Origin of the sequence: Helicobacter magdeburgensis (assembly GCF_000765825.2) — a bacterium.
In the GTDB taxonomy this organism is placed as follows: Bacteria; Campylobacterota; Campylobacteria; order Campylobacterales; family Helicobacteraceae; genus Helicobacter_C; species Helicobacter_C magdeburgensis.
Genome location: NZ_JRPE02000006.1, coordinates 57,672 through 115,342 on the forward strand (window position 1 = coordinate 57,672; position 57,671 = coordinate 115,342).

Consider the following 57,671-nt stretch of genomic DNA (forward strand, 5'->3'; position numbering starts at 1 on the left):
GCATAAGAGATGAGCTAAGGATTGAGCTAAGGGCAGATTCAGCAAAGAGAGCAAGGGTTATAAAGGTTGCTGAAAAGCCGAATATGAATAAAAGTGAAGTTAGGATTATGCGGGATTTGTGTGTTGTTTTTTGATGTAGCTCTTCAATGCTTATGCCAGAGATATAAGAGATATAAGGGGGGATAAGCGGCAGCAAACAAGGGCTTAGAAAGGTAAGAATCCCAGCTAAAAAACTTGCCCCAAAAGGCATAGAATCATAGAGTGTGATAAGGGTGCTTTCTAGATTCACTTCTATCCTTTATTTGATTGTGCTAAAAAATATTTAGAGTTTTATAAAAGCGTTGGCATTATAGCTAAGGCTTATAATATTTTTGTAAATTTATCCCAAAAAGCACAATTTTTGCTATAATCGCGTTTTTTAAATTGCTTCAAATTTATGAAAATAACAATATCAAATTCATTACATAAAGGCAACTAATGACACAAGATTCACAAACTTCTTTAGATTCACAAACACCCACACAAGAATCTCCAGCCCAAAACGAGCAGAGCTTTGAAAACTTTGGCTTAAAAGATTTTGTATTAAAGGGCATTAAAGAAGCGGGATTTAGCTCTCCTAGCCCCGTTCAAGCTCAAAGTATCCCTATTGTTTTACAAGGCAAAGACTTAATCGCTCAAGCTCAAACAGGCACGGGCAAAACGGCTGCCTTTAGTATTCCTATTTTAAACGCCCTTAGCCGCAATAAGGAGATTGAAGCTCTTGTGATTACACCCACAAGGGAACTTGCTATGCAGATTAGCGAAGAGGTGCTAAAGCTTGGGCGATTTGGGCGTATTAAAACCATTTGTATGTATGGAGGGCAGAGTATCAAGCGGCAGTGCGATTTGCTAGAGAAAAAGCCAAAGGTGATGATAGCCACACCGGGCAGATTGCTTGATCACTTGCAAAATGGCAGGATAGAGAATTTTGCTCCAAAGGTAGTGGTGCTTGATGAATCTGATGAAATGCTTGATATGGGCTTTTTAGACGATATTGAAGAGATTTTTAAGTTTTTGCCAAATACGCACCAAACCTTGCTCTTTTCCGCCACAATGCCAGAGCCTATCAAGAATCTAGCCTTGAAGATTCTAGATAAGCCAAAGTTTGTAAAAATCACTCCCACAGATATTACAAATAAAGATATAGAGCAACAATACTATATCATTAATGAAGGGGAGCGAGATGAAGCGATTGTGCGGCTACTTGAGACGCAAAATCCCACAAAAAGCATTATTTTCACACGCACAAAAAAAGAAGCCGATGCGTTGGCTACAAGGCTTGTTGCAAAGGGATTCAAGGCTATGGCACTGCACGGCGATATGGAGCAGTGGGATAGACGCACAGCTATTAAGGCGTTTAAGGAAAATGAGATTGAACTGCTTGTGGCAACTGATGTCGCTTCGCGTGGGCTTGATATTAGCGATGTGAGTCACGTGTTTAACTACCACATACCGCTAAATCCTGAAAGCTATGTGCATCGCATAGGACGCACAGGCAGGGCAGGGAAAAAGGGTGTGGCTATCACCCTTGCTACACCGCTTGAATACAAGGATTTAAGCAAGATTAAGCAGATTACAAAAGCAAAGCTCACATTGTGTGAGATTACGCAGGAATACAGCGATGATGCGTTTTCACAAGAGATTTCCCAAGCTAAGGTTAATGACAAATCTGTGGCGATTTATGAAAAGCTTAAAGATAAGATTGATACAACGCAGCTTTGCCTTAAACTCATTGCCCTGCATTTGGAAAAAAGTAAGCAAAATAAGATTGGGCTAAGTAAAGAGCAAATCGCCCAGCTTGAATCTGAATCCGAATCTAAAGAGCAAAAACACAATAAAAAATCTAGCAAATTTTCACGCAATGCAAAGTCTAAGCCACAATCTCAAAGAAACAATAGTAGGGGTAATGGTAGAGATATGGGCGGAAACAAAAGAGGCAGAAAGCGTTATGATGATGTGGATAAAAGTCAGCCATACACAGGAAGCATTTGGGGGTAGTGGCTGTGGGAGGCATACTTAAAAGATTCTTGCTTTCACTTTTTGTGTTTGGTGTGGGGCAGAATCTTTTGGCTTTGGATTTTTCACCCGCACCCATTTATGAGAATAACTCTACTTTTGGCAGTGTAAGTATTGGCGGTGTGGCGTATAATGTCAAAAGTAAGCAGGATTATGATAATACACGCGGAGCGGTGCTTTTTGGGCTAAAGCGTGGATTTTTGCTTGGGGATTCTAAACAGGTGCTTTTAAACGCGTGGCTTGAGGGGAGTGCTGGGGCTGAAAACAAAAATGGCTTGTATAGTGGCTCTGTGGGCGGACAGATTGGCTATCGTTTGTTTAATGGGCGAGTGATTGTGTTGCTTGGTGGGGGATTTGAGATGAGTAATCTTGCTATGCCACATATTCCAAAAGAGCAATATAACATTTATGGTGGATTAGCAAGGGCAGAGCTTTTTATAGATATTGCACAAGGTTATGGGCTAAGTGTGGGCTATACGCGTGGCTTTAACGAAAAAAGCAAAAAGATTAAAGGTGAATCTTTTGATACGCAAGGCATTATGCTAAGTGTGAGTTTTTATGATTTTAGTATTTAGGGCTAGATTCAAGCTCTAAAAGTTTAGCTTTTATGCCCCTTGCATTTTTGAATATATCTAAGGCATATCCGCCAATGTCCCCATTTTCACGCACTACACGATGACAAGGGATAAGTATCATTAATGGATTTGCATTGTTTGCGTTGCCAACAGCCCGTGAAGCATTAGGATTATGAATAGCTCTAGCAATGTCTTTATAGCTTCGTTTCTCCCCATAGGGAATCTGCCTTAAAGCTTCCCATACACGCATTTGAAACGCACTTCCCTGTGGCAAAAGGGGCAAATCAAAATAGAGAAGTTTTTTATCAAAATAGGCTTGAATCTGCAAGGCACATTCATCGCTTAAGGGCGTTTTGTGGGATTTATTTAAAAGTTTTTTGTCCCAAGTGATGTGTGTGATATGTGTGGCGTTTGTGTAGATTCCTAGAGTTATGGGCGTATTATCCCATAACAATGTGTAAATGCCACCATAGATATGATGGAGATGTTGGATATGTTGGGGATTTGGCATTAGAAATATTTCACCACAACAAGCCTAGCTCCAGAGCCACTTTTGCCACTTGTGGGCGTGATAAAGCTTTGCATATCATTTTTATTTTTCACACCAAAGGCATTTGCAAAGCCCAAATCCTGCAAAATAAAACCCACAGGATCCATAAGAAGTAATGCAGTTTTGCCAAGGAATCTTGAACCAAGCAAAGTATTGTGATTTTTGTGAATCTTCATACTTGCTTGATAAAACAGCTCTCCTAGAATTGAGCCAACCGCAGGGGTGATGACAAGATCTTGCCAAGAGGGCGTTTCGGCAAAGGCTTCCACACCATATTCCCAAAAGAGTGCAGAAGCAAGAGTGCTATACAGGGCAGATTCAGCCCAGCTATATCCTGCTACACGCGGCTGCATATAATACACCGCACCCCAATATGGGTGAGTAATCCAATTTAAAAACCAATCATCACCATCTATCACAGGACCGCGTGAAGTTTTCCTAGCCCAATTATCGCCAAGATTATAAATCTCTTTTTTATCCCAGTTTGTTACACTCTCGGGCATAAGATACAGCACACCAGCTCCTACAAGTGTTCCGCCTAGCACAAGTCCAGAGCCAACGCTAAGATAGCCTAGCCTACTTGTAGGCTCATAGATGTAAGGATTCTCATAGTTCGTTAGATTCTTAGAATCTTGCTCTAAGGGTTGTAATGAGCTGTAATCAAAATGTTCTGCACAAAGGAATATGGGATAGGCAAAGAAAAAGCAAAATCGCATTATAAATTGTCTTAACATTGTTGCACCATAGGTTTTAGATTCACAATTTCTAGTATTTATAAATAAGCGGAATAAAAGAGAAACTGCCCCGGTATGATAGCACACAGGGGCAAATAGAAGTGTTATTTACCAGCAACTTGTGCTTTGTTTGGATTGTCTGCAGCCTGAGCTATCATACAGCTTTCAAGCGTTTTGGCATCAGTGGCATTATCCACTTTTTTTAGCCAACGATTGATTTGAGCCATTGTCTTAGATGATGGATCAGGAGCGTTGTATTGCTTCATAAGTGAAGCACAATCTGCTAACATAAAGCTAGGAAGCCCAGCGATAAGGGCGATTGCAATATATTTTTTCATTTCTTACTCCTTTCTTAGAATCTCAAAAGATACGCAAGAGCGATGTTTTGATTTGTAGTATTTGCTTTTGCCGTAGGTAAAGGCATAATGGCTGTGTCATAATCAAGATGTTGTCTTGTGTAGCTTAGGCGGAAAAACTGATTCAAATCAAGCTGCCAAATCGCATAGACATCGTGCATATCACCGCGTGTATTGCGGAAGTTGAATGGATCATTAATGCTTACACGAGAGAAGGCATACCAATATTGACTGCCTTTGAAGTATTCATAGCCGATTTTGAAAGTCGATCCAATATCATAACGCAATCCAGCGTGAACCGCCCACGCATTTTCGTTAGCAAATTTAGCATAAGGCAACGCAGCGGCAGCTTGTGGGGTGAGCTGTCCTCCACTTTGTTGTGCTAATGTTGCCGCAGCGGCATTTGATACTTTTCCATCGCTACCTATATAATAGCTTGCTGATACAAACCAGTTAAGCCCTGTGCCAAGCATTTTGTCATTTTCAATATGGAGATTCACATATTGCATATCACCGATATTTTGAGCGGGAAGTGCTGTTTGCCCTGTGCTCATATAAGGTGTAGCGTAGTTTTGGAGATTAATATAAGTGAGCATTAAGAGATTTTGCCCAAAGCTTTTTGGCGCAAAAGGTGTCTCAAACGCACCAAAGAAAAGATTTGCATCACTTGCACCTTTATTACCCCAGATATTTCCACCAGCAGAAGAAGTATTTGGATTTAATGACTGATAGATTTTAGAGTATCCAGCTCTTAGGGCTGCGTTTGTATAAGGTTTGAGTGTTAGCACAGCACCATCGCCAAGTGCATTTACCGCAAGGGCAGGGTATGTGCTCATACGAGCCGAGCTATTGCGGAGATTTGATCCGGGACCATCAGTGCCGGGCAAACGACCGATAGTAAGGGCGGCGTATTTCCCCATATAGATATCTACATACGCTCTTTCCACATAGATAGCACTTCCTCCGGCTATACCGCGTCCTGCATCTAGCGAACCGATCGTCCCAACTGCAGGATAACCCAAATCAATATCACCAAATGCTTTTGTCATAGAAAGACGCCCTGTGAATTTTGTATATTTATTCACATCGGCATTCATATTAAGGTAAAGTCCCATAGCCCAGCGGTTTTTGTAATTTTCCGTTGTGCCTGTTGTGTGATTTTTTGATTGAATGTTGTTTAACGCTGTGGTAAATTCAAGTCCGAATTTCACTTTATTAAGTGTGGCGGCAAGCTCATTTGCATCAACGCGATCATTGAGTTCATCAATGTCTTTTTGAAGAGAATCTAATGTCGCAGCCAAAGCAGAAGAAGATAGCAGAAGCAGCCCCCCCCCCCAAGTGTAGCGATAAGTTTATGTTTCAACATAAAAACTCCTTATTTGTGAAAATTAAAGGCGGGATTTTCTTATCTTTTTGCTGAAAAATTGCTAAAAAGTAAAAATAAAGTTAATAAAATGTAAATTTTATGTCTATATATTACAAACATAATCAAATATTTTTCATATTTGTTTTGTGTTTTATCTCCAATGAAAGCTTGGGCTAAAAATATATACTCTTAAGATTTCACAAGTTATAATTTTGGCTTTGTTGAAAATCATAAAACAATGTAAAGGAGAGTTTATGAAAAAGTTGTTTTTAATCATTGGAGCACCGGGCAGTGGGAAAACCACAGACGCACAACTTATCGCAAAGAATAATGCGGATTCTATCGTGCATTATTCCACGGGTGATTTGCTAAGAGAAGAGGTCGCAAGTGGCAGTGAGCAAGGGAAAATCATAGATGGCTTTATCAGTAAAGGGAATCTTGTGCCGCTTGATATTGTGGTAAGCACGATTGTAAAGGCTATGGCAAACGCCCCAAAAGATGTGATTATCATTGATGGGTATCCGCGAAGTGTGGAGCAAATGGAAGCCCTTGATGAAAAACTTAAGGCTCAAAGTGAAGTTAAGCTTATAAGCGTGATAGAAGTTGAAGTGAGTGAATCTGTGGCACGAGATAGAGTTTTAGGACGAGCTAGGGGGGCTGATGATAATGCAGAAGTATTTAATAATCGTATGCAGGTGTATCTCTCTCCGCTGAAAGAGATTGAAGCATTTTACACACAAAGCAATGTGCTATATAGGATTAATGGTGAGCGGAGCATTGAAGCGATTGTGAGTGAAATGGAAGCCTTTATTAAAAGTAAGATTTAAGTAAAATATCAATCCTTTAGAATCTTAAAGGTAGATTCTAAAGATTGCGGTGCTAGATTCTGTAAGAGAATAGAATCTAGCAGATTTAGATTTGTTTTTCACACTTCTGTTGATGTGAAGCCGTATTTTTCTTCAAGTGTTTTGCCAAAGTTTGTCCCAAAGCCCTCGCAAAACCGCATTCCATAGAGCAATACAAACCACGAGATATAAATCCACAGCATCATAAAAAGAAAAATAGAGATGGGTCCATACACGCTTTTGTAAGTCTCATTATAAAAGACATAATACACAAAACCCCATTTTGTGATAAGCCATACCGCCGTGGTAAGCACACTGGATATAAGAAGTGCTAGAATCTTCAAAGGCTTGTTGGCTGAAAGCTTAAAAAGCAAGAAAAACATAATCCAAGTCAGCAGATAAGGGATTAAATCAAACAAAATGCTTAAATCCGCAGTGCCTTTGAGCGTCTTTTGCACCTCGCCACTAAAGTAGATTGAAAAGGCTAAAACCACGGGAAAAAGTGTAATCATCGTCCAATACATAACAAGTGAGTCAAAAAACTTTCTAGGCGTGGAGTTAAACATCTTTGCAGCGATGTATTCATAGTTACGAAAAAACATAATTGACGCAATAAGTGTATAGCCAAGCCCCATCATACCTAGAGCAGAGCTGTTTTGCATAAAAGTATCAAGGTAGCTAGAAATCACTTCAGTGTGCGTTGGCAGGATATTTGAAAGGATAATGGTGCGGATTTGCTCAATTTGAGATTGGAAGTTTGGGAGATTCACAAAGATAGAAAAGAAAATCAATAATAATGGGATAATGGCAAAAATGGTATAAAAGCTTAAAGACGCTGCATAAAAGCTTAGCTCCTTATCGGCTACGAAGTTCCAAATGCTTTTGAGTTTATCCCAGACAAGGGTAAAAATCTCTTGAGTCTTACCTAGAAATGTGCGGATAAGCCTATCTTTTTGTATATCCATTTATTCTCCTTTAGTGGCAGTGTGTGGCTGGAATGTAGCCATAAGATTCTAAAAGGGCAATATCTTCTTGTGGGGCTTTGCCATCTGTGGTGAGATAGTCCCCTAGCACAATGGCGTTAATTCCCGCTTCATACAGGGGCTTTTGATTATCACCAAAGATGACTTCACGCCCACCAGCTATCATAAGACGCGTATTTGGGAGATACTCTCTAGCAAGAGTAACGCACTCTAGGGCTTCATCTTGGCTCAATGTCTGCGGGGGCAGGGGCAAAGCGTCATTGGGGATATAAAAATTAATCGGTGAGCTATGTGGAGATAGAATTTGCAAAGACTTTAAAAGCTCAATCCTATCGCTCCAGCTCTCCCCTAAGCCAAAGATTCCACCAGAGCATAAGCCTAACTCGGCTTTGAGTGTGTTTTCACAAGTTTCAAATCGCTCCAGCCAAGTGTGCGTGGTGCAGATATGCGGAAAAAAATCTTTGGAGGTTTCAAGGTTGTGATTGTAGCTATCTACACCTTGTGATTTAAGATATTTGAGCGATCCCAAATCCGCACTGCCACAACACGCGATGATATGTAGCCCCAAATCAGCTTGTTTGATGGCGTGTGCGACTTTAGCAATGTATTCACATTTTTGAGAATCTAGACTGCGACCAGCAGTAACCAAGCAAAAGCCCAAAGCCCCAAACTCCCGCAATGCCTTTGCTTCTTGTAAAATTTTATCAATACTTTTATTTTTATAACGCTGAATCTGTGTGCCATAATGCGCACTTTGTGTGCAGTATTTGCAGTCTTCTGGGCAGTCTCCGGAGGCGACATTGCAAATAGAGCAAAGGAAAATCTCATTATCTGTCATAATAAACCTTTGATTTTAAGATAGTTTTAGGAAATGAGATGTCATTGTAGCAAAAATGCCATAAATTTATGGCAAAAGTCTTTAAAAGTTAGCCTGTGGTAGAATCTGCGATAAGTCAATATAAAACAACAACTATTCATCAAGGAAGTTTAATGAAAGCATTAAAGGTTAGTGAGCTAAACACACAGATCAAGGCGATTTTGGAGCAGACTTTTTTAGATGTGTGCGTGCAAGGCGAGATTAGCAGTGTTAAGGTGCATACGAGCGGACATATTTATTTAAGCCTTAAAGATGAAAGCTCAAGTATCAAATGCGTGATGTTTAAAGGGAATGCTAGGGGGCTAAAGATAAGCCTTGAAGTGGGGCAGAGTGTCGTCATTATGGGGAGTGTAAGTGTCTATACACAAAAGGGGGAGTATCAGATTTTGTGTAAGAGTATTGCTCTTGCTGGGGTTGGTGAGCTTGCTTTGGCATTTGAAAATCTTAAAAATAAGCTTCAAGCTAAGGGCTATTTTGAATCTTTTCACAAAAAGCCTATGCCGAAGTTTCCTAAACGCATTGCCCTGCTGACTTCAGCTACCGGAGCAGCAAAAGAGGATATGCTAAAAGTGGCACGCAAGCGTTGGGAGAATGTGCATATCACGCTTTTTGATACGCTTGTGCAGGGGGAGAATGCTAAGGAATGTATTGTGGCAAATTTAGCTTTAGCTGATAGCTTTTTTGGCACAAAAGAAGGCTTTGATGTGATTGTTTTAGGGCGAGGTGGGGGCAGTGTGGAGGATATGTGGGCGTTTAATGAAGAGTGTGTGGCAGAGGCGATATATAGGGCTAAAACGCCTATTGTATCAGCAGTGGGACACGAAGTAGATGTGTTTATTAGCGATTTTGTAGCGGATTTACGAGCACCTACGCCTTCAGCGGCAATGGAAATGCTTTTGCCCGATAAGTTTGAGTTTTTGCGGATTATTGATGAGATGATGGGTGCGTATTCCAGCGTGTTTGAAAGGTATTTGGGGCAAAAGCAGGGATTGATAGGGCAACTCAAGGAGTATTTTAAACTCTATAATTTTCACGCACAATACACAAATAAGACAGAGCAGATTCAGGCTCTAGGGCAAGTATTTGTGGAAAATTTTAGGAATGTTTTAGAAAAAAAGCAAGGAGAGATTGAAAGGGTAAAAATGCTCATAGATATGGCGTGTGAGAGAAAGCTCACTCACGCACAAATGGAATGCGAGCGGCTTTTTGAAGCCCTAAAAGTGAGCAATCCACGCTCACTATGTAAGAATGGCTACGCACAAATAAGCAAGGAGCAAAAAGTCTGTGCTTTACAAGATATTGCTGTTGATGAAGTGTTTGAGCTTAGCGATTTAGATTCGCATATATTTGCCAAACGCGTGGAGTAGGGTAAAACAGAATAGATGATAAGGCAAATAGGACTAGATTCAACACTAGATTCTAAAGTAGAATCCTAGCGTGTGCTACCTACAGATGTAACGCGGGTTTTTGTCCTAAAGGCAGGGATTGAGTTCCAAATAAACACAAGAAGTAGGCGTTGAGCGTCTTCTATATTCATAAATTTATACTTAATTAGCACCTTGCAAGTAAGAAACTCAAAATATGACTTGCCCACACCCTTATCATCAAGGTAGGCTTTTTCAAAATCGCCACCAAAATATCGTGCAACATTGCTGATATTGATTTCCTTTTGGGCGAGAGTTTTAAGATAATCATCTGGCGAAGTGCTAGGGGGGAATTTACTCACGCGTGAGACAAGAAAAGTGATAAGCTTTTCTTCAATGCCCTTAATGAGATCTAGGAATACAACGCTATTTTTATCTACATTTTCTCTTATGCGGATAGCTTTTTCAAGGGTTTCTGGCTTTGAGCCTTTGAGTAGGACAGAGGCGATTTGTGTGATTTTTGGCTCTGATAAGATATTGATGACATATTGCTTATTTGCCCTGCCACTAGTGTAAGAACGCTTAATACTATCAATGGCTTTATCAAGATTGTCAGCTTCAAACATAGCGTTAAAAATAGCAAATTCCTCTTTGGCAAGGAGATTTTGCAGATCATCTTTATAGTTTTGATTTGCTACAAAACCCTCTTCTTTGAGAACATAAAACTTCCGCACCAAAGTGTTTATCATATTAAACTGCATACTATTCTCCAAGCTCAATAAGATTCTAGCTGAGAACATCGGCAGAATCTATGAAGAATTAAATGAAATCCTTGTTTTTGCTCTCTTTTGTGCTAATGTCAAGTGGGTTTTGTTTAGCCTAAAATAATAGCCTTTTCTCGTTTAGGTAGAATCTCACCAACAATATTTGCATAGGTGATTCCAGCCTTGCGTAAGTCATAGACAAACGCTTTAGCTTGAGCAAATGGCAAGGCAAAGAGCAGTCCGCCTGAAGTTTGTGCGTCATAGTAAAAAATATCATCATCTATTTGTGATTGAATCTGCACTTGATGGGACAAGGCATTTTTATTTTCATACGAGCCACCCGGCACAATTCCCATTTTTGATAGCCCTTTTGTGTTTTCAAAAAGTGGAATTTGTGTCGTGTAAAAGAGTATGCTTTTATCATAAGGAGAATTTTGCGTGGAATCTAGCAAAGGGGAATGCGATTTTTTCGTTATATTTGCACGACACATTTCAAGCGCGTGTCCTATAAGCCCAAAGCCTGTAATGTCCGTGCAGGCGTGAATCTCATAGTTTTGAGCGACTTGCATCGCATAGAGATTAAGCATTGCCATTGATTTTATAACTTCTTCTTGATTGTGAAGCATTCTTGCTTTAATTGCTGTGGTGAGAATCCCACTCCCAAGCGGCTTTGTCAGCACTAAGACATCATTTTCTTGTGCGGTATTATTCCGCCAAATTCTATTCTTATGCACCACTCCATTAACAGAAAGTCCATATTTCTGCTCAGTATCTTTGATCGTATGTCCGCCAAGGAGCAATGCTCCAGATTCAGTAATCTTATCTAGCCCACCTTTTAAAATAGCATTTGCTACTTTGACATCAAAATGTGTGCTATCCCACATCAGCAGATTTAAAGCACTTTTTGCAATGCCCCCCATAGCAAAAATATCGCTCAACGCATTTGCTGCAGCAATTTGTCCATAGATATATGGGTCATCAACCACAGGCGTGATAAAATCCACACTTGAAAGCATAGCGTATTCATCATTTTCATTATAGAGCATAACGCCACAATCTTCATTGTTTTCAAACCCTGCAAGTAACAATGGACTTGGCTTTTGGGTGAGTTGGCTAGAGATTTGTGATAGATCTTCCAGACCGACTTTAGCCGCTCACCCAGCACATTGAATATGTTGCGTTAAATCTGAATCTGCCATATATAATCCTATTATAAAATTAAAGAGAGATGAGACTATCGCTTGTTAGCATATTTTGCACGCCATCTATGGCATTGCCTATCATACCGACTTTAAGGCGTTCGGTTAAAGCAAAATAGCTTAAGCACGAGCCACAGGAATAAATCTCAACTCCCTGCTTTTCAAGCTCTTTTAAAACTTCCACAATTTCTGTATTATCTACTTCTTTGTTATCCGTTGTAAGTAAAACACCGCGATTTATAAAGAGAATCTTATGCGGCAAAACTTCAGTTTGCAAAAGTGATTTGATAAAGCCATTTATCAGCATACCGCCAAGCTCCCCTTCGCCTACGCGATCATTTTTAATAAGCATCATTTTGGGAATGATCTTATCCTTAGATTCTTTGCTAAGCTTACCCACCTTACCTTTAAGAAAGATGATAAACTGCTCATCTCGCCCAAGCCCAATCTCAAACTCAAAGCCTTCAGTCTTAAGAAAACGGCTAAGATTTTCTTTTGATGAAGGGGAATTGCCGATAATTTCATAGCTGTGGAGTTTTAAGGAATGCTCATTGACACCAACGAGTGCTTTTTTAGCTTTAACAACAGGTTCGGGGCAGGGTAAATCACGCACATCAATTTGGATAGTATTATTCATAAAAATCCTTAAAAGGGGAGATTCTTGTTTGTAAAGTGGCATTATACATTAATTTTTGAAAGAAATTAGAAGTTTTTATGAGAAAAAAGGCTTGTGTTGCGTGAAAGTATGACTTCAATGTGGAGCTAAATGAAAATATAGAATCTAGCCTTGTAGATTTAAGGCTAGATTCCAAAAGTTTAAAGGGCAAAATCTTGCATAAGATGGAAGTTGAGATAAGTGTAGATATTTTCTTTCTTATCATCAATTTTTTGTGGAGCGATTTGTAGATACTCTTCAGCTGTTGGAAGCTTACCAAGCATAGCACACACCCCGCCAAGCTCCGCACTACCAAGATAGACTTGCGCACCTTTGCCCATTCTGTTGTCAAAGTTTCGCGTTGAAGTAGAGAATACCACAGCATTATCTCGTACTCGTGCTTGATTCCCCATACATAGACTACAACCCGGAGCTTCAAGCCTAGCTCCTGCCGCACCAAAGAGTGAGAAATACCCTTCTTTTGCGAGTTGCTTTTCGTCCATTTTTGTCGGTGGGGCAATCCAAATTTGTGTTTTGCTTTGCCCTTCATTTTTGACAATCTCACCAAACGCCCTAAAATGCCCGATATTTGTCATACAGCTTCCAATAAAGACTTCATCAATATTTTTAGGTCGTTTTGGATTAGCGTGAATCTCGCTCAAAGTTGCTACATCATCTGGGTCATTTGGACACGCAAGAATAGGCTCTTTAATATCAGCTAAATCAATCTCAATGATGGCTGCATACTCCGCATCGTCATCTGGCTCTAAAAGCACAGGATTTTTAATCCACTCTTTCATTTTATCTGCCCTGCGTTGCAAAGTCTCAGCATTTTGGTAGCCATTTTTAATCATAGATTCTATAAGTTTAATATTTGAGCTAAGGTATTCAATAATCGGCTCTTTATTTAGCCTTACACTACACGCCGCTGCACTTCGCTCCGCACTTGCGTCACTTAGCTCAAAGGCTTGTTCAACTTTCAAATCACCTAAGCCCTCAATCTCTAGAATCCGTCCGCTAAAGATATTCTTTTTACCTTTCTTTTCAACGGTCAAAAGCCCTTGCTTAATCGCATAATAGGGAATAGCATTAACCAAATCACGCAGTGTAATACCCGGATTGAGTTTGCCTTTAAACCGCACAAGCACAGATTCTGGCATATCAAGTGGCATAGAGCCTGTAACCGCAGCAAACGCGATTAAGCCGCTTCCTGCCGGGAAGCTAATACCAATAGGGAAACGCGTGTGAGAATCCCCGCCTGTCCCAACCGTATCCGGCAGACACATACGATTAAGCCACGAGTGAATCACGCCATCTTTTGGGTGCAGGGCAACACCACCACGCTCGGAGATGAAGTTTGGTAAAGTGGCGTGTAAGCTCACATCAGCTGGTTTTGGATAGGCTGCGGTGTGGCAGAAGCTTTGCAATACAAAATCCGCCCCAAAATTTAATGCGGCAAGTTCCTTAATCTCATCGCGTGTCATCGCACCTGTGGTGTCTTGGCTACCAACGGTTGTTGTCTTTGGCTCACAATAACTGCCCGGACGCACACCTTCAACGCCACACGCACGACCCACCATTTTCTGTGCTAATGTATAGCCTTTTGTGCTTGGAGCTGGTTGTTTAGCTTCTTTAAACACATCGGATTTAGGAAGTTTGAGATATTCTCTTGCTTTTGCGGTTAAGCCTCTGCCGATGATGAGTGGGATTCTACCACCTGATTGGATTTCATCAGCAAGTGTTATGGGATTAAGCGTAAAAGTTGCTACAACCTTGCCATCTTTATGAATCTCGCCTTTAAGCGTGTCAATCTCAATAATATCACCATTTTTTAGCTCACTCACATCAGCAACGATTGGCAACGCACCGCTGTCTTCGCAAGTATTAAAGAAAATCGGTGCAATTACGCTACCAATGACAATGCCACCACTCTTTTTATTTGGGATAAACGGAATCTCCTTACCAAAATGCCACATAATAGAATTACACGCAGATTTTCTACTGCTTCCTGTCCCCACAACATCACCCACATAAGCTACAATCGCGTTATTTTCTTGCGCTTTTTTCTTAGCATTTTCAATGCGAGATTCAAAATTTTCTATACGACTTTTTAGCATTGCTTTGGCGTGAAGTGGAATATCACTTCTAGTGAAAGCATCACCTGCTGGGCTTAAGTCATCTGTGTTTGTTTCGCCATCAACCTTAAACACACATACTTTAATCTTTTCTTGTAAGCCCTCTTTGCGTTTAAACCACTCTGCATCTGCCCAAGACTGGATAATCTCCTGTGAAAGCGGAGTGTTTAAGGTAGCGATTTTTTCAAAATTATCATAAATTAAAAGTGTGTGTTTTAAGGCTTCCGCACAAGCTTTTGCTAGGCTATTATCATTAAGAGAAAGCCCTTGAATAAGAGGATCGACATTATAGCCTCCAAGCATTGTGCCTAGATAAGTAACTGCTTCAGCTTGGCTAAAGCCCCAATCTTGCTTATTTTCAAGCAAAATCGCCCCTAAAAACTCCGCTTTGAGTTGGGCTGAGGCATCAACGCCCGGATTCACTCTATGGATAATAAGCTCCTTAGCAAATGCCTTATGCACGGCACTCAGGCTAGAATCTTTACACATATCAATGGCATTTTGTGTCTGGGATAGGCTTAAGGGCAAAGGGGGGATGCCCTGTGTAGCACGCTCTTTGCTATGTGCGTCATAGTCTCTTATAAATTGCTCAAACTCTTCTCTCATTGCATTCTCCTTGCTTTTTGTGTTGTTATATGGAAACCAAAACTCTGTATAATGGTTTGGCTCAAATTGTATAACAAAAATACCAAACAAGCAGGAAAGTAAAGTGAAAGTTATCCAAAAGTGAGCTTCAAAACTTCCCAAAATTCTTTTAAGTTATTTATTTTTGTATTGTGTTTGTGCGGATTTTAAGTCATTTTTCAAAGTAGTTTTTGGCTGATATATTCGTGTATATAGGCTTTTTGTATGTGGTGCTTGGAAAATATGTTTAAAAGCGATACATAAAGTAACATTACAGATTTTTGGTAGACTTTTGGTAGATTCTAAAGATTACTAGATTTCATATCTAAATGAAAGCAAGGATTCTAAAACATCTGCGATTTTGTATGGATTTGTGTAATGCTATACGCAATAGAAATGATAGGAGTAGGAATAATGCAGATTTATAAAAAGCGACATTATGATAAGCTTTTAGATTGTTTGTTTGCCCCGTTGCTTGATGATGGTGATTTGCTCACACAGCTACGAGCAAATACCATTCTTGCTAAAGGGCAGCGTTATTTTGATTTTACCGCTTCGGGTTTGGCGTATAAAAAGATTGAAAAACGCATAGATTCTATTCTACCCTATTATGCTAATACTCATTCGCGTTTTACCACGCATTCGGCATTTATGAGTGTAATTTATGAAAGGGCAAAAGAGCGATTAAAAGAGATGTTGGGGCTAGATGATGAGTTTGTGTTGATTGCTGGAGGGAGTGGAGCGAGCTTTGGGATTAAAAAATTTCAAGAGCTTATGGGGATATATATGTCTCCAAAGAGTTTGGCACATTTTGGTTTATTTTTTCAAGGAATTGAAGGCTTAAATGATGAAAAAAATTGTGCTTCACAAAATCCATTACTTGAAAAACTGCGGATATATGACAGGCAAACAAAAACTTTGAATCTGCCCTGTGTGCTTCTTAGTGGGTTTGAACATCATTCAAATGAGATAAGCTTTAGGGAGGGGCTATGTCATATCCACAAAATAGGCTTTGACAAGGCAGGGCTACCTGATGTAGGGCATTTGAAAAAGATATTACAGAATCTTAAAGATGAAAAAATCATTGCGTCTTTAAGTGTGGCTTCAAATGTAACAGGATTGCTTGCTCCCATAGAATCTTATAGCAAACTTTTGCGTGAAAATAAAGCCACTATCGCCTTTGATATGGCAAGCTCTTCATCTTATATGCAGGTAGATTCTTATTTGTATGATGCTGGATTTTTCGCACCGCATAAGCTTTTGGGTGGGGTTGGCTCGTGTGGGCTTTTAGCAATAAGAAAAAACTTATGCGATACGCAAATTCCACCAAGCTTTGCTGGAGGTGGGACGATGGAGTATGCTAATGATATGACACATTCTTTTATTGATGATGAGGCTTTAAGAGAGGAGGCTGGGACACCTGATATTTTGGGGCTACTGCGTGCGGCTTTGGCTTATTCATTGCGAAATGAGATTGGCTTTGCGTGGATAAAAAGGCGGGAAAGGGTGCTTATGGAGATATTTTTACACGAGCTTAAAAAAATTCCAGCAGTCAGTATTTATGGGGATTTAAAGGTGGAGAGACTCGGCATTGTGAGTTTTAATATTGGCTCAATCTCACCTCTTAATCTTTCAATGCTTTTAAGCAAGAAATATGGCATACAAACGCGTGCTGGTTGTAGTTGTGCTGGTCCGTATGGGCATTATCTTTTAGGTAATGGGAGCAAGGATAAAAAGCCTATGTGGTTGCGAGTAAGTATCCACTACACACATACTTTGGAGGATATTGAATACCTTATAGAATCTATTAAATCTTGTGTAAAAATCCTTCGCGGTGAGAGAGGAGAAAAATGGCAATTTTGATAAATATTTAATGATTATTAAGGGTAATTTATAATAGAATGCCGCCTTTAATTTTTGAATGAAAGCAGAGAAACACAATGCAAAATATACGAAATATCGCTGTGATAGCACACGTAGATCACGGCAAAACTACACTAGTAGATGGGCTTTTAAGTCAGTCTGGGACATTTGGCGAGAGAGAGCAGGTTGATGAAAGGGTAATGGATTCTAACGATTTGGAGCGAGAAAGGGGCATTACAATCCTTTCAAAGAATACAGCCATAAACTACAAAGGCACAAAGATAAATATCATTGACACGCCCGGACACGCCGATTTTGGCGGGGAAGTGGAGCGAGTGCTAAAAATGGTAGATGGCGTTTTGTTGCTTGTAGATGCACAAGAAGGCGTTATGCCGCAGACAAAATTTGTTGTCAAAAAAGCTCTAAGCTTTGGAATCCGCCCCATTGTGGTGGTGAATAAAATCGATAAACCCGCTGCCGAGCCTGATAGGGTGGTAGATGAAGTGTTTGATTTATTTGTATCAATGGACGCCACAGATGAGCAGCTTGACTTTCCAGTAATTTATGCGGCTGCGCGTGATGGCTATGCGATTAAGGATTTAAATGATGCTAAAAAGAATCTTGAGCCATTATTTGAAGCGATTTTAGAGTATGTGCCGCTGCCTAGTGGAAGTGCGGATAATCCGCTGCAAATGCAGGTTTTCACACTTGATTATGACAACTATGTAGGTAAAATCGGCATTGCACGGGTGTTTAATGGACGCGTGAAAAAGGGTGAGAATGTAATGCTTGCAAAAAGCGATGGCGAGAAAGAGACAGGGCGTATAAGCAAACTCATCGGCTTTATGGGATTAGCAAGGACAGAGATAGAATCTGCTGAAGCGGGGGATATTGTAGCCATTGCTGGATTTAACGCCGTTGATGTGGGAGATTCTATCGTATGTCCTAATAATCCTATGCCGCTTGATCCTATGCACTTAGAAGAGCCTACAATGAGCGTGTATTTTGCGGTAAATGATAGTCCTTTGGCGGGATTAGAGGGCAAACACGTAACAGCAAATAAAATCAAAGATAGGCTGTTAAAAGAAATGCAAACAAACATTGCTATGCGATGTGAAGAGATGGGTGAAGGGAAATTTAAGGTAAGCGGAAGAGGGGAGTTGCAAATTACCATTTTAGCGGAGAATCTAAGGCGTGAAGGCTTTGAGTTTAGTATCTCACGCCCTGAAGTGATTGTCAAAGAAGAAAATGGCGTGAAAACTGAACCTTTTGAGCATTTAGTCATTGACACACCGCAGGATTTTAGCGGGGCGATTATTGAGAAGCTCGGCAAGAGAAAGGCGGAAATGAAAGCTATGAATCCTATGAGTGATGGCTACACAAGGCTAGAGTTTGAAATCCCCGCACGAGGGCTTATAGGCTATCGTAGTGAGTTTTTGACGGATACAAAGGGTGAGGGCGTGATGAATCATAGCTTTTTAGAGTTTAGGGCATTTAGCGGTGGGGTGGAATCGCGTAAAAATGGTGCGTTAATCTCTATGGAAAATGGCGAGGCGACAGGATTCTCACTCTTTAATATACAGGAGCGGGGTGTGCTATTTGTAGCCCCGCAAACTAAAGTGTATATCGGTATGGTAATAGGCGAACATAGCCGCGATAATGATTTGGATGTTAATCCCATTAAGGCAAAGCATTTGACAAATATGCGTGCAAGTGGGAGTGATGATGCCATTAAGCTTGTGCCACCGCGAGAACTGACACTAGAGAGAGCATTAGAGTGGATAGAAGATGATGAGATTTTAGAGGTAACACCGCAAAATATTAGAATCCGCAAGAAGATTCTAGAGCCAAATATGCGTAAGAGAGCAAAGGCGAAGTAGGGTTTTGCGTGTTGTTTAAATTTACATAAGGAGTGAGTGATGAATAAGTTTTTAGAATCTATATATTTCCGCCATTCGTGCAAACTTTTTGATGAGAATAAAAAGATTCCAAAAGAAGTGTTTGATGAGATTTTAGAAGTGGGCAGATTATCGCCAAGCTCCTTTGGGCTAGAGCCTACAAGGCTACTTGTGTTGCGTAGCGATGAGGCAAAAGCGGCTTTGCGTCCATTATGCTGGAATCAGCCTCAAATCACAACAGCAAGTGAAGTTGTCATCTTTAAAAGTTTGCAAAATGACTTAGTCCCGCCAAGTGAATATACAAAGCAAAATACCTTTAGACGCAAAATGGATTTGGGTGCGTATCAGGCATTTTGTGATCGCTTGGGTGGATACTTGAAAGAGCGGGGGTTAGATTCTGGTGAGTCGCTTTATCATTGGAGTAGCAAACAGGCTTATATTATGGCGACTTATATGGTAGCCTATGCGAGTTTCTTAGGGATTGATACTTGCTATATTGAGGGCTATGAGAAAAGGGAGGTGGAAAAACTCTACGGGCTTGATCCATTTAAAGAGCAGGTGAGCCTTATTGTGTGCTTTGGCTATCGCGGTAAGGAGCAACAACCGCGATATAGAATCTCACTTGATGACTTGGTGGAATATAAATAAGAAGGGGAAAGAATGCTAGATACAATCACAGTTGTTAAGAGAAATGGGCGTATAGAGCCGCTTGATGTTTCAAAAATACAAAAGCATACTTCTGCAGCAGTTGAGGGTTTAGAGAGTGTAACGCAAAGTGAGCTTGAGGTTGATGCGAAAATTTTATTTAAAGATAAGATTACGACAGAAGAGATTCAGCAAACTTTAATAAAGACAGCTGTGGATAAAATAGATGTTGATGCGCCAAATTGGAGTTTTGTTGCGGCTCGTTTGTTTTTGTATGACTTGTATCATAAGGTAACGGGCTGGACGGGTTATAAAAAGCTTGAAGATTACTTCATTCAAGGGGAAAATGAGGGGCGATTGCTTCGTGGGATTAAAGAAAAATATGATTTAGCATTTTTAGATTCTCATATTAAGCCTGAACGCGATTTGCAGTTTAATTATTTAGGTATTAAAACGCTGTATGATAGATATTTGCTTAAAGATTCTAATAATCAGCCCATTGAGTTGCCCCAGCATATGTTTATGGCGATTGCTATGTTTTTGGCTCAAAATGAAAGTGATTGCAATGCGTGGGCAGTGAAGTTTTATGATATGATTTCTCAATTTGAAGTGATTTGTGCGACACCAACTTTAGCAAATGCCCGCACAACTCGACATCAACTAAGTTCTTGCTTTATTGGTAGCACACCGGATAATATTGAAGGGATTTTTGATGCGTATAAAGAAATGGCACTTTTAAGCAAATATGGTGGTGGTATAGGCTGGGATTTTAGCCAGGTGCGTGGGCTTGGAAGTTATATCGATGGACATAAAAATGCTGCTGGTGGCGTTGTGCCATTTTTGAAAATAGCCAATGATGTAGCGATTGCTGTGGATCAGCTAGGCACACGCAAAGGGGCTATTGCGACATATTTAGAGATTTGGCATAATGATGTGTTTGAGTTTATTGACTTGCGTAAAAATAGTGGCGAAGAGCGTAGGAGGGCACACGATTTGTTCCCCGCATTGTGGATTTGTGATTTGTTTATGAAACGCGTTCAGGCAAATGAGTTTTGGACGCTTTTTGATCCTTATCAATGCCCAGAACTCACAGAGTTGTATGGAGAAGAGTTTGAAGCAAAATACCTTGAATATGAGCAAAATGAGCATATTTTAAAACATCGTGTTGTAGCAAAGGATTTGTGGAAAAAGATTTTGACAAATTATTTTGAATCTGGTTTGCCATTTTTGTGTTTTAAAGATAATGCCAATCGTGCTAATCCAAACGGACACGCTGGGATTATCCGCAGCTCAAACCTTTGCACAGAGATTTTTCAAAATACAAATCCAAATCATTATGTTGTGGAAGTTGAATTTGATGATGGCTCAAAGGTGATATATGATGAAAAGCAAGAAGTAGAGCTTGATAGCGGTGTGCGTAAGGCGGCAAATAAAATTACAAGCGTAGATTCTTTGCAGGGTAAAAAGGTTTTTATTACAACGCGTATTGCACAAGGTGGGGATACAGCAGTGTGTAATCTAGCGAGTGTGAATCTTAGTAAGATTCACACAAAAGAGGATATTGAGCGTGTTTTGCCTATTGCGATTAGAATGCTTGATAATGTAATTGATCTTAATTTTTATCCTAATCGCAAGGTAAAGGTTACAAATAAAAAAAATCGTGCCATTGGGCTTGGTGTGATGGGCGAAGCTGAAATGCTTGCACGCGCTAAGATAGAGTGGGGGAGTGATGAGCATTTAGCAAAGATTGATGAAGTAATGGAACTTATTAGTTTTTATGCGATCAGTTCTAGCTCGGATTTAGCACAAGAAAAGGGTAAATATCCGCAATTTGATGGCAGTAATTGGAGTAAGGGGATAATGCCTATTGATTTGGCAAATAAGGAGGCATTAAAGCTTGTTGATAGAGGTGGGCTTTTTTCGCAACAATGTGATTGGGAATCTTTGCGAAAAAAGGTAAAAACGCAAGGTATAAGAAATGGCTATCTTATGGCGATTGCACCTACAAGTTCTATTAGCATTCTTGTTGGGACGACACAAACTATTGAGCCTGTGTATCGTAAAAAATGGCTAGAAGAGAATCTGAGTGGAATGATTCCTGTTGTTGTGCCTCATTTAAGTGCAGATACTTGGAATTATTACACATCTGCGTATGATATTGATCAAACATTATTGATTAAGGCTGCGGCGGTTCGTCAAAAATGGATAGATCAAGGACAAAGCACAAATGTCTTTGTAAGGCTTGATAAGGCAAGTGGGAAAATGCTAAATGACATCTATATGCTTGCTTGGAAGTTGGGGCTAAAAAGCACCTATTATCTCCGCTCACAAAGTCCTGAGATTGAAAAAGATGATGTGATAGATAGAAGTGTAGAGTGTGTGAATTGTCAATAAGATAATTTAAAGGAAAGAATATGGCATTACAAGAAGAGCTAAAAATGCAAGGCGATTTTTTGTTTCGTTATAGGAGCTATCTGCCTTTTTGTATTTTACCACTTTTTATTTTGGTAATTTTGACTTCCGAGACTTATTTGTATTGTGATGGGGTGTATAACACATCTTTGGTTATCGCTGCAATTTTTGTGGGATTGCTTGGGCAGGGGGTTAGAATCTGGGTGGCTGGATTTGTGCCTCGCGATACCTCAGGGCGTAATACGAAAGAGCAAAAAGCAAGCGTGCTTAATCATACCGGTTTGTATTCTATATGTCGTAATCCACTTTATTTAGGGAATTTCCTAATGATGCTTGCACCGATTATTTTGCTTGGTAATTGGCTTTTTATTGTAGTGTTTGCTTTGAGTTTTTGGCTCTATTATGAGAGAATTATCTTTGCTGAAGAGAGTTTTTTGCGTGTAAAATTTGGTCAAGAATATATTGATTGGACTTTGAAAACCCCGCCATTTTTTCCAAAGTTAAGTGGTTATATTCCAAGTGATATGGACTTTTCCTTTCGCTCAATGATAAGGCGAGAATATAATTCATTTTTTGGCTTAACATCTTCGCTTTTTGTGTTTCACTATATAATTGCTGTGATTGTAAATTGGCAGAGGGGGGGGGGTGTAGAGTTTATTGCACCGGATTCTATTTTGACATATTTGTTTATTATCTCGGCTGTGTTTTACTTGCTTATTCGTATTATGGTAAAGGCAACGAAATTTTTTGAAGTGGAGGGGAGATAGGTTACAATCATTGTATTTGTGATATAACCAGAAAGCCTTATGAATGAGAAAGTTTCATAGCATCAAAAAGATTTAATATTTAATATATGTTCTAAGTTTTTGAATGGGAGTTTTAAAGATATTTGCAAAACGATTGGCGGTTTTTCTTACTCTTTGGAATTTTTTATATCTTTTTTCAAGATTATATCGCCATTGCCCAAAACCCCTACGATAAGCTTTTTCAATGGGTTGGTTAAAAATATGGAGAAGAAAATTTTCAAGTCTTTCATCAAAAATCTCTTCGTGATTGGAATCTAAAAAACTTGGCTCTTTTAACATAGAGAGATAGGCTTCATCATCATTATCAAGTTTTTGTATTTTTTCAAGTGCTGTGTCAAAATCATTGACACTTTTAATATGGATAAAAGCCTTTGGATTTACCCCCCCCCCGCTTGAATCTAAAGATTTGCTAACGCATTCATCTCCCCAATAAATAGGCACAGTTTGTGAGCTAAAGGCTTGAATAAGCTTTTCTGTCGTGTAGCCATTGGTGTTTGAATTTTCAAAAGCAATGTTAAATTTCCCACCCGCAAGGAAGCTTGATTTATCCTTTACTGGTTTGCCGATGTTGTTTTTATACCTTCCACCACTATCAATATGCTTATATTGACTTAAGAAGTCAAAAAATTGTGTGCGTAGTTCATCTGCCTTGCCATTACTGACAACAAAAGTGCAGAATCTTTCCTTATTTTGTAGTAGTTTTGAATCTAGTGTGAGATGTTTGCTATTTGCCTTTTGCATATCATCAGTATAGTGAAGATAGAGTGGATAACGCAAATACCTATCTTCAAAACTCATATAATCAAACCCAATGGCATAATCACAAAAATTAAAATCCGCCCGAACATTCTCTCCCGTGCTAAAGATTCTAATTCCATCATATTCAATATGTTTTTCACCCATAACAGAATAAAAAATATAATCCGGATTTTTATCCGTCAAAACAAGCTCATAATGTTTTTGCAATATCTTTATTATTTTTCCTTCAACTGCTCCATCGCAAAAATACACTTTTTTAACAGGTTTTTGCATTGCTATTCCACCCCACCAATAGCTTGACTTTGAGCGTGGGCAATGAGTGGATTGATACATTCATCAAGCAAACCACCAAGCATAATCTCTTCAAGGCTATAAAGTGTTAAGCCAATGCGGTGGTCCGTGAGACGATTTTGTGGGTAGTTATAGGTGCGGATTCGCTCACTCCTATCGCCACTTCCCACTTGTGTTTTACGGGCTTCCTTGTTTTGGGCATTTTGTGCTTCAAGCTCGGCTTCATACAATCTCGCTTTTAGAATCTTTAAGGCTTTATCTTTATTTTTATGCTGGGATTTTTCATCTTGCATAGATACGCTTATGCCTGTTGGGATATGCGTGATTCTCACCGCTGAATCTGTCGTATTTACGCTCTGTCCGCCGTGTCCGCCACTGCGAAAGACATCAATTTTTAAATCACTTGGATTGACATTCACCTCCACATCATCAACTTCAGGCATTATCGCCACGGTGATGGCTGAAGTGTGAATCCGCCCTTGAGATTCTGTCTCTGGGACGCGTTGGACGCGGTGGGTGCCACCCTCATACTTGAGCTTAGAATACGCTCCTTGCCCTTTTATAAGCGCGATAACTTCCTTGTAGCCACCCACATTATTTTCACTTGAGCTGATAATCTCAACTTTCCACTTTTGTAAATCCGCATAGCGACAATACGCCTTAAATAAATCGCCCACAAAGATTCCCGCTTCATCTCCGCCTGTCCCTGCACGGATTTCAAGATAAATATTTTTACTATCATTGGGATCTTTTGGGATTAAAAGAAGTTTAATCTCTTCCTCAAGCTCTGCTTTTTTAGATTCTAGCTCTTTTAGCTCTTCTTTAGCAAGCTCTCCTAGCTCTTTATCTTCAAGCAAAGCTCTATTATCCGCAATGCCTTCAAGCACGGAAAAATACATTTTCGCACTTTGGACAATAGGCTCTATGTCGCTTTGTTCCTTGCTCAATTGTGTGAGCTGCTTGACATTAGATAGAATCTCTTGAGAGAGCAGAAGGCTTGAGATCTCATCATATCTCGCTACGATGGGCTTGAGTTTATCAACAAGCATTCAGCCTCTTTGAAGTTGGTTGAGTAAAATTTAGGCAGATTGAGCAAGTTTTTTCACACTTGCGTTAAGGCGAGAGACTTTGCGTGAAGCCGTATTTTTCTTTAAAATCCCTTTGCTTACATATTTGTGTAATTCCCTATTAGCGATTTTTAGTGCTTCTTGGGCTTTGGCTACATCTTTACTTGCAACAGCCTCTCTTAGGTCTCGCACGATGTTTTTAATACGCGTTTTATAGTAGCGATTGCGTTCAGTTCTTGTCTTGGTTTGACGAATGCGTTTTTCTGCAGATTTGTGATTTGCCATTTTTTATTAGTCCTTTTTAAAAAAAATTAAGGCAAAATTCTGCCAAAAGTTTGATTAAACGCAGTTTAAAAGCATATTTTAAAGCACAAAGGAGTTTTGATGAAAAAGGAAGCAAAGGCAAAAGAGACAAAGCTTTTTGGCACTGATGGTGTGCGAGGCAGGGCAGGAGAGGTGATTACGCCTTCAAGTGTTATTGCATTGGGTTCTAGTGCTGGGATTCACTTCCGCAAACATTCTTTGACAAATAAGATTCTTGTGGGTAAAGACACTCGCCGCAGCGGCTATATGATAGAAAATGCCCTTGTGTCTAGCCTTACTTCCGTGGGCTATGATGTGATCCAAATCGGTCCTATGCCAACGCCCGCAGTAGCCTTTCTCACAGAAGATATGCGGTGCGATGCAGGGGTAATGATAAGTGCAAGTCATAATCCCTATGATGATAATGGAATCAAATTTTTCAATCATTTTGGTTATAAAATCGCCCCAGAAGAAGAAGAAAGCATAGAATCTCTCTATCATAATCCCGCCTCTTTGCAGGCGGCATTAAAAAGTGGCGAAGAGATAGGCAGCTCAAAGCGTATTGATGATGTGGTGGGGCGATATATCGTGCATATTAAAAATTCATTTCCAAAGCACCTTACCTTGCGTGGTTTGCGTATTGTGTGTGATTGTGCTAATGGAGCGGCATATCGTGTTGCACCCATTGTGTTGCGTGAGCTTGGAGCAGATGTCATTGCGATAAATGATGAGCCAAATGGTTTTAATATCAATAAACAATGTGGGGCTATGCACCCAGAGGGCTTGGCTGAAAAGGTTAAAACTTATCGTGCCGATGTGGGCTTTGCCCTTGATGGCGATGCTGATAGGCTTGTGGTGGTGGATAATGAGGGCAATATCGTTAATGGCGACAAGCTCATTGGGGCTTTAGCCTTGTATCAGCAAAGTATCAAGGCGTTAAAAAACAACGCCATTGTTGCCACGCTAATGAGTAATCTAGCCCTTGAAGAAACACTCAAAAGTCATCATATCACCTTGCACCGCTGTAATGTAGGAGATAAATATGTATGGGATAAAATGCAGGAGTTTAATCTTAATTTTGGAGGCGAGAGTAGCGGACATATCATCTTTAGCGATTATGCTAAAACAGGCGATGGTTTGGTGAGTGCATTGCAAGTTTTAGCCCTTTTATTACAAAGTGGCAAGAATGCTAAAGATACGCTTAACCCTTTTGAGCTTTATCCTAGTGAGCTTATCAATCTCCAAGTCTCCCAAAAAAAGCCGCTTGAAAGTATTGTTGGTTTGCAAGAGGAGCTAGATTCTATTACCAAAAGTGGCAATCGTCATCTCGTGCGATATTCCGGCACGGAAAATAAGCTTAGAATCTTAATAGAAGGCAGAGATTCTAAAATCGTAAGTGAGCAGATGAAAAGCCTTGTAGAGTTTTTTCAAAAGCAACTCTAAGGGGTAGATATGCTCTCAATGCGACATATTAAATCTATTTCAAAAGCACAGATTCTTATTTTTATCCTGCTTTTTTGTGCGAGTCTTGGGCTGGATCAATGGGTAAAACATATTATGCTAAATGGCTTTGCGTGGGATAGTGAGGCATTAAGCATTGGCGGCAAGGCATTGGTGTATAACACAGGCGTGGCGTTTTCTATGTTTAGCTTTTTGGCTGAATCTTTAAAGTATATTCAGATTCTATTTTTGTTTGCTTTATTGCTTTTTGCTCTAATGAGTGATTTTTTTGTGAAGCATTATGTTCCACTTGGAATCTTGCTCGGTTCCGGGCTATCAAATATCCTTGATCGCTTTATGTATGGGGGTGTAGTGGATTATGTGTATTGGCATTATTGGTTTGATTTTGCGATTTTTAATCTTGCTGATGTGCTGATTGATGTGGCTGTTGTGATTATCATCTGGCAAATGCTAAGGGAAAGAAAAAGTATTTAAAAGTGGTTTAAGATTCAAATGGTGATCACGACTGGACTTGAACCAGCGACCACTACCATGTCAAGGTAGTGCTCTACCAACTGAGCTACGCGATCTTTTGAGGCTATCTAAGTAGGCGAAGTGAAAGTGCGGATTGTATCTCAAAATTATTTAAAATTTATTAAAGATTCTGCAAAATGGCTTAAATTTGACTTATTTTAATGCTTTTTTCATCTCTTTTAGCGTAAAATCCGCGTTTTTATCACAAATGGTACTCAAAGGAATCTAATGTCTCTTCTCACAAATGCGGTGGTGTTGTCTGTGCTCGTTATGGCGGTGTTATGCGTTTTGCGATTAAATGTTTTGCTATCTATTATTATAGCCGCACTTGTAGCTGGGTGGCTATCTCCCTTGCCTTTAGAATCTCTATCTTCTGGGGCAGATTCACAAACTTCATTTTGGCAATATTTTTTGCTTAAAACCACAACCACGGGTGAAATTCTCATCAAAGGTATGGCAAGTAACCTAAGCATTGCTTTGAGCTATATTTTACTAGGCGGTATTGCAGTGGCGATTTCTCGCACACATTTAATGACTTTTTTGTTATCTGCCATTGCAAATGTGATAAGTAATAGGAAGTTTATTTTTATTCTTAGCATTGCTCTCATTGCGTGTTTTTCGCAGAATCTTGTGCCTATCCACATCGCTTTTATCCCCATTCTTATCCCCCCGCTTCTAAGCCTTATGAATCGCTTGAAAATTGATAGACGCGCTGTTGCTTGTGCGCTTACTTTTGGTCTGCAAGCCCCTTATGTAACGCTTGGCGTGGGCTTTGGGCTGATTTTTCACACGACTATTAGTGAGCAGATGAAGGCAAATGGTATGCCTGTAAGTCTTGGTGAGATTAGCTCTGTGATGTGGATTGGCGGGGCGGCTATGCTGCTTGGGCTACTTTTTGCGGTGTTTGTACTGTATGCAAAGCCGCGTGAATGCGCACAAAAAGAGGAATGCTCTATGGGTGATGCGAGTATGGGTTGGCGTGAATATGCGACACTCTTTGGCATTATCGTGCTTTTTGTCGTGCAGCTTGTTACGCATTCTCTGGCGTTGGGGGCGTTTGCTGGGCTTATGTGTATGATTGTGCTGCGAGGGGTTAGATGGAGCGAGATAGATTCTGTTATGGAGGGTGGGCTAAAAATGATGGCGTTTATTGCCTTTGTTATGCTTGTGGCGGCTGGATATGGGGAGGTGCTGCGTGCAAGTGGAGAAGTGCAGAATCTCGTGCAAGTGGTGGCAAACTTCACACATCAAGTCGGCGATGGTGCTATGAATACTATCGCTTCAAATGGGCTAGATTCTAATGCGACTATGGCTTCAAATCCTGCGACTTTAGATTCTAATGGAGCGTCTTTATGGGCGAAATTTATAGGGGCGAGTTTAATGCTGCTTGTGGGGCTTTTAATCACCATTGGCATTGGCACGAGCTTTGGGACGATACCCATTATTGCGGCAATTTATGTGCCTTTTGGAATCTCGCTTGGCTTTAGTGTCCCTGTGATAATTTTGCTTATTGGCATAGCTGGGGCGTTGGGCGATGCGGGAAGTCCTGCGAGTGATAGCACTTTGGGTCCTACTTCTGGGCTAAATATGGACGGACAGCATAATCACATTTATGATACTTGTATCCCTACATTTTTTGTGTATAATATCCCGCTTTTAGTCGCTGGTGTGATTGGTGCGATGATGCTTTAGGTGGAGAATCTAGTCTAGAGAATTAGCTATTAATTCAAAAAACCCTGCTAGAATCCGCACTCGTTCGTAAAAATCTAAATTAAAGGGGTAGTGTTTGAAAAAGTATGTCGTTGGCGTTGTGGGTGCGAGTGGAGCAGTTGGGGAAGAAATATTCCGTGTTTTGGAGGAGAGAAAATTCCCTGTGAGTAGAATTGTGCCTTTGGCAAGCGAAAGAAGCGTTGGTAAGGAAGTGGAATTTATGTCGCAGAATCATAAGATTCTGCAAACTACACACGATGTTTTTGCTAAAGAGGGTGTGGAGATAGCCTTTTTTTCCGCTGGTGGTTCTGTGAGTGCGGAGTATGCACCAAGTGCGGCACAAGCTGGTGCGGTGGTGATTGACAACACAAGTCATTTTCGTATGGATAAGGATATTCCCCTTGTTGTCCCTGAAGTTAATCCCCAAGACATAGCACAATGGAAGCAAAAAGGGATTATTGCTAATCCAAACTGCTCTACGATTCAAATGGTGCAGGTGCTATCCCCTTTGCATAAGGCTTTTAATATTAAACGCGTTGATGTAAGCACCTATCAAGCGGCAAGTGGGGCTGGTAAGCGTGGAATGGAAGAGCTTGTAATGCAAATGCAGGCATTTTTTGCCTTTAAGCTTGATGAAGTGGAATCTGCTGTATTCCCCCACCGCTTAGCACTTAATGTGATTCCACATATTGATAATTTTATGCCAAATGACTATACAAAAGAAGAAATGAAAATGATTAATGAGACAAATAAGATTATGCACTCAAATTTTGCTGTAAGTGCGACTTGTGTGCGTGTGCCTGTTTTGCGTAGTCATAGTGAATCTGTTAGTATTCATTTTGAAAACCCTGTGAGTGCTAAGGAGGCAAAGGAGATTTTATCTCACGCACCCGGTGTTGTGCTATGCGATAATCCAAAAGAGAAGCTCTATCCTATGCCAACTCTTGCCACAGAGACAGATCAAACTTATGTGGGGCGTGTGCGTGAAGATAATTTTGATAAGCATATTTTGCATTTATGGTGTGTGGCGGATCAAATTCGCGTAGGGGCGGCGACAAATGCGGTGAGAATCGCACAAAAGTGGATTGAAATGCAAAGGGCGTAGAGTTGATGCTTTGTTTAAAAAATAGAATCTAACAAAGAAATGGAGAACAAAAAATGATTTTTATTGATGCGTGTTTTAGGAGACAAACGCCCTATACGCCTATTTGGCTTATGAGACAGGCGGGGCGATATCTTAGCGAGTATAGAGCTACTAGGGCAAAGGCTGGTGGATTCTTGGATTTATGTAAAAATGTGAATCTCGCCACGGAAGTAACCTTGCAACCTGTGGAGATTCTAGATGTTGATGCGGCGATACTTTTTAGTGATATTTTGGTTGTGCCGCTAGAGATGGGATTGCCATTAGAGTTTTTAAGCGGTGAGGGTCCGCATTTTAACCGCACAATTACTACACTAGAAGATATAAAGGCTTTAGGCAGTGCTAAAGATAAGCTTGGCTATGTGTATGATGCGGTAAGCTCTATCCGCTCAAAACTCCCTAAGGATAAGGCACTCATTGGTTTTTGTGGTTCGCCTTGGACATTGGCGACTTATATGATAGAGGGGCAGGGGAGCAAAACTTATGCTAAGAGCAAAGCAATGCTATATAAGCAACCGCAAGTTTTGAAAGCCCTGCTGGAGCGTTTGAGTGATGAACTCAAGGCATATTTGGAGGGGCAGATTCAAGCTGGGGCTAATGCGGTGCAGATTTTTGATAGCTGGGCTGGTGCGTTGGAGCAGGAAGCGTATTTGGAATTTAGCTGGAAATATATGAAAGATATTGCAAAGTATATCAAGGGCAAGTATCCACATATCCCGGTTATGCTATTTCCTAAGGGGATTGGTGCGTATTTGGATAAGATTACAGGGGAGTTTGATGTCTTTGGTGTGGATTGGGGGACACCGATGAATCTGGCAAAAGAGAAGTTAGGCGGGAAGTATGTTTTACAGGGGAATCTTGAGCCATCGCGTTTGTATGATGTGGATTCTATGAGAAAAGGTGTAAAAGAGATTTTAGATATTATGGGTAAAGATGGCGGACATATTTTTAATCTAGGGCACGGAATGCTGCCGGATTTACCACGGGAAAACGCCATAGAGCTAGTAAAAATGGTGCGTGAGATTTCATCTCGTTAAATTTATCGGGCAAAACAGCCCCTTTTATTGACTTTTAAGTGGGGGGGGGGGGGTAATATTCTCTGCTTTTTAAGCAAATATTACCTTAAGAGGAGAAATAATGGTAAAGTCATTATTGTCAATCGCATTGATTTCTGGTGCAGTGTTTTTTGTAGGCTGCTCAAATAATCTAGCTCGTTTTTCGTTAGCTAGCACAGGTTCGCTTCCCGTCAAAATGGAAAAAGGTGGAGATATAGTTACAGGAAAAGATTGTCGCACTTATATTCTTTTTTGGGGAATTGGCAACGCAAACAATCGTGTAAGTGGTGCAGTGGCTGATGCACTTAATGTTGCTGCCAAAAAGGGAGAACCTTCTGATGCACTTCAAAATGTAGATATTTCATATTCAAGCTGGAGTGCATTCTTTTTTGGGAGAGATTGCTTTATCGCAAAGGGACAGCCTGTAACGGTTAAGCATTAATTTTGAGATTCCCCTCACTCTATAGAGTGTTTGGGGATTTGCCATTCAAAGCAAATTTATGAGAGATAAAAAATCACACTTCCTTTTCTATTTGTGGCAAGGCAGTGGCTTTAAGCTTTTTGATTCTTGCTCCATCCATTTCAAGCACTTCAAATTCAAAATGTTCATCGCAAATCTTATCTTTTATTACCGGTAGTCGTCCAAGTAGCCCAAAGACATAGCCACCGATTGTAATATGGTCATTTGTGTTGCTGAAAGTAATATGAAGCATTTCTTCAATACTTTCTAAGTCCAACTTGCCATCAAACTCATAAGTTTTTTCATCAATTTGCCGCATATCCTCTATTTTCAAATCGTGCTCATCAGAAATATCGCCGATAATCTCTTCAATTATATCTTCCATTGTCAAAAGCCCAGATGTCCCACCATACTCATCAACCACAAGGGCAGTGTGAATCTGCTGACGATTCATCGTAGTTAGGATCTCTGAAATATGAGCGGTTTCAGGCACGATGATCATATTTCTTACAAGCTTTGAGAGATTAGCCTCCCCATTTTTAATGGTATTTTCAAATAAGTCGCGGATATGAATCATACCCAAAATATTATCTTTAGAATCTTGATAATAAGGGTAGCGTGTGTGATTGGTCTTTAACACAATGGCAATATTATTTTCATAGCTTTCTTGTGCATCAAGGCAAATCATATCTTTGCGGGGCGTCATAATCTCTTTAGCCAAAGTGTCTGAAAAATCCACAGCATTTTTGATAATCTCACCTTCTATTGAATCTATATAGCCTTCTTTCAAGCTCTCTCCCACAATGATTTTGAGCTCTTCATCAGAATGTGCTAACTCCCCCTCTCTAGCAGGCTGAATCCCCATAGCTTTAAGGAAAAACGCAGCCAACATATCAAATAGTCTAATGAGTGGAGAAAAAACAATCCAAAAAGTGTAAAGGGGCTTGGCGATAAATAGCACCACAGATTCAGTCTTAGCAATAGCTATGGACTTAGGCACAAGCTCCCCTAGCACAACGTGTAAAAGCGTAACAAAGATAAAGGCAATGACTGAAGTGATAGAATGCACTAAAATAGGCGAAGATTCTACAAAAAAGTAAAATGGGATTGAAATAAGCTTAACAAATGCATTTTCACTAATCCAACCCAAAGCAAGGGAAGCAAAGGTTATCCCAAGCTGTGTAGCACTAAGATAACTATCAAGCGAATTGGTAATTTTAAGAGCAAGAGAAGCATTTTTTACTTCATTTTTGGCTAATTCTTCAAGCTTAGATTTTCGTATTTTAACAATCGCAAACTCCGAAACCACAAAAAAGGCATTGAGAAAAACTAAAAACAATGCCAACAAAAGCATCAAAACCGACGAATACGGGTCCAAATATTCTCCTTAAATAAGAAAAGATAGACTTGAATTGTAGTCAATCTAATCTTTTAAAACTTTTAAAGTGCTAAATATCAAAACCAGCACTGATAATGATAAAATAAGTAAGCCCACCAAGCAATGCCGATACAGGAACAGTAATAAGCCAAGAAGCAATGATTTTATTTATTGCACTGCGTTTAACAAGCTCTTGTTTATAGGCTTTTTTGAGTGATTTTCGCTCTTTTCTATCAAGCTTTGGCGTATCTTTAAGCTTATTATTGTTTTTAAGAGATTCGAGCATAAGCCCCTTTTTCTTTATACTTGCTTTATTGAATCTATCTAAAAATGCTTCAACTTCTTGTGCGTCTTTGCCTTTATGTGCTTCAATGATTGTTTGTTGCATTTCATAATAGCGTTTTTTCAAATATTCTCTTAAGAATCCAACGCCAAAAATAGCCCCGAGTGCAATATGTGTGGAGCTAACAGGCAAACCAAGCTGTGAGGCTAAAAGCACAGTGAGAGCTGCACTCATTGCAATGCAAAATGCCCTCATCTTATCAAGCTCTGTTATCTCACTGCCAACGGTGCGAATAAGTCTAGGACCATACAGGGCAAGTCCCAGTGAAATGCCCAACCCACCGATAACCATAATCCACAAAGGCACACCTGCCTTGCTAGCAGGCAAAGATTCTCCAAGGTTGTTTAATGTCTCATTGATCGCTGCGAGTGGTCCAATGGCGTTAGCCACATCGTTTGCCCCGTGAGCAAAGCTCAAAAGTGCTGCTGCAAAAACAAGGGGAATAGTAAAAAGGGAGTTTATATCCTCTTTTGTATTAAGCAGAGTCTCCGCTTTTTTGGCAATTATTGGACGCACAAGTAGATATACGACAATGGCAATAAGAAGGCTAATCCCAACAGATACGCTAAAATCAAGCTTGGGTAAAACTTTTTTAAGTCCTTTTAAAATTAAATACAGACTAAAAGCCCAAGCCATCACAAAAATAAGGATTGGCACTACCTTTTTCGCCGCTTGTCGTTTATCTTCCTTGTAGGTAATGCTTTTTTTGATAATAAGCAAAAAGATAACCGCAATAACTCCACCAAGCACAGGCGAGATGATCCAACTTGAAGCGATACGCAAAAGCTCCGCCCAATTCACCACGCTAAAGCCACCGGCAACAATCCCTGCTCCCAAGATTCCACCTACAAGTGAATGTGTTGTGGAAACAGGTGCGCCAATAGCCGTTGCCAAATGTAACCAAACCGCACCAGAAGCAAGGGCAGCAAGCATTAAAGCCACGAAAACACGAGGTTCTGCAAGATGGGTAGAATCTATAATACCAGACTTGATTGTCTCTACCACTTCACCACCAGCGATTATTGCACCCATTGCTTCACAAATAGCTGCGATGAGAATCGCTCCAACAAGCGTAATAGCGTGAGAACCAACAGCAGGTCCAACATTATTAGCTACATCATTTGCACCGATATTCATCGCCATATAGCCACCGATGATAGTCGCAAAGACAAGCAGTAGTGTATTATGCCCAGTGTGAGCCATAATCGCCACTAGAGAAATGACAAGAAAAAAGACAAGCACAATAAAGAGCTTGACACCATCTTTTTGATTAAAGCTTTGTGCTTTTTCAATTTGTTTAATGTCCTTAAACTCCATAAATCCCCCCTCCCTTTATTTGATTTGATTAGGCAGCCATAGTGAAATATCTGGAATATAGGTTATGAGTAATAGCCCAACAAGCATTACACCAAGCCAAGGCAACACAGAAGTCGTTACATCTTTAAGACTTAGCCCAGTAAGCGAACTTGCCACAAAGAGGTTAAGCCCCACAGGCGGAGTAAGCATACCTAGCTCCATATTTACCACCATCACAATGCCAAAATGTATAGGATCAATGCCAAGGGCTAGGGCGATGGGTAAAAGCAAAGGTGTCATAATCATAATAACAGAACTAGGCTCCATAAACTGCCCCATAATAAATAGCACGACATTCACAAGGATAAGGAACATCCACCAGCTCATCTCTTGTGCTACAAGAAATTCTGCGATTAAATGTGGGATTCTCTCATTTGTTAAAAAATGTGCAAAAACAACAGCAAAACCAATGATGAAAAATATCATCGCCGTTGTAATTGCCGCGTCTAAAAATACAACATATAAGTCTTTAAATTTAATATCTCTATACACAAAAACAGAAATGATAAAGGCATATACAGCACTAATACCCGCAGCTTCAGTGGCAGTAAAGATTCCACCATAGATTCCACCGATGATGACAAAAATAATCAGCAGCGCCCAAAATGCGTCTTTAAATTTTTTGAATCTTACTTTAAAAGATTCAGGCTTTGTAGCTTTGAATCCTAGCCGCCTTGCCCCCACATAGGCATAAATCATCATCATAAGTCCAATCATCAAGCCCGGCACAACTCCAGCCATAAAAAGCTTTTCAATGGATACTTCAGCTGTTACTCCATAGACAATCATCACAACAGAAGGTGGGATAAGAATCCCAAGACTTCCTGCAGAGGTGATCGCTCCAACGGCGTAGCTTTTTGGGTATCCAGCATTTTTAATAGCTAAAAACATCACAGAGCCAACAGCCACCACCGTTGCAGGAGAGCTACCACTCACCGCGGCAAAAATAATACAAGCCAAAATCGCACTGATAGGCAAACCACCGGGCAAATGTCCAACAAGCGATTTGGCAAACTCCACAATACGCGTTGCCGAGCTACCCTTACTCATAAGAGATCCCGCTAAGATAAACATAGGAATTGCCATAAGTGCAGGTTTTAAGCCATTAAACATAATCTCTGCTGAGCCTACGACATTATAAGAAGTGAATATAAAAAGCGCACTCACAGCGCTAACACCCAAGGCAATGCTCACAGGTACGCCTATGAGAAGCAAACCAAACAACACTAATAATAAATACGCAACACTCATTTATACCCCGCTAATCTTTGATAACAGAATCGTGTATCATTTCACTTTCTGCATTTTTTACGACCTTGTCCGCTTGTGTCCAAGACACTTCATAGATTTTTTCAACAGAGCGATAAGTCGCGCCAAAAAAAGCTAATGGCAAACAAAGCAGAAAAATCCATAATGGGACATTATGTAATGCCTCACTCATATAGCCAATACGATAATTACCATAGCATACCATAGCCCCAGCATAAGTCATAAAAGCAAGAAAAAGAGAATTTAGGGTATGTATGCCAATCATACAGGCTTTAGCGAGTTTAGGAGGGAATCGCTCTAAGAGCATAGTAACGCTGATATGCACACCTTTTCTGAATCCATAAGCCGCACCAAAAAGAGCTGACCACAAAAAGCAATATCGAGCGATTTCTTCCGCCCAAGTGAGTGAAAGATGAAAGTAATCTGGGAAAAGTCCAGTAAGGTAGCGACAAAATACATTTATAGCGGTGATAATAACCCCCGCAAGGAGTCCTACCACAGCTACATTTTTATTGATAGAAGCGATAAAGGTATCCAAAAGAGCAAAAACTCTATTGACTTTTGAGCTGTGATGAGCCCAAATAAAAGGTTTAGCAATCCAAGAAAGCATTTAATCCCCTCGATTCTAGATTATTGCACTTGAATGATTTTTTCAATCAAATCCTGACTAACAATATCGTAGAATTTTGGGTAAATTGCCTGCATAGTCTCCTTCCACACTGAAACTTGCTCTGGAGTAAGAGTGATGATCTCTGTTTTTGATGTATCATCTTTTTTAAGTTTTTCAAGCAGAACTTTTTCTTCTTTTTCACTTTCTTTACGCTCAAACTCTGTAGCTTCGTGGAGAGCTTGTTTGAAAATCTCTTTTAAATCATCTGGAAGCTGTTTCCAAAAGCTATCACTTACCACAACAAGATAGCCTAAATATCCGTGATTTGAAAGTGTGATTGAGCTTTGCACTTCATAGAATTTAGAGTTATAGAGATTAGAGAGTGGATTTTCAGCCGCATCAACAACACCTGTGGAAAGGGCTGAATACACTTCTCCAAATGGCAATACTTGAGGGATCGCTCCAATGGCTTTTGTTTGCTCTTCAAGCACTTTTGAGCTCATAATTCTCATTTTTTGTCCCTTTGCATCTTCTGGGAGAACAATGGGCTTTTTGTTTGTGCTGAATTGTTTGAATCCTGCGTCCCAATAATCAAGAGCAATAATCCCCTTTTGAGACACAACATCTTTTAGAATCTGTCCCACTTCACTATCCATTACCTTGTGTAAATGCTCCGTATCGCGGAATAAAAACGGCACATCCCATACATTAAACTCTTTCGCAATGGGTGTGAATTTTGAAAAGCTCGGTACCGCCATTTGCACATTATTGCGTGTTAGCTCTTGAAAAACTTTATCATCATCAACAAGCTGTGCACTTGGGAAAACTTCTACTTTGATTTTTCCATTACTTAACTCATCAACGCGTTTAGCAAAAAAATCAGCAGCCTGCCCTTTTGGCGTATTAGCACTAACAACGTGAGCAAATTTCACTTTATACACTTCTTGTGTCTTATCTTCACCACAACCTAAAAATCCTAAGCTTACAGCACAAGCCAAAGCCATAATTGAGATTTTCTTTAACTTCATTTTCACTCCTTTTGTAAAATTCGTGTTCTATTTTATATAAGGATTGAGTACAAAATGAAGTCCATTGCGGATATTTTATGATAAAAAAGCTTCTTTGTGTAGTTTATAAACATTTTCAGATTCTGTGTTGGGCTGTGGGTGGAAACAATATACATTTGAAAAAATACGCTAGAATACGGCGGTTTTTAAGTATATTCAAATTTTATGGATATAAAAAAGGAGCAGATATGTTTCCCTTTAGTGATGAAGAGCTGCAAACTCCCGTTGAGCTAGTGATTGATAAGGTGCGTCCTACGCTTACGCTTGATGGCGGGGATATTACCTTGCTTGGTATTAGAGATGCGAAAGTGTATGTGCGTTTAGAAGGGGCTTGTAAGGGCTGTCCTAGCTCGGCAAACACGCTGAAATATGCTATTGAAAATCGTTTAAAAGAAGAGATTCACCCAGATATTACCATCGTGCATATCCCACACGGAGAATCTTTTAAGACTTTTTGAGTATGGATAGACTATGGAAGTTATAAAACTCACAGACACACGCACAAGGCAAGTTATCAATAAAAATAATAAAAAGGCTTTTGAGCTTTTTACTGCTAAGCAATACAAAAAGGCTTTTGAGCTTTTTACGCATAATCTCACACTTGAGCCAAACAATACCGAATCTACAATCGGTATTTTGCTTGCCGATATGGCGGAGGACTTTGAGGAGCAGGCGGTTGGCTTATATGAATATTATCAGATTCTACTCTCCCAAGAAATCAGCAAGGCAAAGGCAAGAGAGCAGATTCTAAAAACGATTAAAAGTTTTGATAAAAGCACAAATAGTATTTTTTCTATGCTAAAGCACCTTGAAAGTCTCCGTGCAGATAGCTTGAATGGAATCTTATATGAAGATTTTAAGCAAATTACCAAAGAAAAGAAAAATTTTAAAGAAGCCTTTGAAGATTTGATGTTTAGCTCAAAGATTATTTTCACAAGCAAGAATGAATTTTATGAGTTTTTAAATGAACTCATAGACAATGACTATCAAGATATATCAATGGAGTATATTGACTCGCTTAAGAAAAATATCATTTATGATGGTGAGATTGAAAAAATTTTACAAAAGGTGGCAAATGATAATAGAAAAAAACATAAACTATAAGGGCAAGATTTTTAAGATTCTTACAGATGATACGCGTGTGGCTTTGGAAAATGGGGCGGTAAAAGAAGAAGTTTTGCTTGTGCGAAGTAAGCAAAATACGGCATTTATCCCAAGTGATTTTCCACAAGGAAATCTTATAGAATCTTGTGATTTAGGCAAAGTGCTTTTAGATTCTATTCCTGGGGAGAAGCCACGCATTGTAGGCATTACAGGCACAAATGGTAAAACCACCACCGCAGCGATTATCTACTCTCTTTTGCTTGATTTGGGCTATAAGGTTGCTTTGCTTGGCACAAGGGGATTTTTTATTAATGAAAGCACAATCAAGCCAAAAGGACTTACAACACCTAGTGTACTTGAGCTGTATGAGAATCTTAGTTTTGCTAAGGCTAAGGGCTGTGATTATTTCATAATGGAGGTAAGCTCACACGCCATTATCCAAGAGCGGATAGCGGGATTAAACTTTGAGCTAAAGATTCTAACCAACATTACAAGTGATCATTTAGATTATCATAAGAGTGTGGAAGAGTATAGGCGGGTGAAAAATAGTTTTTTTGAGAGTGAAGGGCTAAAGCTTATTAATGCTGATGAAAAATATGCACAATGCAGGGATATAAAGGCATTTTATTATGGTGTGGAGAAAAAGGGGCATTTGAGCGTTGGAGCTTACGCGTTAGAATCTGGGATTGATGCACATATTGCGTGGCGAGACAATAAAGAATGTAGCCAAGAATCTTGTGCGCTGCAAACCTATCTCTATGGCAAACATAATCTATACAATGCCCTTGCTGGTATCGCTGCGGTTAAGATTCTTACAAACAAGCCCCTTTGTGAGATAGCACAAGCAATGGAAAATTTTGGCGGAGTGAGTGGGCGTATGGAAGTGGTGCATCATAAACCGCTTGTGATTGTGGATTTTGCACATACACACGATGGTATGAAGCAGATTTTTGAAAGTTTTAGACACCAAAAAATTGCTGTTGTGTTTGGGGCTGGGGGCGATAGGGATAAGAGTAAGCGTCCTAAAATGGGTGCTTGTGCGTTTGAATACGCCGATAAACTCTACATCACAAGTGATAATCCAAGAAGTGAAGATCCTAGTGAAATTTTACAGGACATAGCAAGTGGGCTGCCAAAAGAGTGTGAGCGAAAACTTGTCGTTATGGAAGTGGATAGAAAAAAGGCTATTATTCAGGCTTTAAATGAGTTGCAAGAAAGTGAAGTGCTGTTGATTTTGGGCAAGGGCGATGAGGACTATCAAATCATAGGCAACAATAAGATTTATTTTGATGATAGGGAAGTGGTAAGGGAGTATTATAAGGGCTAGGGCTTAGATTCTAGCTTTTTAAGATAAGGCTAGAATCTTGCAATAATAGAATCTAGCAAAATCACACCGACTTTGTAGCTATTCCTTGTATGTAAGAACATTGCCATTAAAATCCTGCAATCTTGCACTGATATTTTCAAGGTAGAAAACCACAAAATTTGGGTGATTTGGGTTGTTTTCAAAAGTGGTTGCTATACGCTCATACTTTGCCATAAGAGCTTCTTTGACATCAAGGTGATTTGCCACCCTTGCTTCCCCACGCACACGCAAAGCCAAAATATCTGCTGTGCTGATACAGATTTCAACACCACTAAATTGTATAATGTGCTTAAGGAGATTCTTGTTGTGCGTTGTGCCAAAATACAACTTGCCATTATGCACGATATTTGAACGCATAGGACGCACTCGTGGATTCCCACAAGTGCCTTTTGTGCCAAGATAAAACACCCCTAAATCTAGAATCTTGCCAATCTCTGCTAATGTGAGATATTCCATCATACCCTACTTAACACTTTCAAGCGTTTTTTGATAGTCTGGCTCATTTGTGATTTCTTCGCATACTTCTACATAGGCGATTTTGCCTTGTGGATCTACCACAATCACCGCACGAGTGAGTAGCCCTGCAAGTGGAGAAGATTCTAAAATCAGCCCATACGCCTTGCCAAAGTCTTTTGCCTTAAAATCGCTAAGTGCTATTACATTTTCAATGCCTTCAGTGCTGCAAAATCGTCCTTGAGCGAAAGGCAAATCTAATGACACGACATATACTTTTGCGTTTGTCAGTCTTGCTGCTTCTTCGTTGAATTTACGCGTTTGTGTTGCACATACACCTGTATCAAGGCTTGGCACGACATTGATGATTTGGTAGCCTCCACTTGCACCACCTACTTCTACTTGTGATAAGTCTTTAGCTACAAGAGCTACTTTTGGGGCGTTATCGCCAACTTTAATTGTATTGCTACTTAGTTTTGCTGGAGTGCCTTTAAATTTTACTTCCATCATTCTATCCTTTTACATTAGATTATGTATCTTTTGATACAATAATGGGATTTTAGCCAAAGGGAGTTAATTGATTACAAAGTGTTATTTGCTTGATACTTCTATTATCCTAGATGATACGCAAAATATCATCTTTTTGTGGCAAAACGCCCAAAATCAGCTGTTTATTTGTGATGTTGTTATTGAAGAGCTTGATAAGAAAAAAGATTTACAAAATGAGACGGGGTATTTTGCACGCGAGTTTTTCCGCTGTATTAATAGCGATAATTTAAGTAAGGGTGGCAGTAAAGGGGATAAAATCGCTACTATCGCAAAAGAGAATAATGACTTTATCCAAGAGATTTGTTTTAAATTTGAAAATTACAGCATTCCTTTATTTCTTATCTACCGCCCACGCTACAAGCTTCCACCGCAAGAGCATAGTTATAATGATTCTAAACTGATTGAAATCGCAAAGGATTATCATCTTACTTTGCTTACTAATGACATTTCACTCAAAGTCCGCACCCAAGCCCAAGGGATTCTAGCACAATCGCTTTTTAGAGATAGGGTTGAAAATCCAAGCGATATTGATTTTTGGCATTCCTTTGAAGTGCATAAAGACAAGGCTTTAACAGATTTGACTCAAGATGAGAATTTTTCCAAGCTCAAGCAGTGGAGCTTAATCCAAATTGATGAAATGGATAATACCGATAGTGCGTTGTATAAAACAGGCAAAAAAATCTTTGGCTTAAAGGTTGGCAGGGAGTTTGTGGAGCTGAATCTTGATGAGATTCTAAAAACTCATCAGCCCTATATCACACCCATTAATTTAGAACAAAAAATGCTCTATGCTCTGCTTACCCACCCGCAAAATAATCTCACCATTGCCACAGGCTCAACAGGCAGTGGGAAAACACTTGTCGCCCTGCAGGCTGGAATCACACTTGTGAAAAATGGTGTGGTTGATGGCATTGTGTATATGCGTAATACGATTACGGCTAATGACAAAGAAGCCGAGCTAGGTTATCGCAAGGGCGATGAAAGCCAAAAGCTAGGCTATTTTATGTATCCGCTTTATAGTGCGATAAATTTTACTATTGATAAGCTCCAAGAGAGTTCTCTGGCTAAACGCATTGAATATCGCGGGGAAGTCAATGGCATACAAAAACAAGCTGCGACAGAATATTTTATCCAAAAACACAATATTGAGATTGTGGATATTGCCCACGCAAGAGGCATTAGTATAGGGAATAAATTTGTGATTTTTGATGAAGTGCAAAATGCGTCAAATGCGACTATAAAGCTCATAGGCACACGCATAGGGCAGGGGAGTAAGATAGTCTTTTTAGGTGATTGGGCGCAGATTGACCATCCGTATTTAAGCAAGTTTAGAAATGGGGCATTAAGCCTTTTAAGTAAGGCATTAAAAGATGACTTTATTGCTGGGATTCAGCTACGGCAGACGATTCGCAGTGATGTGGCAAGCTGGTTTGGAGAAAATTTTTAGATGAAGCATAATACAAGATTCAAACAAGCCTCGTTTATCGCATTTGCTCTATGTGTATTTTTGTATCCCTTATATGCCGCTAGACCGATGATAACCGATGATGCGCGCGTGGTGGATAGGCATTCTTGTCAGCTTGAGACTTGGGGTGTGTATGATGGCGAAATAGGTGAGTATTGGGCGATACCGGGTTGCAACTTGCTTTTTGATATTGAGATGAGTATGGGTGGTATGTTTAGCAACGCTCCATATAGGCAAGATGATACAAGTGCTCTTTTTGGTGCAAGGCAGTTTATCGTGGGGGCAAAAAAGATTTTCAATGATTTGGAAAAAGATGGGTATAGCTATGGACTCGTTGTGGGTAATGCCTATAACTTTAAGCGTTCTAAATATCGCAACGATCATTATCTCTATATGCCTGTTAGTGCGGCATTTTTTGATAATACTTTACTTTTGCATTCAAACTTTGGCTATAAGCTAGAGCGAGAATCACACGATAGCCATATTTATAATGTCGGCTTGGGCTTAGAGCAGCAGCTGACACAAAGGGTGTGGATTTTGGGGGAGAGCTTTTATGAGCGGTTTGATAATGCAAAATTTCAGCTAGGGCTTAGAATCTGGCTTGTGCAGGATAAGATTCAGCTTGATGGCACTTATGGGAATGCTTTTAGGGGTAAGGAAGGCTGGGTATCTGTGGGGCTAAGATTCCTTGGACCTGTAATGTTTTAGTTTTAAGGAGTGAAATGCGAAAAATCATTGTGTATATATGGATAGGCGCAGTATTTTTATTTGCGGGTTGTGCATCTTTAAACGCACAAAAGCCTCTTGCATATAGTGTGCAGGTGGGGAGTTTTAGTAATGTTGAAAATGCAGGAAGGCTGGTAGATTCTCTTAATAAAAAAGGGCTTGATGCGTTTTTGTTTAAAGAAAAAGGTATGTATAAGGTGCGATTTGGAAACTATGAAAGCCTTGAGATTGCTAAAAGTAAAGCTCAAAGGTATCAAAAACAAGGGCTAATTGGCGATTTTTTTATCCTATCGCCGCAGAAATATGCTATTAATAAGCAGAATGTTCCTAAACAAAAAAAATCCAAAGACATACGCGATGATTTGGTAGAATCTGCTCACGATTACCTTGGTGTGCCTTATAAATGGGGTGGCACTTCGGAATCTGGCTTTGATTGTAGTGGTTTGACGCGTGCAGTCTATCGTCTCAATGGAATCTCTTTGCCTCGCACTTCATTTGATCAATACGATGATGGCACTGCTATTACCAAAAGCAAGTTGCAAAAGGGTGATTTGGTGTTTTTCATCACAAACAAAGGTAGGAGAATTAATCACGTGGGAATCTACATTGGTAACAATGAGTTTATCCACGCACCAAGTAAGGGTAAGGTTGTCAGCAAAGCAAGACTAGATTCTAACTACTGGAGCAAGGCATACAAGGGAGCTAGAAGCTATTTAGAAAACTAGATATTTTGTAGGTTTGTTTTTATGTGGTTAGAATTGTTTTTAAAGTTTTTTAAACAAGCTGATGAGATTTATTACTTTCTATTTACGGCTTCGTGGGAGAATTAAGCTTTCTTAATCTTTAGGAGGTGTGTTATGATGAATGATGATGAGATTATGAGTGCGGTAGTTGATTACTCTGTATCCACGGGAATGGATCCATTAGATTTGATGAGTAATATTAATGATAGTTATAGTTCATTTGAGGATTTGAGTGTTGATCTTGATATGACAAAGGGGCAAATGGACTACGAGAATGACTTTTTTAACAATAATAATTAAAGGCCATTAAACTTTCTGTGTGCTTTATAAGCTTGAGCTTTAGTTTTGCTCGGCATAAGCCCAAGTGGATTTTAATACTCATTGCAACTAAGAAATAGCTGTAGTGAGTTTCTTAGATTCTTGCTTTTTTCTCTCCTTGATTTTGTTTTGCCTATTTCTTGAAACTTGATTTTATTGATATTAGAGGTTTGATTAGGAGAAATTCTCTGCTTTTTTATACAAAGCAGAGAATGGAGCAAAAATTAGCCTTTGAGCCTTTTTTCTATTTCTACAACCTTTTGCCAAGTGGCGATAACTGAATCTGGATTGAGTGAAACAGAGCTTATGCCTTCTTTAACAAGGAATTCTGTAACCTCTGGATAATCGCTTGGTGCTTGTCCGCAGATCCCACAATACTTATTATGTCGCTTGCAGGCTTCAATGGCTTTTTTAAACATCGCAAACATAGCTGGATTTCTTTCATCAAAGATATGACTCACAAGCTGTCCGTCCCTATCCACGCCAAGAGTAAGCTGTGTCAAGTCATTTGAACCAATAGAAAATCCATCAAACATACTTAAAAACTCATCTGCTAAAATCACATTCACAGGCAGTTCGCACATTACATAAATCTCTAGCCCATTTTTGCCTGATTCTAGCCCATTGCGACGCATAATCTCAAGCACCTTTTTGCCCTCTTCTGGTGTGCGTAAAAATGGAATCATTACTTTCATATTTGTTAGTCCCATTTCATCACGCACCATAGCCAAGGCTTGGCATTCCCATTCAAACGCTGCACGATACTGCTCGGAATAATACCGACTAGCACCGCGATAGCCTAGCATTGGGTTTTCTTCGTGTGGCTCATAAGGTGCACCACCAAGCATACCGCGATACTCATTTGATTTAAAATCACTCGTGCGGACAATCACAGGATTAGGATAAAAGGCGGAGCATATCATACCAATGCCTTCAGCAATTTTCTTTGTGAAAAAGTCCTTTGGATTCTCATATCCGCTCATTATTTTTTCAATCTCTGCCTTTTCCTTTAAGCCCTTTGTGTTGCCATTTTGTATATCAAGCAGGGCTAGGGGGTGAGCTTTAATTTGATTAAGCACGATAAGCTCCATACGCGCTAAGCCCACGCCGTGATTTGGAATCTGTGAAAATCCAAAGGCTTTTTCTGGGTTACCTACATTCATATAAATCTTTGTCTTTGGATCGCCAAGGTTATTTAGCTCAATACTTTCAATCTCGTATTCGCAAATGCCATCATAGATGTAGCCCTCTTCGCCCTCGGCACAAGAGACCGTTACCTCCATACCGCTATATAGCCTATCTGTCGCTCCAATGGCTCCAACAATCGCAGGAACTCCAATCTCTCGTGCCACAATCGCAGCGTGGCAGGTCCTACCCCCGCGATTTGTAATAACTGCTGCTGCCTTTTTCATCGCTGGTTCCCAATCGGGATCGGTATTATCCGTTACTAGAATCTCACCTTCTTTAAAGCTATCCATATGCTCTACGTCGTTGATAATCCGCACTTTACCCGTGCCGATTTTCCCACCGATAGCTTTTCCTGTGAGAATCACTTCTTTTTTAGCACTAGGATTCACAAATTTAAATTTTTCTAGCTTTTGTCCATCGCTTTTTTTGCTCTTTTGACTTTGCACCGTTTCTGGTCGTGCTTGAACGATGAAAATCTCTCCGCTCTCGCCATCTTTAGCCCATTCCATATCCATAGGGCGATATTCTCCAGCCTCTTTTGTGTAATGCTCCTCAATTTTTATAGCATATCTCGCAAGGGTTAAAATATCTGAATCTGTGATAGAAAAGTTTTTCATTTCGCGTTGAGTGGTTTTAATATTTTTTGTAGGATGTTCGCTACCGCGTGGAGCATAGACCATTTTTTGATGTTTATGTCCTAGCTGTCGCTTGATAATAGGGCGTTTGCCCTCTTTGAGTGTGGGTTTAAAGACATAAAATTCATCAGGATTCACGGTTCCGCCTACGACATTTTCGCCTAATCCCCAAGATGAAGTGATAAACACCGCGTCCTTAAAGCCTGTCTCTGTATCAATGCTAAACATAACCCCAGCACTGCCTTTATCGGCACGCACCATTTTTTGCACACCCACAGACAAAGCCACCTTAAAATGATCAAACCCACGAGAGGCACGATAGCTTACCGCCCTATCGGTAAAAAGTGAAGCAAGGCAAGACTTGATATAGTGAATAAGCTCGGTTTTTCCTTTGACATTCAGGTAAGTATCCTGCTGTCCGGCAAAACTCGCATCAGGCAGATCTTCTGCAGTAGCCGAGCTTCTTACCGCCACATCGGCTTCTTTCATACCATATTCAGCACTCAAAATCTCATAGGCTTTAAAAATCTCCTCACGCAAATCCGCAGGAAAAGGTGTGCCAAAAATCAACTCTCTTATCTTCTTAGAACGCGTCTTTAAAACATCAATTTCAGTGACATCAACGCCATCAAGCAAATCAATAATCTTTTGGCGTATGCCACCAGAATCTAGCAAATACCAATACGCATCACTTGTAATAGCAAAGCCATTTGGCACCTTTATGCCTTCACTCACAAGCTCTTGAAACATCTCACCGATACTTGCATTTTTACCGCCAACGACAGGCACATCTCTATTGTTAAGTTCCTTAAAAAACTTAATATATTTCATTTGCAGCTTCTCCTACTTATTCTTATGCTTTGTGTTACAAGTCGCACATTGTATTGAATGAAAGTTTATCGCAAACTTAAAAAATCCAACTTTTAGCTTAATCTTGCGTTAAAAAGAAAAAAAGTTAATTTATGCTAGAATCCCAGCTTTTTGAAGTTTAAGCTTCAAGTGCTGACTTCAAGCTAAGATTCTACATTTATGAGGTAAAAATGGTAAATATTACACATCTTTTGGGTGAGATTGACAATCTTAATGAGAGTTTAAAAGCCCATAAGCTCTCATCTCAGGACTACGAAGAGATACTTAAGATTCTAAAGCGTCCCCCGAATCTTATAGAGTTAGGGATTTTTTCGGCAATGTGGAGTGAGCATTGTAGCTATAAATCAAGCAAAAAATATCTTAAAGGTTTCCCTACCAAAGCCCCTTGGGTCGTGCAAGGACCGGGTGAAAATGCGGGAGTCATTGATATTGGCAATAATCTGTGTGCGGTGTTTAAAATAGAATCTCACAATCACCCAAGCTTTATTGAGCCTCACGCTGGGGCAGCAACGGGTGTTGGCGGCATTATGCGAGATATTTTCACAATGGGTGCGCGTCCAGTGGCAAGTCTCAACTCTATCCGTTTTGGCGATGTAGAAGATTCTACTAGCCTTGGCAAAAAGCACCGCTATCTTTTGCGTGGCGTTGTGGAAGGCATAGGGAGTTATGGAAATTGTATGGGAGTGCCGACAATTGGCGGAGAGATGAGCTTTGAATCTTGCTATAACGGCAATATTTTAGTCAATGCCTTTTGCTTAGGGCTTGTGAAAAAGAACGAAATTTTTTATGGAAAAGCACAAGGGGCTAAGAATCCTGTGATTTATGTGGGGAGTAAAACAGGGCGAGATGGCTTAGGTGGGGCTGTTATGAGCAGTGATAGCTTTAGCTCAAACTCAAAGGCTATGCGTTCAGCAGTGCAGGTGGGCGATCCATTTGCTGAAAAGCTTTTGCTGGAGGCGTGTTTGGAGCTTTTTAAGCAGGATTTGATTATTGGGATTCAGGATATGGGAGCAGCGGGGCTTACAAGCTCTAGCTTTGAAATGGCAGGGCGAAGCGGGAGTGGTATGATACTGCACCTAGATAAAGTGCCTATGCGTGAAAGTGGTATGAATCCTTATGAGCTAATGCTTAGTGAATCGCAAGAGCGAATGCTGATTTGTGCGAAAAAGGGCTGTGAAGATCAGGTGCTAGAGATTTTTAAGAAATGGGAGGTTGATGCGGCAATTATTGGGGAGGTTACAAAAAGTGGCAATATGGAGCTATTTTGGTATGGGGAAAAATGTGCAGAGATTCCAATCTTGGAGCTTAGTGAAAATGCCCCTATGCTGGATATGCCTACTCGTGCAATTCCACCACAAAGCCATAAAGCAGACCGCCTTGAGACGGATTTAAGCACACAAGAGATTTTTACGACATTGCTAGGAAGCGTTGAAATTGCTAATAAAAAATGGGTATATCAGCAGTATGATAGCAGTGTGCAGAGCAATACCATAACCCCTGCTGGAAGTGGCGATGCGAGTATGATACGCATAAAAGGCACAAATACGGCTCTTAGTATGAGCGTGGATTGCAATATGCGTTATTGTCAGCTTGAGCCGCAAAATGGAGCTAAAATTGCCGTGGCAACTTCTGGGCGAAACTCCATTGTTAATGGTGCAAAGCCTTTAGCCATAAGTGATTGCTTGAACTTTGGCTCTCCGCAGAATCCTGAAGTGATGTGGGCATTTAGCGAAGTGTGTGAGGGCATTAAACAAGCGTGTGAGATTCTAAACACCCCTGTGGTTAGTGGCAATGTCTCTTTACATAATCAAAGCGATGGCGTTGATATTTACCCCACACCCTCCATTGTTAGCGTAGCCTTGCTGAGTAATATACAAAAGGCTATCCCTTCACAATTCCAAACGCAAGGTAATAGTATTGTCCTACTTGGCGAGATTAAGGCTGAATTTGGCGGGAGCTTGGCTCAAAAGATTTTAGAAAAACGCATTTACGGGCGGATACCTGCCATTGATTTGCAAAAAGAATTAAGCTTGTGGAATCTAATGCTAGAATCTGCGGAAAGCTCCCTTATTAGCTCGGCTAAGGACATAGGCGAGGGGGGCTTGGCAATGGCATTGGCTAAAATGGTATTAGGCAATGGTGTCAATAAGCCCATAGGCTGTAATATCCATACAAATCTCCCCTCTCAACTGCTTTTCTCTCAATCGCAAAGTTGTGTCGTGGCAGAAATCACAGCGGAAAATTTGCAGAGCTTTATGCAGTTAGCTAAAAAGCATAAAGTTCCTGTGAGTGAAATCGGCTGTGTGGGCGGGGAAATATTCTGCGTTGATGAAATTAATATGAATCTTGCTGAAATGGCGGAAGTGTATTTTGAAAGTTTTGAAAAACTTATCAATCAAGATTTGTAAGATTCTGTAATGCTACTTGGAATCTTGCGAGCCTTGCAAAAAGCCTGTGCTTGTGCTTGTATGTGTTTGTGTGTGTTTCATTTAAATGCGTATGCTTTGGGGAATGCAGCGGTAAATGAGCCTTCAAATCCTTTTAGTCTCCCAAAAGATGGCAGTTATTATTTAAAGCAATACACCCCTATGTTACGCTCCTATGTAGAGCAGGTTAAGAAACAAAGCCTAGAGCAGGATTATCCTTATTATGATAGGCGTCCTGTGATTGAATATAGCGTGTATCGCACTTACACAGATTCTCAAAAGCTTAAATGGCGTGGTGGGCTTGTGCTGATAGGGGCTTATATAGCGGAGTTTATTAAGTATAGCCATTTGGGCGGGGTGGGCGTTGGTGCTAGGCTTACACCAAATGATGAGAGCTTTTATCTTAGCTTTGATGGGCGGTATTTGAGTGATTTGGAATCTTTTGGGCTAGGGCAGGAGATATTTGCGTATTGTGTTTTGCCCCGCTTTGATAAGTGCATAATGCTGGGCATTGGGGAAGAGTGGTAGATTTAGATTTATTTATTGTCTGTAATTATCACAACCTTTTTGATTCCCCATATCACAAGCTTTGCCAAAGAGCTCTCTTGCTTTAGCTTTATCTTGCCTCACACCTTTTCCATAAGTATAAAAAACTCCCAAATTATTACAAGCCCCTGCTTCACCCATATTACAAGCCTTTGTATATAATTCTCTTGCCTTGATATAATCTTGCCTTACGCCTTTACCCTCGCTATAGAGCAAACCTAAACTAAAACAAGCAGAGCCATTGCCCATATCGCAACTTTTAGCATATAGCTCCCTCGCCTTGAAATAATCCTGCCGAACTCCTTTATACCCTTCGTCATAAAGTAATCCTAGATTATAGCAACCAACACGATTATTCATATTACAAGCTTGTGTATAGAGTTCCACTGCTTTTGTATAATCTGTCATTACTCCTCTGCCATAGGCATACAAAACACCGAGATTCACACAACCTATACTATTACCCTCATCGCAAGATTTGCTAAAAATTGCTTTTGCCTTTGCATAGTCGTGCTTGACATTTTCACTCCAAGCATAGAGTAAGCCTAAGTTGTTGTAATCTAGACTTTTATCCATACTATAAGCCTTACTCAAAAATTCATATGCGATTCTATCATCTTGTAAAACACCATCACCACGATAATACATCTCACCTAATTGATAACAACCCTTTGCTGTGCCTAAATCACAGCTTTGGGTGAAAAGCTCCATTGCTTTTGTAAAATCTCGCTTGACATTTTTACCTTGATAGTATATTAAACCTAGATTACCACAACTTGCTCCACTTCCTAGCTCACAGCCTTTGATATAAAGCGTTTGTGCTTTTGCAAAATCTTGCTTCACACCCATACCTTTATCATATAAAATACCTAGATTTGTGCAAGCTCCAGCTACACCCCTTATACTCTCACACGCCTTAGTATAAAATTCTCTTGCTTTTATATAATCTTGCTTTATACCATATCCATAATAATACATATCTCCCAGCGCAGTGCAACCCATAGGTTTATACATTAAGTCTGTAACGGGAATACCACCACTTTTTCCTGCGGTTATTTTATGATTACAAACTTGAGTAAAAATCTCTTTAGCCTTTAGAGAATCCTGATTTGCACCCTCACCTTTTCCATATAAAAGTCCTAGATTATAGCAACTCCCAATTTCACCCATATTGCAACTTTTTGTGGTATATTCTATTGCTTTTATATAATCTTGCTTCACACCTTTGCCCTCATAATATAATTGACCCAAAGACATACAGCCCAAAGCACCCTCATCACCTAACTCACAAACTTTCTCAAATAATTCTCTAGCTTTATTGTAATTTTGTTTTACACCTTTACCCTCATAATACAGAACGCCCAAAATAAAGCAACCTCTGCTATCTAAATCACAACCTTTGGTAAAATATGGTGCTGCTTGAGTGTAGTTTGCTTCATCAAAAAATTCAAAGCCTTTTGCCATACAATCCTCTGCATTACCACAATCTACTTGAGAATCTACACTCAAATGAGCGCAGCTAATAAAACAGAAAGCACAGATAGACAAAACTAGAAAGCGCATAATTTCCCCCACAATAATTTTTTGGATTCTACTGATATTTGTCTTATCTTATTCTAAAGATTGAATCAAGGCAAGGGCATTGTGATAGATGTTTTGATATTTAATCTCTAAAGGTGAATCTTGCAATTTAGATTTCCACAAATCACTTATTACAGCGCACATATCAGCATTTTTTAGCAAATGTATATTTTGAGTGCTAATACCCCCGATAGCACAAATGGGAATGTTTAAACTTGCTTTGGCAGATTCTAGAATCTCTAAAGGTGCAAGAGGGGCATTTGGCTTCGTAGGAGAGGCAAAAAACGCCCCAAAAGCGACATAATCCACGCCCAAAGATTCTAAAAGCTTTGCCCTCTGCACATCTGCGTAACTTGAAGCGCCCAAAATTCCTTTAAATTTCTCTCTTGCTTGAGCAATTGCCCCATCATCTTTGCCTAAATGCAAAGCGGGAGCGTTTAGTCTTAAGGCGAGATTTAATCTATCGTTCATCACAAAAAGTGCATTATATTTCTCACACAATGCCATAAGCTCTTTTGCCTTAGGATAAAGCCAAGAATCACTATGGCTTTTATCACGCAACTGAAAGATTTTCACCCCTGCTTTAAGAGCGGATTCTAAACATTGAGGCAAAATCTCATAAGGAGTGAGAATCTCATCTGAAATCGCATAAATGCCTTGTAGCTTTGTATTTATACTCATCTTAATCCTGCTTATCTCATATTAACTCTATTGTGGCAATGCGAGATTCTATCTCCAAGCTTTTATGCAAGGTTTGGATTATCTTTTGAAAATATGTGAAGTCTATCGCTTCGCCTTTGTGGGATTTAAGATATTTGTCTAGGACTTGGTAGCCGCCGATTTTATACTCCCACACCCTAGAATCCACTTTGTCAAAATATAGGCTTTTGTTGATAAAAAGCCTTTGAGATTCTGCGTTGTAGCTGGGCTTTTCTATAATGAGATTTTTATCATTTTTGTCATTATAGAGTGGTTCGCCGATAGATTCTAACTCATTCATTCTATATCCTTTGTGTCAAATAAAGTGGGAAAACATAGCTCCCACTGCCTCTACTAAATGCAAATCAATAATAGAATCTGTGATGAAAATATTATCAATATGAGATAATTTACTCCCCCTATCACATACTAAACCGATATTTTTCATAAAGATTCCTTGTGAAGATAGAGTGGGAATATCGTCCCTGCTCCCGTGTTGCCACCCATTAGTGAGAGATCTACTAGTGTATTTGTCGCTATCACACATTGCCACGAACCACTTACTTTGTATTGTCGTGCCACATTTAACCCTATATTGCAACTCATTCTCATAGTTTTCTGCTCTCTCTCTCTCTCTCTCTCTCTCATTAAATGCGTATCAAGTAGCTCTAAGCCTAAATCGCTTAAAGCTAAAAATTTCTCTTTAGATTCTACAAAGGGGATTTTAGGAAAGTCAATTTTCAAAAAGTCTAAATACTTCTCTCTATAATCCTTATGAAATAGCACCGCATAAATATAGCCTAGAATCTGCTCTGGTGAAAAATGCTCGTTATATTTAGAATCTATAAAATCTCTAAATTCTTGCGTAAAGTTTTCTACCCACATATCATTGTCAAAATCGTGTAAAAAATGTTGCATTATGTCTTTTCTAGCTCTTTGTATTTTTTTAGTGTCATAATAAACCTTACACATATCAAAAGGACGATAAATTATATCTTTAACAAATTGTGTTTCAAATTCATTGCAATAACTTCTCACTTGAGATTCTAAAATCTCACTATTTGGTACAATAAATACAGAATCTTTGCCTGTCGCAACGCCCACATTTGACACCTTAAAAATATCCTTTACACTCCAGCCTTTATCATATTCTACCCTTAATGACTTATCTTGTGGGATAAAGAGATAAAAGGGGTTTTGTGGGGTTAGAATCTGCCATTGTATAGAATCTAAAGTATTGCTATATAAAAATTCATATTTATCCTTGCGTTTGCCATAGAGATCATAGTGGTAGATTGTCGCTAGATTGTTAGAATCTTTTGTGGTTTTTATAAAAATATTGATAGAAACGCCTTGCATAATGTCAAATACATTGTCATCTTTATCACCGCTTGGTGTGGTTTCTTTTTTTCTTGCGTTTCCGTGCAAATCAAGGATATAAATCTTATCAAAGCTCTTTAGTAAGTGGTAACGCATACCGCGAAATGTGGGGTTGTCTAAAAAGCTATTATTAGAAATAAAGGCAAAGATTCCACTACCTTGCTTTTCAATTTTAGATTCAGCAAAGCGGATAAATTTCACATAGTCATCTAGCAGCCATTTGGGATTTTTCTCATTTTGGAGTTTGTGTCGCTCTAAAATTGCTTTAAAAGTTCTTGCATTATCTTTGCTTTTGTTTGAAAAGTAGCGTAGTAGGCTCTCTTTTTCTGCTTTTGTAAGCTCGGCTAGGCTTGGCTCTAGCCCATAGGTGATACGCACTTCATCTTCATATAAGCCCTTGTTTGCACTAGCTCCGCTATATGGGGGATTGCCCGTGATGATTAAAATATCTTTGCTCTTAATCTCTTGGGCTTTTTCAAACTCCTTTGTAAGCTCTGCCATACCCACAAAGAGATTGCTTTGCTTATTGATTTCATCTGCTTTGCTGCTCACATAGAGTGTGTTTGTCAGCGTGATATTTAGGCTTTCATTGTCATTTAGCTGGGCTTCAAACTCTTCTTTAAAAGCTTGAGAGATTTTAAGATGTGTTATCGTGTAAGGTGCGATTAAAAACTCAAATCCATAGAATCTTTGTATCAAGGCTTTTGGGTTGTATTTCACGCTGTTTTTATTGCTAGATTCTAGGGCTTTTCTAAAGGCTTCTAGTAAAAATGTCCCTGTGCCTGTGGCAAAGTCTAAAAGCGTGATATTATCATCAGTGATGGCGGATTGTAGCCCTTGCTTATTAAAGTCTTTTTGCAGGGTTAAATCAATAGAATCTATGATGAATTTCACCACTGGAGCAGGGGTATAATATACACCTCGCACTTCTCTTAAGCTCTCATCATATTCTTTGAGAAAGTCTTCATATAAATGTAAATATGGGTCTTTATAAATGTATTCTCCTAGCAAGTCTTTTTGCGAGAGTTTGTTGAGATCGTGGATAATGGCGGCGATGTCTATGTGATTGATAATAGCGATGATTTCTTCTAAAAGCCATTTGATAGAATCTAGCTCTTTTAGCTCTCGTAGGAATTTGCTCATCGCTTGGATAAGTGAGAAAGATTTGGGGATAAAGTTGTAGGCATTATCTAGGGTGATTGTTTCATTTGCGTTGTTGTTTAGCCTTGCTAAAAACAGGCTATAAGTCAGCGTCTGTGCGAAGCTATCGGCAAAGGTGATGAAGTCTAAATCTTTATATAATGATTCTTTAAAAGCATTAAAAAGCCCTTGTATGTGAGCGTTGCTCTGCTTTTCTATCATTTCATCTTTTAGGATTCTAGTCCTTTGAGCTAGGGCGTTTGCAAACTCTTTAGCTGTGTTTATGGGGTTTGGACTTTGAGAGAAAAAGAGTGTGAAAAGCTCGGTTAGCTCTTTTGCTTTAGAATCTAGGCTAAAAAGCTTGGGGTTTTTCACTAGGGCTTGAAGTTGTGAAAGCTCGCAGATTCTGCACTCTTGCTTTATGCTTATTTTGCCCTTTTCATCTTGGCGTAAAAGACAGAATCTAAGATAATCTGTCAAAATGATATTTGAGCTTAGGCGGAAGTATTTTTGAATCTGCTTGTCTTGTGCGATTTCATCTAAAGGGGCATTTACGCGTTTGTTTTCAATATAGCCAAGTATAAGAGAATCTTTTGTGATTAAAAAGTCTGGTGCGCCCCTGCCTTCTTTATCATTGTTTGGTTCGTGGATGATATGGATAGCTTTAGACTCTCCTTTTAATGCGTTTAGTAAATTTTCTAATGGCGTGCGGTAGGTATGCTCTTTATCCTGTGTAGAAATATCCTGCAAGGCTTCAAGGTAATTTTGTAAAAACTGCATTTTCACTCCTTAATGTAAAGCTCCCAAATGGGTGGCTCAAAAATATCTGGGGCGTTTTTAAGCACTTCAAAGGGCGTAAAACGCTCCTTATAGCCCATACAATAATGATTTTTAATCCAATATCCGGGGTAAAAATATTTCAGTCCAAACTCCCGCCCTATGCTGATTTGCTTTAAAATATTGAGTGTGCCTAGGCTGTAATGCGAAAAATTATGGTCATAGTAAAAATACACCGCTGTAATGCTGTCACCCAACGCATCAACAAGCCCAACGCCAATAAGCTGAGAATCTATAAAGTATAAAAACTCATAGCCAAAGTCTTGATGTCCATCTACAAACATATCCATATAAGATTCTGGCGTTGTGGGTGTGTAGTCCCAACCCTTTTTATCACGCATAGTTTGATGATAGCGGTTGTAAAGCTCTATATGGGCTTGTGAGATAGTGGGCTTTTGTATTTGTATATCTATGTTTTGAGCTTTTTTTAGCACTCGCTTATGATTCTTGCTAAATTTAAAATCATCAATCAAAGTGCGGATTGAGATACAATCATTACAGCCTTGACACATCGGCACAAAAAAGTAATTCCCAAAGCGTCTAAAGCCCCGCTCCAAAAGCCCGTGGTAGAAGCTAGGCTTTACATTTTGGATATGAAAATATCTAAAAATGCTTTTTTTAGAATCTATGTAGCTGCAAGTTTTTTCTTCGGAGTAAAATTCTACTAATCTCATTTATATACCTTTAACGCACCCATAACGCACCCATCTCATTTTTAAAACCGCTCTTATTGAATATGCTCGTAATTTTTCTTATGCGTGGTTACTTTCATAAGGTAGCGTCTGCCCTCACTAGAGGGGAGTTTTGATTGAATCGTGTCATAGACTTTTTTCGCAGACATAGCATTTATGCGATTGAAAGCTTCATTCTTATCATTTGCAAATGTTCTTAGCACACTTCCAGCCCCGGCATTGTAGGCGGTAATCACGCAGTATTCTTGACTTTGTTTGTCTTTAATCTGTGGCAAGTAGCGATTAAAAAGAATGCTAAGATAGGCTACACCATATTCAATATTTGTTTCAGGGTTAAAAAGCATTTCTTTTGTTGGCATACCTTTTTTGCCATTAATCAGCTCATACGCATCAGCTCCCGCTGTGCTTGGCACAACCTGCATAAGCCCATAGGCGGGGGCATTACTTACCGCGTAAGGATTGAAATTAGATTCTGTTTGGATAATGCCTAGCACAAGGGCGGGGGAGACATTGTATTTATGAGCGTATTTTAATACAAGATCTTCATATTTATGCTCACTCTTACTTTGATAATCCCCCACCATTTGCAAATCCACATAACTCACAAGCTTACCCTTGCTATCCTTGCGGGTTTTTAGCTCGTTTTCCACAAGATATTTAGCATATCGCTCCGCACGCCATTGTGTCAAAATATCCTGCCCATCGTGGTCTTTAATCAGCCCTGCTAGGAAAGGTTTGCCATCAAATTTAAAATCATCAGCGGAATACAAATCCACCTTGCTTGGGTCTTGTGGCAAAAGAAGTGTATTTGTAATGGCTTTTTCTAGGGACTTTGTGGGGTTTGAAGTATCAATGGTTTCAATGCGTATTGCACCATTATGGAAGTTAATAGTTGCTTTAGATTTATAGTTATTTGAGTATTTGACATAAGATTCTGCACTTGGCAAACTCACATCTTCCTTACTCCATTGCTTGGCAACATTGCCGCTTAGGGCATTTGCCACTTTTGCGTATTGTCGCTTGGCTTCCTTAATATCTCGCATAAGGGCTTTGCTGTCTGTGGCGTAGATTCTAAACTGATTTCCTGCGATTTGTCGCATTGCATAGCTTGGGTCATCGGCTATAATGATTTTTGCGGCATTTTCTGGCGTGAGCGTGGAGCAGCCAAAAAAGCCTAAAGCTAGAGTAAGGGTTATGCTAAGTTGTGCGTATTGTTTCATATTGCTGTGTCTCAATTTGGATTTAGTGTGTCAAAATCAAAACGCCCATTGTAGCGTAAAAAGTTAAGCTTTGCCCTACAAGCTTTATCTCAATAAATAGAAATATGCTATACTCGCAAGATTTTAAATCTTAGAGAAAAAGGTGTGAAAGGAAAAAGTGTGGAAATTGTATTTGGTCCTGTAGATTCTCGGCGTTTTGGACGATCACTTGGCGTGGATTTATCCCCGAGTAAGAAGCAGTGTA

At 39.7% G+C, this 57,671-nt stretch carries 54 protein-coding genes, 1 tRNA gene and 1 pseudogene (2 of these 56 cut by a window edge); 25 read left to right on the plus strand and 31 right to left on the minus strand.

Annotated elements, in window-relative coordinates; all coding sequences use genetic code 11:
- On the minus strand, nt 1-289 hold the beginning of the coding sequence (locus LS74_RS05240) for a cytochrome c biogenesis CcdA family protein (protein ID WP_034584798.1). 419 nt of this gene lie to the left of the window's left edge; 289 of the gene's 708 nt are visible here — the first part of the coding sequence; it begins with the start codon at nt 287-289; its stop codon lies beyond the left edge, outside the window.
- Nucleotides 290-477: 188 nt separating this feature from the next.
- On the opposite strand from LS74_RS05240, the gene LS74_RS05245 reads away from it, so the two are divergent.
- Together LS74_RS05245 and LS74_RS05250 are read left to right on the plus strand one after the other, a co-directional pair.
- Nucleotides 478-2,037 carry a DEAD/DEAH box helicase gene (locus LS74_RS05245; RefSeq protein WP_034584795.1) on the plus strand — a complete coding sequence of 520 codons (1,560 nt, stop codon included), beginning with the start codon at nt 478-480 and terminating at the stop codon, nt 2,035-2,037.
- A gap of 5 nt (nt 2,038-2,042) precedes the next feature.
- On the plus strand, nt 2,043-2,630 hold the full coding sequence (locus LS74_RS05250) for a hypothetical protein (RefSeq protein ID WP_236096819.1): 588 nt from the start codon (nt 2,043-2,045) through the stop codon (nt 2,628-2,630).
- Here LS74_RS05250 and LS74_RS05255 read toward each other — a convergent pair.
- The 4 genes from LS74_RS05255 to LS74_RS05270 form a co-directional block, all read right to left on the minus strand.
- The gene (locus LS74_RS05255; protein WP_034584791.1) at nt 2,620-3,141 is read right to left on the minus strand and encodes a methylated-DNA--[protein]-cysteine S-methyltransferase; all 522 of its coding nucleotides are present in this window, start codon (nt 3,139-3,141) and stop codon (nt 2,620-2,622) included. The two genes, LS74_RS05250 and LS74_RS05255, sit on opposite strands and share 11 nt — an antisense overlap.
- On the minus strand, nt 3,141-3,914 hold the full coding sequence (locus LS74_RS05260; RefSeq protein WP_236096820.1) for a DUF3943 domain-containing protein: 774 nt from the start codon (nt 3,912-3,914) through the stop codon (nt 3,141-3,143). The genes LS74_RS05255 and LS74_RS05260 overlap by 1 nt, the downstream gene beginning before the upstream one ends.
- A gap of 104 nt (nt 3,915-4,018) precedes the next feature.
- Complete coding sequence (locus LS74_RS05265) at nt 4,019-4,252, minus strand: hypothetical protein (RefSeq protein ID WP_034584788.1); 234 nt, start codon at nt 4,250-4,252, stop codon at nt 4,019-4,021.
- A 14-nt stretch (nt 4,253-4,266) separates the two neighbouring features.
- Complete coding sequence (locus LS74_RS05270; protein ID WP_236096821.1) at nt 4,267-5,571, minus strand: DUF3373 family protein; 1,305 nt, start codon at nt 5,569-5,571, stop codon at nt 4,267-4,269.
- 319 nt (nt 5,572-5,890) lie between these two features.
- Here LS74_RS05270 and LS74_RS05275 point away from each other — a divergent pair, with 319 nt between their 5' ends.
- Nucleotides 5,891-6,463: an adenylate kinase gene (locus LS74_RS05275; RefSeq protein WP_034584785.1), complete on the plus strand. Its 573-nt coding sequence runs from the start codon at nt 5,891-5,893 to the stop codon at nt 6,461-6,463.
- Between the two features lie 98 nt (nt 6,464-6,561).
- Here LS74_RS05275 and LS74_RS05280 read toward each other — a convergent pair whose 3' ends face one another.
- Together LS74_RS05280 and LS74_RS05285 are read right to left on the minus strand one after the other, a co-directional pair.
- Complete coding sequence (locus LS74_RS05280; RefSeq protein ID WP_034584782.1) at nt 6,562-7,446, minus strand: YihY family inner membrane protein; 885 nt, start codon at nt 7,444-7,446, stop codon at nt 6,562-6,564.
- Nucleotides 7,447-7,456: 10 nt separating this feature from the next.
- Nucleotides 7,457-8,302 (minus strand): biotin synthase, encoded by an 846-nt coding sequence (locus LS74_RS05285; RefSeq protein ID WP_034584779.1) that lies wholly within the window; start codon nt 8,300-8,302, stop codon nt 7,457-7,459.
- Nucleotides 8,303-8,454: 152 nt separating this feature from the next.
- On the opposite strand from LS74_RS05285, the gene xseA reads away from it, so the two are divergent.
- Complete coding sequence (gene xseA / locus LS74_RS05290) at nt 8,455-9,708, plus strand: exodeoxyribonuclease VII large subunit (protein ID WP_034584776.1); 1,254 nt, start codon at nt 8,455-8,457, stop codon at nt 9,706-9,708.
- A 65-nt stretch (nt 9,709-9,773) separates the two neighbouring features.
- On the opposite strand, the gene LS74_RS05295 is transcribed toward xseA, so the two are convergent.
- The 5 genes and pseudogenes from LS74_RS05295 to acnB form a co-directional block, all read right to left on the minus strand.
- Nucleotides 9,774-10,466 (minus strand): hypothetical protein, encoded by a 693-nt coding sequence (locus LS74_RS05295; RefSeq protein WP_034584774.1) that lies wholly within the window; start codon nt 10,464-10,466, stop codon nt 9,774-9,776.
- A 113-nt stretch (nt 10,467-10,579) separates the two neighbouring features.
- Nucleotides 10,580-11,611 (minus strand): annotated as a pseudogene (gene selD, locus LS74_RS05300) (selenide, water dikinase SelD); the annotation flags it as partial.
- 76 nt (nt 11,612-11,687) lie between these two features.
- Nucleotides 11,688-12,305: a sulfurtransferase-like selenium metabolism protein YedF gene (gene yedF, locus LS74_RS05305; protein WP_034584770.1), complete on the minus strand. Its 618-nt coding sequence runs from the start codon at nt 12,303-12,305 to the stop codon at nt 11,688-11,690.
- On the minus strand, nt 12,298-12,495 hold the full coding sequence (locus LS74_RS05310; RefSeq protein WP_034584766.1) for a hypothetical protein: 198 nt from the start codon (nt 12,493-12,495) through the stop codon (nt 12,298-12,300). The genes yedF and LS74_RS05310 overlap by 8 nt, the downstream gene beginning before the upstream one ends.
- Complete coding sequence (gene acnB, locus LS74_RS05315; protein WP_034584764.1) at nt 12,485-15,064, minus strand: bifunctional aconitate hydratase 2/2-methylisocitrate dehydratase; 2,580 nt, start codon at nt 15,062-15,064, stop codon at nt 12,485-12,487. Before acnB ends, LS74_RS05310 begins: the two co-directional genes overlap by 11 nt.
- Nucleotides 15,065-15,496: 432 nt before the next feature.
- Between acnB and LS74_RS05320 the strand changes: the two genes are divergently transcribed.
- From LS74_RS05320 to LS74_RS05340, 5 genes are all read left to right on the plus strand, one after another.
- A complete protein-coding gene (locus LS74_RS05320) occupies nt 15,497-16,945 on the plus strand; it encodes an aminotransferase class V-fold PLP-dependent enzyme (protein ID WP_034584761.1) in 1,449 nt (482 codons plus the stop codon).
- 77 nt (nt 16,946-17,022) lie between these two features.
- The gene (gene typA, locus LS74_RS05325) at nt 17,023-18,825 is read left to right on the plus strand and encodes a translational GTPase TypA (protein WP_002956736.1); all 1,803 of its coding nucleotides are present in this window, start codon (nt 17,023-17,025) and stop codon (nt 18,823-18,825) included.
- A gap of 39 nt (nt 18,826-18,864) precedes the next feature.
- A complete protein-coding gene (locus LS74_RS05330; RefSeq protein WP_034584758.1) occupies nt 18,865-19,491 on the plus strand; it encodes an NAD(P)H-dependent oxidoreductase in 627 nt (208 codons plus the stop codon).
- A 12-nt stretch (nt 19,492-19,503) separates the two neighbouring features.
- Nucleotides 19,504-21,882 (plus strand): ribonucleoside-diphosphate reductase subunit alpha, encoded by a 2,379-nt coding sequence (locus tag LS74_RS05335; RefSeq protein ID WP_034584755.1) that lies wholly within the window; start codon nt 19,504-19,506, stop codon nt 21,880-21,882.
- A 20-nt stretch (nt 21,883-21,902) separates the two neighbouring features.
- Complete coding sequence (locus LS74_RS05340) at nt 21,903-22,667, plus strand: methyltransferase family protein (protein ID WP_138128882.1); 765 nt, start codon at nt 21,903-21,905, stop codon at nt 22,665-22,667.
- A 72-nt stretch (nt 22,668-22,739) separates the two neighbouring features.
- Here LS74_RS05340 and LS74_RS05345 read toward each other — a convergent pair whose 3' ends face one another.
- From LS74_RS05345 to rpsT, 3 genes are read right to left on the minus strand one after another with little or no spacing between them, the layout of a single operon-like run.
- Nucleotides 22,740-23,738, minus strand: coding sequence for a glycosyltransferase family 10 domain-containing protein (locus LS74_RS05345; RefSeq protein ID WP_034589684.1), 999 nt, complete (start codon nt 23,736-23,738; stop codon nt 22,740-22,742).
- 2 nt (nt 23,739-23,740) lie between these two features.
- On the minus strand, nt 23,741-24,805 hold the full coding sequence (prfA, locus tag LS74_RS05350) for a peptide chain release factor 1 (RefSeq protein WP_138128884.1): 1,065 nt from the start codon (nt 24,803-24,805) through the stop codon (nt 23,741-23,743).
- Between the two features lie 30 nt (nt 24,806-24,835).
- A complete protein-coding gene (gene rpsT / locus LS74_RS05355) occupies nt 24,836-25,108 on the minus strand; it encodes a 30S ribosomal protein S20 (protein ID WP_002956730.1) in 273 nt (90 codons plus the stop codon).
- A 99-nt stretch (nt 25,109-25,207) separates the two neighbouring features.
- Between rpsT and glmM the strand changes: the two genes are divergently transcribed.
- Together glmM and lspA are read left to right on the plus strand one after the other, a co-directional pair.
- Entirely contained in the window at nt 25,208-26,569 is a 1,362-nt protein-coding gene (gene glmM / locus LS74_RS05360; protein WP_034588621.1) for a phosphoglucosamine mutase, read from the plus strand.
- 9 nt (nt 26,570-26,578) lie between these two features.
- Nucleotides 26,579-27,061 carry a signal peptidase II gene (gene lspA / locus LS74_RS05365; RefSeq protein WP_034588623.1) on the plus strand — a complete coding sequence of 161 codons (483 nt, stop codon included), beginning with the start codon at nt 26,579-26,581 and terminating at the stop codon, nt 27,059-27,061.
- Nucleotides 27,062-27,080: 19 nt separating this feature from the next.
- Here the strand turns inward: lspA and LS74_RS05370 are convergent.
- Nucleotides 27,081-27,156, minus strand: a tRNA-Val gene (locus LS74_RS05370).
- Nucleotides 27,157-27,328: 172 nt separating this feature from the next.
- Between LS74_RS05370 and LS74_RS05375 the strand changes: the two genes are divergently transcribed.
- The 4 genes from LS74_RS05375 (at nt 27,329) to LS74_RS05390 (ending at nt 31,448) form a co-directional block, all read left to right on the plus strand.
- Nucleotides 27,329-28,792: a Na+/H+ antiporter family protein gene (locus LS74_RS05375; protein ID WP_034588624.1), complete on the plus strand. Its 1,464-nt coding sequence runs from the start codon at nt 27,329-27,331 to the stop codon at nt 28,790-28,792.
- 94 nt (nt 28,793-28,886) lie between these two features.
- Nucleotides 28,887-29,915 (plus strand): aspartate-semialdehyde dehydrogenase, encoded by a 1,029-nt coding sequence (locus LS74_RS05380; RefSeq protein WP_138128886.1) that lies wholly within the window; start codon nt 28,887-28,889, stop codon nt 29,913-29,915.
- A 53-nt stretch (nt 29,916-29,968) separates the two neighbouring features.
- A complete protein-coding gene (gene hemE, locus LS74_RS05385; protein WP_034589635.1) occupies nt 29,969-30,988 on the plus strand; it encodes a uroporphyrinogen decarboxylase in 1,020 nt (339 codons plus the stop codon).
- Nucleotides 30,989-31,088: 100 nt separating this feature from the next.
- Nucleotides 31,089-31,448 carry a hypothetical protein gene (locus tag LS74_RS05390; protein ID WP_052086367.1) on the plus strand — a complete coding sequence of 120 codons (360 nt, stop codon included), beginning with the start codon at nt 31,089-31,091 and terminating at the stop codon, nt 31,446-31,448.
- 73 nt (nt 31,449-31,521) lie between these two features.
- Here LS74_RS05390 and LS74_RS05395 read toward each other — a convergent pair whose 3' ends face one another.
- From LS74_RS05395 to LS74_RS05415, 5 genes are all read right to left on the minus strand, one after another.
- Nucleotides 31,522-32,844, minus strand: a complete 1,323-nt coding sequence (locus LS74_RS05395; RefSeq protein ID WP_034585531.1) for a hemolysin family protein — start codon at nt 32,842-32,844, stop codon at nt 31,522-31,524.
- Between the two features lie 70 nt (nt 32,845-32,914).
- Nucleotides 32,915-34,504: an inorganic phosphate transporter gene (locus LS74_RS05400; protein WP_034585529.1), complete on the minus strand. Its 1,590-nt coding sequence runs from the start codon at nt 34,502-34,504 to the stop codon at nt 32,915-32,917.
- 15 nt (nt 34,505-34,519) lie between these two features.
- On the minus strand, nt 34,520-35,794 hold the full coding sequence (locus LS74_RS05405) for a TRAP transporter large permease (protein WP_034585526.1): 1,275 nt from the start codon (nt 35,792-35,794) through the stop codon (nt 34,520-34,522).
- A gap of 10 nt (nt 35,795-35,804) precedes the next feature.
- Complete coding sequence (locus tag LS74_RS05410) at nt 35,805-36,422, minus strand: TRAP transporter small permease (RefSeq protein WP_034585524.1); 618 nt, start codon at nt 36,420-36,422, stop codon at nt 35,805-35,807.
- A gap of 20 nt (nt 36,423-36,442) precedes the next feature.
- A complete protein-coding gene (locus tag LS74_RS05415) occupies nt 36,443-37,450 on the minus strand; it encodes a DctP family TRAP transporter solute-binding subunit (protein ID WP_034585521.1) in 1,008 nt (335 codons plus the stop codon).
- A gap of 227 nt (nt 37,451-37,677) precedes the next feature.
- Between LS74_RS05415 and LS74_RS05420 the strand changes: the two genes are divergently transcribed.
- From LS74_RS05420 to LS74_RS05430, 3 genes are read left to right on the plus strand one after another with little or no spacing between them, the layout of a single operon-like run.
- A complete protein-coding gene (locus tag LS74_RS05420) occupies nt 37,678-37,947 on the plus strand; it encodes a NifU family protein (RefSeq protein ID WP_034585518.1) in 270 nt (89 codons plus the stop codon).
- Nucleotides 37,948-37,960: 13 nt separating this feature from the next.
- Nucleotides 37,961-38,593 (plus strand): hypothetical protein, encoded by a 633-nt coding sequence (locus LS74_RS05425; RefSeq protein ID WP_034585514.1) that lies wholly within the window; start codon nt 37,961-37,963, stop codon nt 38,591-38,593.
- On the plus strand, nt 38,565-39,920 hold the full coding sequence (locus tag LS74_RS05430) for a UDP-N-acetylmuramoyl-L-alanyl-D-glutamate--2,6-diaminopimelate ligase (RefSeq protein ID WP_034585511.1): 1,356 nt from the start codon (nt 38,565-38,567) through the stop codon (nt 39,918-39,920). The genes LS74_RS05425 and LS74_RS05430 overlap by 29 nt, the downstream gene beginning before the upstream one ends.
- 78 nt (nt 39,921-39,998) lie before the next feature.
- On the opposite strand, the gene LS74_RS05435 is transcribed toward LS74_RS05430, so the two are convergent.
- Nucleotides 39,999-40,415, minus strand: a complete 417-nt coding sequence (locus tag LS74_RS05435) for a hypothetical protein (RefSeq protein WP_236096822.1) — start codon at nt 40,413-40,415, stop codon at nt 39,999-40,001.
- A gap of 6 nt (nt 40,416-40,421) precedes the next feature.
- Entirely contained in the window at nt 40,422-40,922 is a 501-nt protein-coding gene (gene tpx / locus LS74_RS05440; protein ID WP_407920973.1) for a thiol peroxidase, read from the minus strand.
- A 67-nt stretch (nt 40,923-40,989) separates the two neighbouring features.
- Between tpx and LS74_RS05445 the strand changes: the two genes are divergently transcribed.
- From LS74_RS05445 to LS74_RS05460, 4 genes are all read left to right on the plus strand, one after another.
- On the plus strand, nt 40,990-42,408 hold the full coding sequence (locus tag LS74_RS05445; RefSeq protein ID WP_034585504.1) for a PhoH family protein: 1,419 nt from the start codon (nt 40,990-40,992) through the stop codon (nt 42,406-42,408).
- The gene (locus LS74_RS11315; protein ID WP_034585502.1) at nt 42,409-43,134 is read left to right on the plus strand and encodes a hypothetical protein; all 726 of its coding nucleotides are present in this window, start codon (nt 42,409-42,411) and stop codon (nt 43,132-43,134) included.
- A 14-nt stretch (nt 43,135-43,148) separates the two neighbouring features.
- Nucleotides 43,149-43,877, plus strand: a complete 729-nt coding sequence (locus LS74_RS05455) for an NlpC/P60 family protein (RefSeq protein ID WP_034585500.1) — start codon at nt 43,149-43,151, stop codon at nt 43,875-43,877.
- A 132-nt stretch (nt 43,878-44,009) separates the two neighbouring features.
- A complete protein-coding gene (locus LS74_RS05460; RefSeq protein WP_002956708.1) occupies nt 44,010-44,195 on the plus strand; it encodes a hypothetical protein in 186 nt (61 codons plus the stop codon).
- Nucleotides 44,196-44,437: 242 nt separating this feature from the next.
- Here the strand turns inward: LS74_RS05460 and ppsA are convergent, their stop codons facing one another.
- Nucleotides 44,438-46,867, minus strand: coding sequence for a pyruvate, water dikinase (gene ppsA / locus LS74_RS05465; RefSeq protein ID WP_034585497.1), 2,430 nt, complete (start codon nt 46,865-46,867; stop codon nt 44,438-44,440).
- A 209-nt stretch (nt 46,868-47,076) separates the two neighbouring features.
- Between ppsA and purL the strand changes: the two genes are divergently transcribed.
- Both purL and LS74_RS05475 read left to right on the plus strand, forming a co-directional pair.
- The gene (gene purL, locus LS74_RS05470; protein WP_034585495.1) at nt 47,077-49,314 is read left to right on the plus strand and encodes a phosphoribosylformylglycinamidine synthase subunit PurL; all 2,238 of its coding nucleotides are present in this window, start codon (nt 47,077-47,079) and stop codon (nt 49,312-49,314) included.
- A 9-nt stretch (nt 49,315-49,323) separates the two neighbouring features.
- Nucleotides 49,324-49,860 (plus strand): hypothetical protein, encoded by a 537-nt coding sequence (locus tag LS74_RS05475; RefSeq protein WP_034585491.1) that lies wholly within the window; start codon nt 49,324-49,326, stop codon nt 49,858-49,860.
- 12 nt (nt 49,861-49,872) lie between these two features.
- Here LS74_RS05475 and LS74_RS05480 read toward each other — a convergent pair whose 3' ends face one another.
- Genes LS74_RS05480 through LS74_RS05510 form a run of 7 tightly spaced genes read right to left on the minus strand, consistent with a single transcriptional unit; the run spans nt 49,873 to nt 57,427 of the window.
- Nucleotides 49,873-51,441 carry an SEL1-like repeat protein gene (locus LS74_RS05480; RefSeq protein ID WP_052086365.1) on the minus strand — a complete coding sequence of 523 codons (1,569 nt, stop codon included), beginning with the start codon at nt 51,439-51,441 and terminating at the stop codon, nt 49,873-49,875.
- 48 nt (nt 51,442-51,489) lie between these two features.
- Nucleotides 51,490-52,140 carry a thiamine phosphate synthase gene (gene thiE / locus LS74_RS05485; RefSeq protein ID WP_138128888.1) on the minus strand — a complete coding sequence of 217 codons (651 nt, stop codon included), beginning with the start codon at nt 52,138-52,140 and terminating at the stop codon, nt 51,490-51,492.
- Nucleotides 52,141-52,156: 16 nt separating this feature from the next.
- The gene (locus tag LS74_RS05490; protein WP_034587823.1) at nt 52,157-52,459 is read right to left on the minus strand and encodes a type ISP restriction/modification enzyme; all 303 of its coding nucleotides are present in this window, start codon (nt 52,457-52,459) and stop codon (nt 52,157-52,159) included.
- A 15-nt stretch (nt 52,460-52,474) separates the two neighbouring features.
- On the minus strand, nt 52,475-52,606 hold the full coding sequence (locus LS74_RS05495; protein WP_236096823.1) for an adenine specific DNA methyltransferase: 132 nt from the start codon (nt 52,604-52,606) through the stop codon (nt 52,475-52,477).
- A complete protein-coding gene (locus tag LS74_RS05500) occupies nt 52,603-55,458 on the minus strand; it encodes a type ISP restriction/modification enzyme (protein ID WP_138128890.1) in 2,856 nt (951 codons plus the stop codon). Before LS74_RS05500 ends, LS74_RS05495 begins: the two co-directional genes overlap by 4 nt.
- A gap of 2 nt (nt 55,459-55,460) precedes the next feature.
- Nucleotides 55,461-56,189, minus strand: a complete 729-nt coding sequence (locus LS74_RS05505) for an arginyltransferase (protein WP_034587822.1) — start codon at nt 56,187-56,189, stop codon at nt 55,461-55,463.
- 53 nt (nt 56,190-56,242) lie between these two features.
- Nucleotides 56,243-57,427, minus strand: a complete 1,185-nt coding sequence (locus LS74_RS05510; RefSeq protein ID WP_034587820.1) for a murein transglycosylase domain-containing protein — start codon at nt 57,425-57,427, stop codon at nt 56,243-56,245.
- Nucleotides 57,428-57,586: 159 nt separating this feature from the next.
- Between LS74_RS05510 and LS74_RS05515 the strand changes: the two genes are divergently transcribed.
- On the plus strand, nt 57,587-57,671 hold the 5' portion of the coding sequence (locus LS74_RS05515; RefSeq protein ID WP_034587819.1) for a radical SAM protein. It continues 851 nt past the right edge of the window; the window shows 85 of its 936 coding nt (coding positions 1-85); it begins with the start codon at nt 57,587-57,589; its stop codon lies off the right edge, out of view.

Coding starts and splice junctions, on each gene's coding strand:
- LS74_RS05245 (WP_034584795.1), top strand. CDS start 478: ATGACACAAGATTCACAAACTTCTTTAGATTCACAAACACCCACACAA.
- LS74_RS05255 (WP_034584791.1), bottom strand. CDS start 3,141: ATGCCAAATCCCCAACATATCCAACATCTCCATCATATCTATGGTGGC.
- LS74_RS05260 (WP_236096820.1), bottom strand. CDS start 3,914: ATGTTAAGACAATTTATAATGCGATTTTGCTTTTTCTTTGCCTATCCC.
- LS74_RS05265 (WP_034584788.1), bottom strand. CDS start 4,252: ATGAAAAAATATATTGCAATCGCCCTTATCGCTGGGCTTCCTAGCTTT.
- LS74_RS05275 (WP_034584785.1), top strand. CDS start 5,891: ATGAAAAAGTTGTTTTTAATCATTGGAGCACCGGGCAGTGGGAAAACC.
- LS74_RS05280 (WP_034584782.1), bottom strand. CDS start 7,446: ATGGATATACAAAAAGATAGGCTTATCCGCACATTTCTAGGTAAGACT.
- LS74_RS05285 (WP_034584779.1), bottom strand. CDS start 8,302: ATGACAGATAATGAGATTTTCCTTTGCTCTATTTGCAATGTCGCCTCC.
- xseA (WP_034584776.1), top strand. CDS start 8,455: ATGAAAGCATTAAAGGTTAGTGAGCTAAACACACAGATCAAGGCGATT.
- LS74_RS05295 (WP_034584774.1), bottom strand. CDS start 10,466: ATGCAGTTTAATATGATAAACACTTTGGTGCGGAAGTTTTATGTTCTC.
- yedF (WP_034584770.1), bottom strand. CDS start 12,305: ATGAATAATACTATCCAAATTGATGTGCGTGATTTACCCTGCCCCGAA.
- acnB (WP_034584764.1), bottom strand. CDS start 15,064: ATGAGAGAAGAGTTTGAGCAATTTATAAGAGACTATGACGCACATAGC.
- LS74_RS05320 (WP_034584761.1), top strand. CDS start 15,497: ATGCAGATTTATAAAAAGCGACATTATGATAAGCTTTTAGATTGTTTG.
- typA (WP_002956736.1), top strand. CDS start 17,023: ATGCAAAATATACGAAATATCGCTGTGATAGCACACGTAGATCACGGC.
- LS74_RS05330 (WP_034584758.1), top strand. CDS start 18,865: ATGAATAAGTTTTTAGAATCTATATATTTCCGCCATTCGTGCAAACTT.
- LS74_RS05335 (WP_034584755.1), top strand. CDS start 19,504: ATGCTAGATACAATCACAGTTGTTAAGAGAAATGGGCGTATAGAGCCG.
- LS74_RS05340 (WP_138128882.1), top strand. CDS start 21,903: ATGGCATTACAAGAAGAGCTAAAAATGCAAGGCGATTTTTTGTTTCGT.
- LS74_RS05345 (WP_034589684.1), bottom strand. CDS start 23,738: ATGCAAAAACCTGTTAAAAAAGTGTATTTTTGCGATGGAGCAGTTGAA.
- prfA (WP_138128884.1), bottom strand. CDS start 24,805: ATGCTTGTTGATAAACTCAAGCCCATCGTAGCGAGATATGATGAGATC.
- rpsT (WP_002956730.1), bottom strand. CDS start 25,108: ATGGCAAATCACAAATCTGCAGAAAAACGCATTCGTCAAACCAAGACA.
- glmM (WP_034588621.1), top strand. CDS start 25,208: ATGAAAAAGGAAGCAAAGGCAAAAGAGACAAAGCTTTTTGGCACTGAT.
- lspA (WP_034588623.1), top strand. CDS start 26,579: ATGCTCTCAATGCGACATATTAAATCTATTTCAAAAGCACAGATTCTT.
- LS74_RS05375 (WP_034588624.1), top strand. CDS start 27,329: ATGTCTCTTCTCACAAATGCGGTGGTGTTGTCTGTGCTCGTTATGGCG.
- hemE (WP_034589635.1), top strand. CDS start 29,969: ATGATTTTTATTGATGCGTGTTTTAGGAGACAAACGCCCTATACGCCT.
- LS74_RS05390 (WP_052086367.1), top strand. CDS start 31,089: ATGGTAAAGTCATTATTGTCAATCGCATTGATTTCTGGTGCAGTGTTT.
- LS74_RS05400 (WP_034585529.1), bottom strand. CDS start 34,504: ATGGAGTTTAAGGACATTAAACAAATTGAAAAAGCACAAAGCTTTAAT.
- LS74_RS05405 (WP_034585526.1), bottom strand. CDS start 35,794: ATGAGTGTTGCGTATTTATTATTAGTGTTGTTTGGTTTGCTTCTCATA.
- LS74_RS05410 (WP_034585524.1), bottom strand. CDS start 36,422: ATGCTTTCTTGGATTGCTAAACCTTTTATTTGGGCTCATCACAGCTCA.
- LS74_RS05415 (WP_034585521.1), bottom strand. CDS start 37,450: ATGAAGTTAAAGAAAATCTCAATTATGGCTTTGGCTTGTGCTGTAAGC.
- LS74_RS05420 (WP_034585518.1), top strand. CDS start 37,678: ATGTTTCCCTTTAGTGATGAAGAGCTGCAAACTCCCGTTGAGCTAGTG.
- LS74_RS05425 (WP_034585514.1), top strand. CDS start 37,961: ATGGAAGTTATAAAACTCACAGACACACGCACAAGGCAAGTTATCAAT.
- LS74_RS05430 (WP_034585511.1), top strand. CDS start 38,565: ATGATAATAGAAAAAAACATAAACTATAAGGGCAAGATTTTTAAGATT.
- LS74_RS05435 (WP_236096822.1), bottom strand. CDS start 40,415: ATGGAATATCTCACATTAGCAGAGATTGGCAAGATTCTAGATTTAGGG.
- tpx (WP_407920973.1), bottom strand. CDS start 40,922: ATGATGGAAGTAAAATTTAAAGGCACTCCAGCAAAACTAAGTAGCAAT.
- LS74_RS11315 (WP_034585502.1), top strand. CDS start 42,409: ATGAAGCATAATACAAGATTCAAACAAGCCTCGTTTATCGCATTTGCT.
- LS74_RS05455 (WP_034585500.1), top strand. CDS start 43,149: ATGCGAAAAATCATTGTGTATATATGGATAGGCGCAGTATTTTTATTT.
- LS74_RS05460 (WP_002956708.1), top strand. CDS start 44,010: ATGATGAATGATGATGAGATTATGAGTGCGGTAGTTGATTACTCTGTA.
- ppsA (WP_034585497.1), bottom strand. CDS start 46,867: ATGAAATATATTAAGTTTTTTAAGGAACTTAACAATAGAGATGTGCCT.
- purL (WP_034585495.1), top strand. CDS start 47,077: ATGGTAAATATTACACATCTTTTGGGTGAGATTGACAATCTTAATGAG.
- LS74_RS05475 (WP_034585491.1), top strand. CDS start 49,324: ATGCTACTTGGAATCTTGCGAGCCTTGCAAAAAGCCTGTGCTTGTGCT.
- LS74_RS05480 (WP_052086365.1), bottom strand. CDS start 51,441: ATGCGCTTTCTAGTTTTGTCTATCTGTGCTTTCTGTTTTATTAGCTGC.
- thiE (WP_138128888.1), bottom strand. CDS start 52,140: ATGAGTATAAATACAAAGCTACAAGGCATTTATGCGATTTCAGATGAG.
- LS74_RS05490 (WP_034587823.1), bottom strand. CDS start 52,459: ATGAATGAGTTAGAATCTATCGGCGAACCACTCTATAATGACAAAAAT.
- LS74_RS05495 (WP_236096823.1), bottom strand. CDS start 52,606: ATGAAAAATATCGGTTTAGTATGTGATAGGGGGAGTAAATTATCTCAT.
- LS74_RS05500 (WP_138128890.1), bottom strand. CDS start 55,458: ATGCAGTTTTTACAAAATTACCTTGAAGCCTTGCAGGATATTTCTACA.
- LS74_RS05505 (WP_034587822.1), bottom strand. CDS start 56,189: ATGAGATTAGTAGAATTTTACTCCGAAGAAAAAACTTGCAGCTACATA.
- LS74_RS05510 (WP_034587820.1), bottom strand. CDS start 57,427: ATGAAACAATACGCACAACTTAGCATAACCCTTACTCTAGCTTTAGGC.